The organism is Neisseria wadsworthii 9715 (genome assembly GCF_000227765.1).
Taxonomy (GTDB): domain Bacteria; phylum Pseudomonadota; class Gammaproteobacteria; order Burkholderiales; family Neisseriaceae; genus Neisseria; species Neisseria wadsworthii.
Map to the genome: position 1 here is coordinate 161,585 of NZ_JH165159.1, position 55,318 is coordinate 216,902.

The following is a 55,318-nucleotide window of genomic DNA, read 5'->3' on the forward strand; positions in this document are numbered from 1 at the left end:
ATTACTTTCTTAAGACCTTAAGACAAAAACAACTAAAGCCGTTTTTAATAAACGGCTTTAGTTTTTTCACTACCAACATTAATCGGCAAATTGTTTTTTCATCTGCTCGCGGCGCTCTTGCGCTTCCACAGAAAGGGTTGCGGTTGGCCGGGCAAGCAAACGCTTCAATCCGATAGGTTCTCCGGTATCTTGGCAATAACCGTATTCTCCTTCATCTATCAAACGAATGGATGACTGAATTTTGCTCATCAGCTTTCTTTCTCGATCACGCGTGCGTAATTCAAGAGCATACTCTTCTTCTTGAGTTGCGCGATCGGCAGGATCGGAAGCGGATTCATGTTCTTGCAAATGCCCCGTAGTAACGTTGGCTTTTTCGATCAATTCTTCTTGAAGTTTCACCAACAGCTCACGGAAAAAGTTTAGATGATCTTCGTTCATATAATCTTCTTCAGGGCCATTCCAATTGAGAATGTCTTGTTCTGTCAGCTTTGCCATATATGTTTCTTTCTTTATTTCAGGTTGATTATTATTGCCACGGTAGTTGGAACCGTGGGTTATTTTAACCAATCAATCTTAACCTTGGATTGTATTGGTTCAGAAGGAGCAAATCATAACACGAGCACAGTGCAACACTATCTATTTAGTTTATATTTACTACAAAACTATTTTATAACGTATTGGTTTCGCCACACTTCTAACTACATAATCTATGTTTGGTTACGACAAGAGCCACAAATCCAAACGGTAAATCAAGTTAGGAGAAAATGTTACCAGCCAAATCCATAAAATTAATACTAGTATACTGCCTGAGAAATCGTATCGGCCTATCTTGAAATAGACAAACGGGCGCAATAAGGGTTCGAATATATTGTTTAAAACGGGTAAAAGTTTGCTGTTTTGATTGTTAAAACTTAATACCATACGGGCGAAAAGTCCGATAAACAAAAGATAGGCTGATGTTTTGGTCATGCCGATCAAGGTATAGCACAAGATAGCGACCAAAGATTTCACCGGATTCGCATGGGGTAAGGATAGGAATACGATCAGAGCAAATGCGAGATAATAAACAGTCGCTGCCGCGACGATACAAGCGATATCCCAACGACCGATTGGTTTGAATACTTTTCTTATCGGACGAACCAGCCATTCTGTGAATTGTTTGCAAAACCGTGCAATCGGATGATCAAAATGCATTCTGCCCCATTGCAACAGGCAACGGCCGATACATAGCATTGCAAAGCCATCTGCCAAAAGTTGGATAATTTTTTGCAACATAGTTTCTCTTTCAGACAGGCATTCTGCTTACATTATGCCTGATTTAAATCATTGGGCAATTCATAAACCAACCTGGTTCAAATTAAAATATTGCAGACTTATTTATGCAAACTGTGCGGCAATTTCCTGTGAGCGGGCCACACAGGCATCTACGCCCCATCCTATGGCTTCTGCAACTTGATGCTGCTTGAAAGTTTCAATAGCTGCGTGTGTAGTACCACCTTTGGATGTTACATTCTGCTGCAAAACTGCAAAGCTTTCTCCGGTTTGCTCTGCCAAAGCAACTGCACCTTTAAAGGTTTCCAAACTCAATGTCTTTGCCGTTTCTTCATCAAAACCCTGAGCTTTAGTCGCTTCCTGTAATGCATTCATTAAATAATATACATAAGCAGGTCCGCTGCCGCTAATACCGGTAAGCGCATGAATCTGAGCCTCCTCATCCAACCAAATCACCGAACCGGAAGGCCGCATCAAGTCGGCAGCCCGTATTTTATCTGCTTCGCCAGCGCCATCCGCTGCGTAAAGACCACTCACACCCATTCCGATTTGCGAAGGCGTGTTCGGCATGATTCGGATAATACGCCGCGTTCCGCCGAGATATCGGCTCAGCGTATCCACACTCAAACCAGCCGCCACCGAAAGCACCAACGCGCCATTAGTCTGCACTCCAAAGCATGCTTTTTCCATATCTTGAGGTTTTACCGCCAACACCAACATATCTTCTGCCGTTAACGGCGGCAAAGTTTCTGAAGTACGCACGTCATAAAGCGCCGCCAACTTTTCGCGCTTTTCTGCACCACGATTAACCACATGCACTTCGCCCTGTTTGCCTTTACGATGCAAACCGGCGACAATGGCAGCCGCCATATTACCGCCGCCTAAAAAATAAATAGTCATATCCTGCATACTCCTATCAGAGTAGGGTTCCTAAATAAAATGGTACACGTAATGCCTGTCTGAAACCATCTTTCAGACAGGCATTCTACAAAATCAAGCATAATTGCGTTTACCGAAAATCGCACTGCCTATCCGCACATGGGTCGCACCACAAGCTACTGCCAACGGCATATCGGCAGACATGCCCATCGACAACACATCCGCACCCACACCTGCCGCATGCAGCCGCCCCAACAAATCACGCATCAGCAAAAACTGACGTTTCAACTCATCTTCACCGGCCGCCGCTTCAGCTACACACATCAATCCGCGTACTTTCAAATTAGCCAGTTTACTCACCGCCGCAGCCAATGCTACCGCCTCTTGCGGCGGCACACCGTGTTTGCTCGCCTCACCAGAAACGTTCACCTCGATACACACCTGCAAAGGCGGCATATGCTGCGGCCGTTGCGCACTCAAACGCTCGGCCGTTTTCAACTTATCAATGGTATGTACCCAATGAGCCCGCTCGGCCACAAACCTGGTTTTATTCGATTGCACCTGCCCGATAATATGCCAAACCAAATCAGGCAAATCCGCCAACTCCTCTGTTTTGGCATACCATTCCTGAATATAGTTTTCACCAAAATCACGCTGCCCCGCCGCATAAACCTCCCGGATATCCGATGCGGGAAACGTTTTGCTTACCGCTATCAGCCGTACGCTTTTGTCATGCCGTTTAGCATCTTTTTCAGCCGTTGCAATCTGCGCCAACACAGATTGGTAATTTTGTTGCAACATCGTCATGATTTCACCTCGGTTTGCGCCGTTTTACCGCCAAATACAATTTTTGCATGGTCTAAACGGACGCAATTATTTAGAATATGCAGGATTTTTTAAGGGTTAAAAAAACCACAAAACGTATCTTAATAAAACGAGACCACATTATGCAAATTACCGACTTACTCGCCTTCGGCGTAAAAAACAAAGCATCCGACCTTCACTTAAGCTCCGGCTTACCGCCCATGATCCGTGTGCACGGCGATGTGCGCCGCATCAACCTACCTGAAATGACTTCGGAAGAAGTGGGCCATATGATCACTTCCGTAATGAACGACCATCAGCGCAAAAACTACCAGCAAAACCTCGAAACCGACTTTTCATTCGAGCTGCCCAACGTTGCGCGCTTCCGTGTAAACGCATTTATGTCCAACCGCGGCCCGGCTGCCGTGTTCCGTACCATTCCCAGCACCGTTCTGACGCTGGAAGACCTCAAAGCACCGCGCATTTTCCAAAAAATCGCCGATACGCCGCGCGGCCTGGTTTTGGTTACCGGCCCGACAGGTTCGGGTAAGTCCACCACGCTGGCGGCCATGATTAACTACATCAATGAAAACCATCCGGCGCACATCCTTACCATCGAAGATCCGATCGAGTTTGTGCATGAAAGTAAGAAAGCGCTGATCAACCAGCGTGAATTGCACGAACATACCCACAGCTTTGCCAACGCACTGAAATCGGCACTGCGTGAAGACCCTGACGTGATTCTGGTGGGCGAGATGCGCGACCCGGAAACCATCGGCCTGGCATTAACCGCTGCCGAAACCGGCCACTTGGTATTCGGCACCCTGCACACCACCGGCGCAGCCAAAACCGTTGACCGTATTGTGGACGTATTCCCGGCCGGCGAAAAAGAAATGGTGCGCTCCATGCTTTCCGAATCGCTGCGTGCCGTAATTTCGCAAACCCTGCTGAAAACCAGAGACGGCCAAGGCCGTGTGGCTGCTCATGAAATCATGATTTCCACCCCTGCCGTGCGCAACCTGATCCGTGAAAACAAAATCGCCCAAATCGGTTCCGTGCTGCAAACCGGCCAAACCCACGGCATGCAAACGCTTGACCAAGCGCTGCAAAATCTGGTCCGCCAAGGTGTGATCAGCCCGGAAACCGCGCGTGCCAAAGCGCAGAACGCCGACTTCGCCTAACCCGTTTCAGCAAGGCAGAATATTATGTCAGACCAATCACACAAAGACTTACAAGACCTGCTCAGCAGCATGGTTGCCGCCTATGCCGACAAACAAGTCGCATCAAGCGGCCCTTCTTTCCAACAGAAACCCACCCCTTCGGCCATCGGTGTGCACATTCATCCGATTTTAGACCGCATGTGTTTTGATGCCGAAGACCGGGGTGCATCCGATATTTTCATCAGCGCAGGCTTTCCACCGGCCATGAAGCTCAACAGCAAGCTGATGCCGGTTCCGATGCCGATGTTAACTGCGGAAGATACCAAAGCCATTGTCGATTCAACCATGAACGACGAGCAAAAGGAAATCTTCAAACGCGAATTGGAATTGAACTATTCCATCCAATCGAAAAGCAACACCCGCTATCGGGTAAACGCCTATCACGAACAAGGCCGCGTCGGTTTGGTATTGCGCCGTATCAACACCGAGATTCCAACCGTAGAAGAGCTGAACCTGCCTCCGATATTGAACGATTTGATTTTGAAATCCCGCGGCATGCTGATTCTGGCGGGCGCAACAGGCTCTGGTAAATCCACCTCAATGGCTGCGATGCTCAATCACCGCAACCACAACCTGCCCGGCCACATGATTACCATCGAAGATCCGATTGAATATCTGCACACGCCGAAAAAATGCATCATCACTCAGCGCGAAGTCGGTATCGATACTGAAAGCTGGGATTTGGCGGTACAAAACGCGATGCGTCAGGCTCCTGATGTGGTGTGTATCGGTGAGGTACGTTCTCAAGAAAGTATGGAATATGCTTTGCAACTGGCGCAAACCGGCCACTTGTGTGTATTTACCATCCATGCCACCAACGCCAACCAAGCCATTGAGCGTATCATGAACCTTTACCCCGAAGAGCGTCATAAGCAGGTATTGGTGGATATTGCCATGAACCTTACCGGCATCATCGGCCAGCGCTTGGTGGTGAAAAAAGGCAATAAGGGCCGCACTGCCATTGTCGATCTGCTGATTAACTCGCCTGCTGTTCAGGATTTGATTTTCAAAGGCGAATTGATGGCAATTAAAGAATTGATGCAGCGCTCAACAGAAGAAGGCATGCAAACCTTCGACCAAAACCTGTTCCAGCTCTACACCGACGGCGTTATCGACTACAACGAAGCCCTGCGCCAGGCGGACTCCGCCAACGACTTGCGTTTGCGCATCCAGCTTCACGAAGAAGGCGGAAAATCGGACCATCTGTTTGACCGTGTCAGCGATTTGAATCTGATTTAATGCAGCAATCCTTAAGCCGAATCTCTTAAATAGCCAAACACGCCATACTCGGGCTTAACCCGAGTATCTCTTAAAGTTACTGGAACTCAAGATACTCGGGTTAAGCCCGAATATGGCGGTATCGTTATTATTTAAGTGGATTGACTATAATCCTTAACGAAACAATGCCTGTCTGAAAACCTTTTTCAGACAGGCATTGTTACCAACCGGCATCAGTTTTTACGCGCAGTAACAAATTCGGCCAAGCCGCGCAAGCGGGCGGCTTTCCCGCCGAAAGGCACCAGCAGCGACACAGCATCGGCAACCAGCGTTTCCGCATAAGAGCGGGCATCGGCCAAGCCCATCAGTTTTACATAAGTCGGTTTATCATTATCCGCATCTTTACCGGCGGTTTTGCCCAAAGTGGCGGTGTCGGCTTCGCAGTCGAGCACATCGTCAATCACTTGAAAAGCCAAGCCCAGTTTTTTGGCATAACCATCCAAACGCACCATATCATCATCGTTCAGATTCGGGCAACACAATGCACCGAGCATTACCGCTGCGCGGATTAACGCGCCGGTTTTCAAGCCGTGCATCTGCTCCAATTCAGCCTGGTTCATCGCTTTGCCGACATTGGCCAAATCAATCGCCTGCCCGCCCGCCATGCCGAGGCTGCCGGCCGCCTTTGCCAGCACAGCCACCATTTTCAGCTGGCGCGCGGCAGGCAGATTAGCCGGGCGGCTTAACACATCAAACGCCAGCGTTTGCAGCGCATCGCCCACCAAAAGCGCGGTTGCTTCGTCGTATTGCACATGGCAAGTCGGTTTGCCGCGACGCAGGCTGTCGTTATCCATTGCAGGCATATCATCATGCACCAACGAATAAACATGCACCATCTCAATCGCCGCCATCGCTTGCTCCACCGCCGTAAAATCGGCTTCGCCCAACTCGGAAGCCGCCAGCACCAAAAGCGGGCGCAGGCGCTTGCCGCCGCCGAGCGTGGCATAACGCATGGCTTCGTGCAGGGTATTGGGCACGGCATGGTTTGCAGGCAGCACGCGCTCAAGCGCAAGCTCGGTTTGCGCCTGCGCTTTTTGCTGCCACAATTCCAAATCATTCGCTTGCATCAAGATTCAGCTCCTTAAGCTCACCCGCATCTAAAACTTGCAGCTTCTGTTCCACTTCGGCCAATTTGGCTTGGCAGTATTTCACCAATTCGTTGCCTTCTTGGTAGGCGGCAAGCGCTTCTTCCAGCGGCATTTCGCTGCTTTGCATAGCTTGCGTGAGCGTTTCTAAACGCTTGAGCGCTTCTTCAAATGATTTTGGGGCGGCGGCTTTTTTCATGATGAGGTTTGGATGGTTGAGTGAAAACGGCATTGTAACATTTTCGGCTGTGTGCCGCAGAAATGGCGCAGGCAAGGCAATGCCTGTCTGAAAAGTTTTCAGACAGGCATTGGAAAGTTATTTAGCATTATTGCCCCCGGCTGTGTAAATAGCCGAACACCAGCCTGCTGTCGATTTCGCCGCTTTTGCCCACCCGAACGCGTTCGTGGCGGCTGAGTAGGGGAAACAGGGTTTCGATGCCGTCTTCGGACGATACTTCGGGCAGCAGTGCTTCGCTCAGAGGCAGCAAGCCGAGTGCGGCAAGTTCGCTGATTTTGCCGTAGTCGGTGCGGGTGCTTTGGAAAAAGGAGCGGATGAATTCGTTGGCCGGCCGGGTTTGAATTTCTTCCGGCGTGCCCACTTGCTGCAGCTTGCCGTTTTGCATCACGGCGATACGGTCGGCCAGGCGCATGGCTTCGTTCATGTCGTGGGTCACAAACACGATGGTGGTGCCGAGTTTTTGGTGGATTTCGGCCACCATTTCCTGCAAGGCGTTGCGTGAAATCGGGTCGAGCGCGCTGAAAGGTTCGTCCATCAGTAGCACGTCGGGCTTGGCGGCGATGGCGCGCAAGATGCCGATGCGCTGTTGTTCGCCGCCGGAGAGCTCGTGCGGGTAGCGGTGGGCATATTTTTGCGGAGACAAACCCACCATCTCGAGCAGCTCGGTGGAGCGGCGGCTGCGTTCGCTTTTTTTCCAGCCGAGGATGTCGGGTATCAGCTCGATATTCTGTTTTACAGTCATGGTGGGGAACAGGGCAATCTGCTGCAACACATAGCCGATGCGGTGGCGCAGTCGGCGGATGTCGTAATCTTTGATGCGTTGGTTGTTGAAATATACGTTGCCATCGGTCGGCTCGACTAGCGCGTTAATCATTTTCATGGTGGTGGTTTTACCGCTGCCGGAAGGGCCGACAATCACGAAAAACTCGCCTTCGTTGATGGTTAAATTCAAATCGCTGATAACGGTTTTGCCATCGTAACGCTTGGCAACATGATCGAACTGGATAATCGGCTTCATGGCTGTTGCTCCAGCAGTTTGTGTTTGTTCAGATAGTCGGCCGCCACTTGTGCCGGCGTTTCACCGCCGTTTTTCACGCGGTAATTCATTTCCGACATTTCTTCTTCGCTGATTCTGCCTGCCAAACGGTTGAGCGCGCCGACGATTTCGGGGTTTTGTTCGGCAAACTCGGTTTTCATCAGCGGCGCGCCTTGATAAGCGCGGAAGAGCCGCAAGTCGTCTTTGAGCATGTAAAGGTTGTATTGGCGGATTTCGGCATCGGTGGAATAGGCGTCCACCAAATTGATTCGGCCTTCCTGCAGCGCAGTGTAACGCAGCGCAGGCTCGATGCTGGAAACATGCTTGAGCGGGATGCGGTGGGTTTCAGACAGGCCTTTGTAGCCGTCTTTGCGGTCGATAAACTCGAGCGTGAAACCGGCGCGTACTTGGTTTTTCACTTTGGCCAAATCGGAAATATTCACCAAGCCGTGCGTCCGCGCATAATCCTGCGGCAGCGCGAGGGTATAGGTGTTTTGGTATTTCATGGCGGGCAGAAGGCGCAGGTTGTGCTGCTCGGCAATCAGGCGGCGCGCCAGTGTGTAGGTTTCTTCGGGGCTGAGCGGGCGGTTTTTCTCGGCTTCAGGCAGCTCCACCAGGCTTTCGATAACCGTGCCGGTAAACTCGGGATAAATATCCACTTCGCCGCTTTTAAGTGCGTTGAAAAGAAAGCTGGTTTTGCCGAAATTGGGCTTCAACACCACATCGATTTCCGGGTTTTCCGCCTCAATCAGCATTTTATACATATTGATTAAAATATCCGGCTCGCTGCCCAGCTTGCCCGCGATCACGGTTTGCTTGCCGCCGCTGTGGCTGCTCCACCATTGCGCGCCCAGCAGCAAGGCGGTACTTACCGCCACCAACACCAGCACAAAGCCCGCTTTTTTCCGCTGCAGCCAATACACCAGCCCGCTCACCGCCACAGCAAGCAGTGCGGAAGCTACCGCACCGATAAAAGTCAGCGCCATATTGTGGCGGTCGATACCGAGCAGGATGATGTTGCCCAAACCGCCCGCGCCGATTAAAGCAGCCAGCGTGGCCGTGCCGATAATCAGCACGGCGGCCGTGCGTATGCCGGAAACCATGGCCGGCAGCGCCATCGGCAGCTCAATGCGGAACAGCTTCTGCCGGCGCGACAAACCGAATGCTGTGGCCGCTTCCTGCACCGAAGCATTAATTTCAGACAGGCCTAAATAAGTGTTTTGAAAAATCGGCAGCAGCGCATAAAGCGTGAGCGCAATCAAAGCCGGCGGCGTGCCGATGCCTACAAAAGGAATCAGCAAACCGAGCATGGCCAGCGAAGGGATGGTTTGCAGGATATTGGTGAGCTGCAACACCACTTCTGCCTGCTTTTTGTGCGCAGAAAACCAAACCGCCAGCGGCACGGCTATCGCGATGGCACACAAAAGCGCGAGCAGCGAAAGCACCAAGTGCTCGAACGTAGCGGTCAACAAATCATGTTTACGCTCCAGAAGCGTTTTCAGAATGGCATTCATAAATACTTTCTGGGAATGGTTGGCGGGCGGTGCGAAACTGGCTGCTTTATTGAAACGGGCGGTTGATGTTTTTGATTGTGCGGCCAATATTAATGAGGCCGCACAAAACCAGTTTGGTTCCATTCTAGGCGATAAGCCGCTGCGAATCAAAACCGCTTGATGTAGCATATTCGCTCCCCAAATTATAAAATACCCCTTTTTCACACATACTGGAGCTGCCATCATGACCGTTAAAACCCGTTTTGCCCCCAGCCCCACCGGTTATCTGCATATCGGCGGCGTGCGTACTGCTTTGTTTTCATGGGCTTTCGCCCGCAAACACAAAGGCGAATTCCTGCTGCGCATCGAAGACACCGATTTGGAGCGCTCCAATGCCGAATCGGTCAACATTATTCTCGACGGCATGAAATGGGTTGGTCTCGATTACGACAATGCCGACAACGTTATCTTCCAAACCCGCCGCTTCGGCCGTTATAAAGAAGTGATTGCCGAGCTGCTCGAAAAAGGCCACGCCTACCATTGCTATTGCAGCAAAGAAGAGCTGGAAGCCATGCGCGAAAAAGCCGAAAAAGAAGGCACCGCCACTTACGACCGCCGCTGGCGCCCCGAGCCGGGCAAAACCCTGCCGCCCGTGCCCGAAGGCGTAGAGCCTGTGGTGCGCTTCAAAACCCCCACCGAAGGCGTAACCAAATGGAACGACTTGGTTAAAGGCGAAATCAGCATTCCCAACGAAGCGCTCGACGATTTAATCATCGCCCGCGCCGACGGCACGCCCACCTACAACTTCTGCGTGGTGGTGGACGATCACGACATGGGCGTTACACATGTCATCCGAGGCGACGACCACGTGAACAACACCCCGAAACAAATCAACATCTTAAAAGCCATGGGCAACCAATTGCCCGAATACGGTCACCTGCCGATGATTCTCAACGAACAAGGCAAAAAAATCTCCAAGCGCAGCGGCGACACCGTGGCCATTACCGATTTCGGCCAAATGGGCATCCTGCCCGAAGCCATGCTCAACTACCTTGCCCGCTTGGGCTGGGCGCACGGCGACGACGAATTTTTCACCATGCAGCAGTTTGTCGAATGGTTTGATTTGAAAGACGTTTCTCCCTCACCCAGCCGCATGGATTTGAAAAAACTCTACTGGATTAACGGCGAGCACATCAAAGTAACGCCTAACGAAAAACTGGCCGAACTGGTTAAACCGCGCCTGATCGTGCGCGGCGTAGAAGTTGCCGACAAACCGGCTCTGGAAGACGTATTGGACCTGGTGAAAGACCGCGCCCAAGATTTGAACACATTGGCCGACGAATGCGTGTATTTCTACCAAAAAGGCACGCCCGCCGAAGCCGATGTGCAAAAACATTGGGATGAAGACGCCCCCGCCCGCATGCTGCGCTTCGCCGAAAAACTGGAAGGCCTGGCCGACTGGAACGCCGAAGCGATTCACGATTTGTTCAAACCCTTCTGCGACGCCGAAGGCATCAAAATGGGCAAACTCGGCATGCCCCTGCGCCTGGCCGTGTGCGGCATCGCAAAAACGCCGAGCATTGATGCCGTGTTGGCTTTATTGGGCAAAGAAGAAGTGTTGACGCGCATCCGCTCGTAATTAAGAAAATCGGATAATGCTTTGAATACATATACTTAGCCGTTTCGGTATCTATTTAAATAATGCAGCAGCACTTGTGCAAACAAAGCAATGCCTGTCTGAAACACGGTTTTTCAGACAGGCATTATGTTAAAATCACGCCCTTAATCATTAAATGACACCAACATGAATATATTCTACGAAGAAAGCGGCCAGTTTAAGGTCGCTTCTGTTATCCAGAAAAGCGAAAGCCATTATCAGGTGGAAACGCAACACGGCAAGCGCGCTAAAGTGAAAGCGTCTCATGTGTTTGCTGAATTCGACACGCCGCCGGCAAGCTTTCTCGAAACCGCCGAAGCCGAAGCGGCGCAAATCGATACTGATTTATTATGGGAAGTGTGCGGCGAAGAAGAATTCAGCGCGGCTCAGATTGCCGAAGAATATTACGGCCACGCGCCCACCAAAACCGAGCTGGCGGCCACTTTGATTGCACTTTATGCCGCGCCCGCCTATTTTTATAAAAAAAGCAAAGGCGTGTTTAAAGCCGCACCGGAAGAAACGCTCAAGCAGGCGCTGGCGGCCATCGAGCGCAAAAAGCAGCAGGATGCGCAAATGGAAGCCTGGTCGCAGGCTTTGCAGCAAGGCAGCCTGCCTGCGGAAATCGGCGCCGACCTGAAAACCATACTCCACGCGCCCGACAAACAATCGCTCACTTACAAAGCGTTCACCAAAGCCGCTGCCGCCATGAAGCTTTCGCCTTACGAGCTGGCCAAAAAAACCGGCGGCGTTACCTCGTTGGCGCAATTTATGCGCGAAGGTTTCGAGCTGAAAAACTATCCTCAGGGCACCGGTTTTCCCGCCGTCGATATTCCGCAGCTGGGCGATTTGCCGCTGGCCGAAGGCATTGAAGCCTTTTCGATTGACGACGAAAGCACCACCGAAGTGGACGACGCTTTATCCGTGCAGGATATCGGCGGCGGCATCAAGCGCATCGGCATCCATATCGCCGCGCCCGCATTGGCGGTGGCACCGGGCAGCGACATTGAAAAAATCATTTTCCAGCGCCAAAGCACTGCCTATTTTCCCGAAGGCAAAATCACCATGCTGCCGGACAACTGGATCGCCGCCTTCAGCCTCGACACCGGCGCGGCGCGCCCTGCGGTGAGCATCTATTTTGATGTGGACGAAGCGTTTAATGTGCGCAACCCGCAAACCAAAATCGAACGCGTGCAGATTGCCGAAAACCTGCGCATTGGCGCCATCGAGCCGCATTTCAACAGCCAAAGCGGGCTGGATGCGGAAGGCGAAGCCATGTTTGCCCACCACAAAGCTTTAATCTGGTTTTACAGGCTGGCGGTGGAATTGCAGAAGCAGCGCGGCAAATACGATGCCGAAGCTGCGCCGCAATATGATTACGGCATCGGTTTCGGCGAAGCGGGCAAAGTGGAAATTACCGTGCGCGAGCGCGGCTCGCCGATCGACACGCTGGTGTCGGAAATGATGATTCTGGCCAACAGCACTTGGGCGCAAATGCTGCATGAAAACGAAGTGCCCGCCCTGTTCCGCGTGCAGCCCGCCGGCAAAGTGCGCATGAGCACGCAATCGGAGCCGCACATCGGCATGGGCGTGCAGCACTACGGCTGGTTCACTTCGCCGCTGCGCCGCGCCGCCGACTATATCAACCAGAAGCAGCTTATCAGCCTGATTGAAGCGGGCGCAGAGCCGCGTTTTGCGCGGGGCGACAATATGTTGTTTGCCGCTATGCGCGATTTTGAATCGACTTACACGGTTTACCATGATTTCCAGCGCGACATGGAGGCTTATTGGTCTATGGTGTACCTCGCGCAGGAAGGCATCCGGGAAATCAACGGCTTGGTGTTGAAAGAAGAGCTGGTGCGCCTCTGCGGCCTGCCGATGGCCGCCCGCGCCACCGGCATTCCGCTGGAGATTCCGCCGAAAACCACGGTGAAGCTGGCCGTGACGGAAGTGGATCCGGAAAAGCAGGTTTTGGGTTTGAATTATTTGAACGCAGTGGTTTGATATATAGTCAATCAACACATTTTTAATACAAGGCAGCAAGCCGCAGACAGTACGGGTAGTACGGCAAGGCGCAGCAACGCCGTAGTAAAAGTTAAGTTGATTGACTATAGCAAACAAACTAAAAAATAGCGCTTCCATCATACTCGGGCTTGACCCGAGTATCTTGAGTTCAGTTTAGGAGATACTCGGGTCAAGCCCGAGTATGACGAGTTTACTGTTTTCAAGTTGATTCACTATCCCATACTGCCCACATACAAATGCCTGTCTGAAAAAGTTTTCAGACAGGCATTCTTTATCATTCACCGCCAATCGACAGCCCGTCAGTCGCCCATCACTTTGCCTTCCCTGCGCGGGTCGGCGCCGCCGATTAAGCCTTTATCTGTAATCACGATGCCTTGCACGCCGGAATTCAGATCGCGCACTTCGGTTTTGTAGCCGATTTTCTGCAAAGCTTCGGCCTGTTTGGCCGCTGCGGTGTTTTGTTCCAGCTCGTACATGCCAAAACGGTTGAGCATATTGGGCAGGGAAATGGCTTGTTGGATGTCCATGCCCCAATCGATATGTGCCACCAGCGTTTTGGCCACATAGCCGATGATGCGGCTGCCGCCGGGCGAACCGACCGCCATATAGGGCCGGCCGTTTTTCAGCACGATGGTCGGCGCCATAGACGAGCGCGGGCGCTTGCCGCCTTCAACGCGGTTGGCAACGGGCTTGCCGTTTTTCACCGGCTCGAATGAAAAATCGGTCAATTCGTTGTTCAACAGATAGCCGTTGGCCATCAGGGTGGAGCCGAACGCGTTTTCAATGGAAGTGGTCATGGAAAGCACATTGCCCTGTTTGTCCACCGCCACAACATGGCTGGTAGAAGGCAATTCGATAGCCGGTGCGGCGGCCTGTGTGCTGCCGAACTCGCCGGCCGGGGTTTCACTTAGGGCTTGCCCGGTGTTGGCGAGCAAGGCGGCGCGCTGTTTCAGATAGGCATTGGATACCAGCACTTGTGTAGGCACTTTTACAAAATCCGGATCGGCCACATAAAGGTCGCGGTCGGCAAACGCCAAGCGCGAGGCGTCGCCGAGCAGGCGCCAGCTGTTGAAGCTGCGGTAGGAAGATTGTTTTTGCTCAAATTGGTTCAGAATGCCGGTAATCTGCGCCAACGCAATGCCGCCCGAGCTGGGCGCGCCCATGCCGCACACTTGGTATTCTCGGTAATCACCGCACACGGCTTCGCGCTCGATGATTTTGTAGTTTTTAAAATCAACAGCGGCCAGTTTGCCCGGATTATCTTCGGCACCGCGTACGGCTTTGATGATGTTTTGCGCGTATTTGCCGTCATAAAAAGGCTTGGCACCGTCTTTAGCCAGGATTTTCACCGTGGCGGCAAATTCGGGATTTTTCAGCAATGCGCCCGCCTGCAAAGCTTGACCGCCGGGCAGGAAATAAGCGGCGGTGGCGGGATAACGCTGCAAGTGCTCGGCATTGCTCTGTATCGAAGCAGCCATGCGCGGCGACACTTGGAAGCCTTCTTCCGCCAGCTTCACCGGCATATCAAACAAGCGCGCCCACGCCATTTTGCCGTAACGCTGATGCAGCTCTTCCATCATTTTCGGCACACCCGGGGTGCCGACCGAACGTCCGCCCACCACCGCCTGCTTGAATTCCAGCGGCTTGCCTTCTTTATCTAAAAACAATTCGGGTGTGGCGGCTTTGGGTGCGGTTTCGCGCGCGTCAAACGTGGTGAGCTTTTTCGCCTCATTGTCCCAATACACCACAAACGCGCCGCCGCCCAAGCCTGAAGACTGCGGCTCCACCAAGCTTAATGTGGTTTGCATGGCAATCATGGCATCCACCGCGCTACCGCCTTGTTTTAAAATCTGATAGCCTGCTTCAGTGGCCAGCGGGTTGGCCGAAGCGGCCATAAATTCTTTGGCACGCACAAGTTTTTGCTCGGTCATGCCGTGGCCTTGTTCGGGCGAAAAATCATCGGCTCCGCGCGAAGCCTGACGGTCGGCACTCGAAATGGAGGAACAAGCAGCCAGTAATACGGCGGCGGCAAGGGCAAAAGCAGTTTTGATGGGTGTCATGGTGGTCTTTCTGTTTAATTATGCTAAAAAGATTTTTGTAATTTAACCGATTTTGCCGGATAAAAACAATGCCTGTCTGAAAGAAACAGTTCGCTATATACTGAAGCTGTTTTCAGACAGGCATTCCCTTTATTTCACAACCATATACAACGGAAAAGATGCTTGCCCTCCGCTTGTACTTTTTTGCTTGTTTAACCCTCACACCGCCGGAGCCGCCGATGACCCTGCCGCCGCTTAGCCCCTACACCCAAGCATTTGATTTAACAAACCAAAGCTGGTCGGATAACGAAAGCCGCTTGATGCAGCAGGTTACGCCCGAACGTGGGCTTTTCTGGATACACATCCCGCCCAAAGGCATTGTGGTGCCGCGTAAATACCGCAGCCGGCCGCTTTTCAGACAGGCATCCGAAACGCTCGCTGCCGAAGGCATGCCTGTGCATTTGCGGCTCTCCGGCGGCGGCGTGGTACCCCAGTCGCCACACACGGTCAACTTGAATCTCGCATACAGCGTGGCCACCGACAACCCGTTTCCCACCGCCGAAGCCCACTATCTCGCCCTCTGCCGCCTGCTGCAAACACTTTTCAACCGCTTCGGCATCGCCACCGACACCCAAACCGTAACCGGCTCGTTTTGCGACGGCCGCTTCAATCTCGCCGCCAACGGCAGAAAAATCGCCGGCACCGCCCAATTTTGGCAGCGCGACAAAACCCGCCCCGGCCGCTACACCATTCTTTCCCACGCCGTAATCATCGCCGCCCAAGCGGAGGAACTCACCAGGCAGGCCAACCGCTTCGAGCAGGCGCTCGGCAGCGGCGTGCGCTATCTGCCGGAGCGGACTGTATCAGTGGAAGCTTTGAGCGGCGCGGGCAGTGAAATTGTGGCAGATGAATTGAATACCTTATTGATACAGACAATGCCTGTCTGAAAAACGACCTTTTCAGACAGGCATCATAGATTTAAAACACATCCCCGCCATCATCTGCTTCCTGCATAAACTTGGCGCATAAGTCCAATACATCACTGCCGTATTTCTCGATTTTCGCTTCGCCCAAACCATAGATTTCATGCAGATCGGCTTCGGTTTGCGGCAGGTTTTGCACAATGCTTTGCAAGGTTCGGTCGCCGAAAATAATGTAGGCGGGCACGTTTTCCGCTTTGGCCTGCTCCAGCCGCCAATGCCTGAGCTCCTGCCAGATGCGCTCTTCGCGCTCGGTGCGCAGCCATTGGGTTTTGCTGCCGGTCGAAGTGGTTTTCTGGCGTTTGAGCGGGCGCAGCCAAACGGTTTGCCCGCCGGTTAACACAGCTTTGGCTGCGGGGGTGAGGCGCAAGGCCTGATAATTGGCGGTATCGGTGTCGATCAGGCCGAGGCCGAGGCATTGGCGGGTAACGGCGCGCCAGTCTTTATCGGATTGCTCGGCGCCGATGCCGAATGTGGAAAGTTTGTCGTGGCCGTTTTGTTTGATCCAATCTTCGTTTTTACCGCGCAACACATTAATTACATAACCTGCGCCAAAGCGTTGGCCGACGCGGTAGATGCAGCTCAACAGTTTCTGCACCAACACGGTGCCGTCGAAGCGCACGGGCGGGTTGAGGCAGTTGTCGCAATTGCCGCAAGGCCCGCTTTCTTCGCCGAAATGGCGCAACAAAGGCACGCGGCGGCATTCGGCGGTTTCGCACACGGCAAACATGGCGTTGAGCTTAGACAACTCGATCTGTTTTTGAAAATCATCGCTGCCGCTTTCCATAATGCGTTCTTTAAGCAGCATTAAATTATTCATGCCGTAGCAAAGCCAGCTGGCGGCGGGCAGCCCGTCGCGCCCCGCACGGCCGCTTTCCTGATAGAAATGTTCGATACTTTGCGGCATGTCGAGGTGGGCGACAAAGCGCACGTCTGGCTTGTCGATGCCCATGCCGAAGGCCACGGTGGCCACAACGATGATGTTGTCTTCCTGCGTGAAACGGCGCTGATTTTGCGTGCGCGTTTCCATGCTCAGGCCGGCATGGTAGGGAATGGCGTTTAAGCCGTGGCTGCTTAAAAATTCGGCGGTGTCTTCCACGCTTTTTCGGCTGAGGCAGTACACGATGCCGCTTTCGCCCTGCATGTCTTTAAGAATGAAATCGAGCAGCTGCTTTTTGCCGTTGTTTTTTTCAACCACTTGGTAACGGATATTGGGGCGGTCGAAGCTGGCGATAAACTCGGGTGCGTCTTCCAGCTTGAGATAATGTTTGATGTCGGCGCGGGTTTCGGCATCGGCCGTGGCGGTGAGTGCAATGCGCGGCACTTGCGGATAGCGTTCGGCCAAAAGGCCGAGCTGTTGGTATTCGGGGCGGAAATCGTGGCCCCACTGGCTCACGCAATGGGCTTCGTCGATAGCAAACAGGCTGATTCGGGTGTTATCCAGAAAGCGCAGAAAACGCTCGCTTACCAACCTTTCAGGCGCAACATAAAGCAGCTTGAGCGAGCCGTTGTGGATATCTTCGGCAATTTGGCGCACTTCGTCGGGATGCGTGCCGCTGTGTACGCTGGCCGAGTGCACGCCTACGGCGCGCAGGTTGGCCACTTGGTCGTTCATCAGCGCAATCAGCGGCGACACCACTATGGCCACACCTTCGCGCATCAGGGCAGGAATTTGGTAACAAAGCGATTTGCCGCCGCCGGTGGGCATCAAAACCAAGAGGCTCCGGCCGCCGGCAAGCGTGTCCACAATCTCGGCCTGACGCCCGCGGAAATCGGGGTAGCCGAACACATCGTGCAAAATCCGCCGTGCATCGTCGCGCTGCTTGGTCATTTGGAGAATTCCGTTATAATAAGGCCGATATTTTAATGAATGCCTGTCTGAAAGGAAAGTTTATGAATCCACGCAAGGCTTTGCGATTAGCCGCCCCGCTTGTTTTACTCAGCCTTCTGGCTGCGTGTGCCGGCGGCCCGAAAGTTGAAGGAAGTTGGCAGAGTATCGGCGAAAGCAACGAGGGCAATATTCGCAACTATATCGACAAAAGCAGCGTTAAGCGCAACGGTAACATCGTAACTTTCCGCGACAAAAAAACCGTGGTAAAACCGGCGCAAGAGCGCTATGTCAACACGCCGCGCTACAAAACCGCCATCGGCACGTGGGAAATCGACTGCGCCAAAAAAACCTACCGCCTAAGCGCGCTTACCCTTTTGGATGAAAACGGCAAAGAAGTGCTCAAACAAACCTACACGCCGGTAAACGTGCGCCCGATGCCGGTTGCCGAAAGCGGCTCCATCGTTGAAAAACAATATCAAACCGTATGTTCGGGCAAATAATGCCTGTCTGAAAGGATACACATGAAGCCCTTATCAGTTGCCTTTTTATTGCTTTCCCTTTCGGCCTGCACGTTTAACAATCCGTTCAGCCGTTCCGCCGAACACACTCCCGCCAACCTGCCGCCGGCGGCCACCGCACAAGTAGCGGCCGGTTCTAGCGTGGTGGGCGACGAATTATTGAGCGCACAAGCTGCCTACCGCGAAGCCATCCGGCAACAAAACCGCAGCGACGGCCATATCGCCAGTCTCCAACGCCAGCTTCACGATGCCGAGCGCCGCAAGCAGCAGGCCGATGACGACATCACCCGCCTGCGCGCCGAGCTGCATCAGGCCAGCGAATCCAAAACCGGCACCGACAATGCCACACAAGCCGCCAGCCAACGCTTGAATGCAGCATGGGAAGCCGCCCGCCAAGCCGGATTGGTGCATTAATCCGAAAAACCGAATGCCTGTCTGAAAAAACACCTTGCTTTCAGACAGGCATTTATACTGATAAAGCTGCTTTAAGCCGCCGGCAACAAAACTTTTTACTCACTTAACATAACAATGATGAAATCCAAAGCCATTTCCCTGCTCGCCTTACTGGCCGGCCTCGGCGCCCATGCCGCGCCCGCCCAAACCGGCGGGAAAACCCAACTACAGCCCGGCCAATACCAATATGCTCTCTACGGCCCTTACGGCCCGGCCGATTTTCGCGAGCTGGTTTTTGTTCATGTATTACCCGAAGGCAGATACTGCATGTTTTCCACAGGAACGGATTTAAGCTACGAAGGTGTGCAGCTGGGCAAATGGCGGAAACAAAAAGGCAATATCATGCTGGATAACCAAACCGTTATCAGCAACCAACCCGTTTTAGGCAGCGCCGAACCCCCTGCCGATGATGCGGGCATGAAAGGCGCGCTGCTCGGTAAGCAGCCGGCGTTTTTCATCAATGCCAGAAGAGCCGAATATCAGGCTTACCACAATAAGCAGGTGTTGGAAAAAGCCCGCGCGGAATGCGTGGAAATGCAAAAAATTCATACTGAGTTACCGGGCAAACGGAATCCGGAAAATTTCCCGCTTGAAACGGCCGTTTGCACCGATACCTGTTGTTAACCTTAACCCCGATATGGAGAAGAAATAAATGGAACTCGTACTTATCCGCCACGGCCAAAGCGAATGGAACGCCAAAAACCTGTTTACCGGCTGGCGCGACGTCAAGCTTTCCGAGCAAGGCATTGCCGAAGCCACTGCGGCCGGCCGCAAGCTGAAAGAAAAAGGCTACCTGTTTGACATTGCCTTCACCTCAGCCCTTTCCCGCGCCATCAAAACCTGCAACATCGTGCTGGAAGAATCCGACCAATTATGGGTGCCGCAAATCAAAAGCTGGCGCCTGAACGAGCGCCATTACGGCCAGCTGCAAGGTTTGGACAAAAAACAAACCGCCGAAAAATACGGCGACGAGCAAGTGCACATCTGGCGCCGCAGCTACGATACCCTGCCGCCGCTGTTGGATGCCGGCGACGAATTTTCCGCCCACAACGACCGCCGCTACGCCCACCTGCCTGCCGATGTGGTACCCGACGGCGAAAACCTAAAAGTAACCCTCGTTCGCGTGCTGCCTTTCTGGCACGACCAAATCGCTCCGGCCCTCTTGAGCGGCAAACGCGTGCTGGTAGCCGCCCACGGTAATTCCCTACGCGCTTTAGTGAAACATCTGGAAGGCATTTCCGATGAAGAAATCATGGGCGTGGAAATTCCTACCGGCCAGCCGCTGGTGTATAAACTGGACGATAATTTGAAAGTGATTGAAAAATTCTATCTGTAAGCGTTTCCGGATAAAGCAATGCCTGTCTGAAAAGGTTTTCAGACAGGCATTGTCGATATTGGCAATCAGGCAACATCCAAATTCAAACTGTGAAAAGCCGACGGCAAATCTTCATCTTGTTTGAATTCCACCCATTCGTAAGACGTTTCGTCTTCAAGCACTTTGCGCAGTAAAGCATTATTAATGGCATGACCGGATTTGAAGCCTTCAAACGCGCCGATAATCGGGTGGCCGACAATATACAAATCACCGATGGCGTCCAAAATTTTATGGCGCACAAATTCATCGGGGTAGCGCAAGCCGTCGGGATTCAGCACGTCGGCATCATCAATCACAATCGCATTGGAAAGGTTGCCGCCCAAACCGAGGTTGTGCGAGCGCATCATTTCCACTTCCTGCATAAAGCCGAACGTGCGCGCACGGGCGATTTCTTCCACATAAGATTTTCCTGCAAAATCAATCTCAAAACGCGGGCTGCTGCAGTTGAACACCGGATGGTCGAATTCAATCGTCAGCGCGGCTTTAAAGCCGTTATAAGGCGTGAATTTCACCCATTTGCCCGGCTCCCGCACTTCCACTTCTTTCAGTATGCGCAAAAACTTTTTCTGCGCTTTCTGATCCACAATGCCCGCGTCCTGTAAAAGGTAAATAAAGGGCAGACTGGAGCCGTCCATAATCGGGATTTCCGGCGCGTTCAATTCAATCAACACGTTATCCACACCATAAGCAGCCAACGCCGACATAATATGCTCAATGGTTCCGACGCGCACACCTTGTTCGGTAACAATAGTGGAAGACAAACGGGTATCGTTAATCAGATAAGGAGTTAGCTTAATGATTTCACCTTGCTCCCCGCTCAAATCAGTACGGCGGAAAGCGATGCCGCTGTTTTCTTCGGCCGGATGCAGGGTAAGCGAAACGCGCTCGCCCGAATGCAGACCCACCCCGGTTGCCCGCACGGATTTGGCTAAAGTACGCTGTAACATTCGTATCCTTCCATGGTTAATTTCAAATAATCATCAATTAAAGCCATGATACGGGAAAACGGTTTGGGATAACATTGAATTTGTTTATGAATAACGTAGCTTTATCCACGCACCACATTTCTAAAAAAGAACTTATTCTTTTTTCTGCACATGCTTTCTCCAGCTTTTCCTACTATTTTACCTCTGTTTATCCATAGTTTTTTAGACAATCTTATTATTTGATTTTACATAATCTTTTCAATTTATCCACAGAAAATAGATTTTTTAAAGCTATGCTTCTTCATCATAATCTTTTTATTTTTTAAATAAAAAAGTAAAAAGAAGGCTTAAAACCTATTTTTACCCGAGCATATTTCAAAATCATATTTGCATAAATAACCGCATGTAAGCTTAGGTAGTATTTAAAAAACATGATAAAACCTATCTATATCAGCCGGATATTGTTTTTAATTTGCCAAGTAAACCGTCTCATACAATCAAAACCTAAACCAACAGATTAAAAACAATATCGGCAATATGCCGCTCAACCGGCTGCCTGCTGAAAATACCTTAATAATTAAAAATTTACGCTTTCAATTTATCCTAATTAAAACAGGAGCTTAACATGGGTATCAAAGTTGCGATCAATGGATTTGGCCGTATTGGCCGTTTAGCATTACGCCGCCTTATTGAAAAGGGCGATATTGACGTTGTTGCCATTAACGACCTTACCCCGCCCGATATGCTGGTGCATCTGTTTAAATACGACACCACGCAAGGCCGTTTTCAAGGTACTGCCGAGCTGAAAGATAATGCCATTGTTATAAACGGCAAAACCATTCGGGCATTTGCCGATGCCAATCCGGAAAACCTGCCGTGGCGGGAATTGGGTGTGGACGTAGTGTTGGAATGTACGGGTTTTTTCAACAGTAAAGAAAAAGCCGAAGCGCATATCAGAGCCGGTGCAAAAAAAGTATTGCTTTCCGCGCCTGGCGGCAATGATGTGAAAACCATTGTATTCGGTGTGAACGAACACACTTTGGACGGCAGTGAAACCGTGGTTTCCGGCGCTTCTTGTACCACCAACTGCTTGGCGCCGATGGCCAATGTGCTGCAAAAAGAATTCGGTATTGTTCAAGGCTTGATGACCACTGTTCACGCTTACACCGGCGACCAAAACACGCTGGATGCACCCCACCGCAAAAACGATTTCCGCCGTGCCCGCGCCGCCGCGCAAAACATTGTGCCCAACAGCACAGGCGCCGCTAAAGCCATCGGCCTGGTGATTCCGGAACTTAAAGGTAAGCTGGACGGCGCCGCCCAACGCGTTCCTGTGGCAACCGGTTCGTTGACCGAGTTGGTTTCCGTACTGACCCGCCCGGTAACAGTGGAAGAAATCAATGCCACTATGAAAGCAGCGGCGAGCGAAAGCTATGCTTATACGGAAGATCCGATTGTGTCTTCCGATGTAATCGGTTTGGAGGCCGGTTCGATGTTTGATGCGACTCAAACCAAAGTGATGACGGTAGGCGATAAACAATTGGTCAAAACCGTAGCATGGTACGACAATGAAATGTCTTATACCTGCCAGTTGATCCGCACATTGCAATATTTCTCTACTTTGATGAAGTAAATCCACTTTGAAAAATGCCTGTCTGAAAACCTTTCAGACAGGCATTTTTTTGTATAAACGGTACTGTTTTCCGAATAAACGGTATATTTTATAAAAATATATTTTTAATAAAATCAATAATATAGTTCAAATGTTTAAAAATAATTACCGTTTATCTATTCCCAACGGTAAAAACTTTGTCTAGAATGCAATCCAACAAAACAAAAAACAAATTAGTCAAATAAAAAATATTTACGGGCAGGCAAAAAATAATCGATTGCCGATTTATTTTAAAGCCGTTTTTCTACTAGATAAAGAAAAAGGAAAACCATCATGTTAGGCTTTTTATTCAACCGCAAAAATAAAGAACAGAATGCTCCGGTTGCCAAACAACCTGTTGTGCAGGCAAACCGTGTCAAATTTGCGCTGGATAAAATCCAAGCTGAAGAATTCAGCTTCGACGAAAAGCCGATGACCCTTGATCAAATGCGCATGCTTGAGCTTGCAATGTAAACCGAATCATAGTGAAACCGCCCGAACAGATTGTTTTCGGGCGGTTTGCTTTTGGGTTTTTCAGACAGGCATTGTGCTTGTGTTAACATACAAATCTAGGCAATTAAGTTACAATAAGCTTCACTATAGCAAATAAACTTATTTTTGCTACGTCGTTGCTGCGCCTTGTCGTACTATTGTACTGTCTGCGGCTTGCTGCCTTCTATCAAAAATAAGTTTATTTGCTATATACAACCCTTCCAAATTTAAAGAGAATTTTATGTTTAGTTTTTTTAAACGCAAGAAAAAACAAGAGCATACCGAGTCGGAAGCCGAGCAGGAACAAAACCTGTCTGAACAAGAAGAAACCTTAAGCGAGCCGGTTCCTGCTGAAGAGCCGGCCGGACGAAAAGAAGAAACCGTTGTCTTTGTTCAAGAAAAAGAGCAAGAACAAATAGAAAACAAACCCGAGCTGCAAACTTTGCCTGTCGAACTGGTGCGAGATGCGGTCGAACCGGTTGCTTTGCAGGAAGAGCCCGAAACAGAGCCTGCGGCGCAAGCTCAACCGGTAGAAAAACCGCTTCCGGTTGCCGCAAAACCGGCTTCCCAACAAGAAGAAAAACTCGGCTGGGCGGCACGCTTGAAAAAAGGCCTCACCAAATCGCGCGACCATATGGCCAAATCACTGGCCGGTGTGTTCGGCGGCGGCCAGATTGACGAAGATTTATACGAAGAACTGGAAACCGTGTTGCTCACTAGCGATATGGGCATCGAAGCCACCGAATATCTGATGGACGACGTGCGCAAACGTGTGTCGCTCAAGGGATTGAAAGACGGCGCCGAGCTGCGCCAGGCTTTGAAAGACGCGATTTACGACCTGCTCAAACCGCTGGAATCACCTTTGGAAATTCCCGAAGGCAAAGGGCCTTTTGTGATTATGATGGCGGGCATCAACGGCGCGGGCAAAACCACTTCCATCGGAAAATTGGCGAAATATTTCCAATCACAGGGTAAATCGGTGATTTTGGCTGCGGGCGACACATTCCGCGCCGCCGCCCGCGAGCAGCTGCAGGAATGGGGTGCGCGCAACGGCGTAACCGTGATTTCGCAGGCTAAAGGCGATTCTGCCGCCGTGTGTTACGATGCCGTGGAAGCGGCCAAAGCGCGCGGCGTGGATATTGTGCTGGCCGACACTGCCGGCCGCCTGCCCACGCAGCTGCATTTGATGGAAGAAATCAAAAAAGTGAAGCGCGTGCTGCAAAAAGCCATGCCTGAGGCGCCGCATGAAATCATTGTGGTGTTGGATGCCAATATTGGGCAGAATGCGGTGAACCAAGTGGTGGCGTTTGACGATGCGCTGGGCGTAACCGGCCTGATAGTAACCAAGCTAGACGGCACGGCGAAAGGCGGCGTGCTGGCCGCTTTGGCTTCCAACCGCCCTATTCCCGTGCGCTATATCGGGGTGGGCGAAAGCATCGACGATTTGCGCCCGTTTGATGCCAGAGCGTTTGTGGATGCTTTGATCGACGAATAATTGGGCTTGGATAGTTAAAATGCCTGTCTGAAAAAGTTTTCAGACAGGCATTGTTTATTAACGCGCAGCAAACAGCAGCATGGTGCCCAAACCGAACAACGCCACACCGATGAAACGGTTTACATATATTTGTTTGCTCAATAAAGCATTGCGGATTATAGGGTTGGCCAACACGATGGCAACGGCGGCAAACCACACGAAATGCGCCAGCGACATAAATGCCCCGTAGCCCACCTGCACCGGCATGGGCGTGGTAGGCTTGACCACTTGGGTGAATGTGCTCAACACAAACAAAGTGGTTTTGGGGTTGAGCGCATTGGTGGCAAAGCCGGTTTTGAATGCGTCCAAGCGGCTGATTTCGCTGTGATTGCCGCTTAAATCGACGTTTACTTTCCGATGGCGGAAAGTTTTGAACCCGATATACATCAAATAAAGCGCGCCTGCTGTTTTAACCAGGTGGAAGACCGCGGGAAATTTTACCAGTAGCACGCTCACGCCCAGCAAAGTATAGCCAACGTGAATCCAAACGGCGGATGCGATGCCGACCGAAGTCCATACTCCTGCCCGCCGCCCGTAAAGATAACTATTGCGCGTTACCATGGCGAAATCCCCGCCCGGGCTGACAACGGCCAAAATCGTGATGGTGGCAACGGCGAAAAGTTCGTTCATCAAGCACCTCTTTATATGAAAAAATTTCTGATATGATATAGAACAAGCGGCAGGCAGGAATGCCTGCTTTTTGATTAAAATAGCGGATATTGTGAACAAAAACCGCTTTCAAAAAAATCGAAATAATGTCGGGTAAGGTGTGAGATTTTGGAACATATTAAAAAGCTGCCCTTAAAGGCTTTGAAGTTTTTCTATTTTGCCGGCCGCTACGGCAGCTTGAGCGAGGCGGCGGAAAGGCTGCATGTAACGCATGGCGCGGTGAGCAAGCAGATGAAAATTTTGGAAGCGCATTTGGGCACCGCATTGTTTGTGAAACAGGGGAGCAGCCTTGCTTTGTCTGAAGCGGGTAAGCAATTGTATGACTCATGCGGTTATGCTTTTGAAGCGCTGGAAAACACGGTGCAGAAAATCAGCGGCGGGCGCAAACGGGATTTAACCGTGTCGTGCGAGCCGACTTTGGCGATGAAATGGCTGATTCCTCGTATCGACCGTTTTCAGACAGGCATGGATGTGAACGTGGTGATTTTGGCGGCCGGCGGCGAAATAGATTTCGATAAACATCCGGCCGACATTGCCATCCGCCGCAACGATTTCCGTTGGTCTGCCGGTTTATATGCGGAAAAACTGATTGATGAGTACATCGGCCCGGTGCATATTCCGGGCGTGAAAAGCCGCAACAGGCTGCACACCCGAACCCGCATGCAGGCATGGGCAAACTGGGAGGCAGCCGCGGGGCAAAGCTTTGATGCGGAGAATGATGTTTTTTTCGAGCATTTTTATTTGTCGATACAGGCGGCGATTGCCGGCATGGGTGTAGCGGTTGCGTCTGAGTTGATGGTTGAAGCAGAAATCGGGCAAGGTATTTTGCAGGCGCCTTATGGTTTTGTGCCCGATGGATCGGCTTATTATGCGCTTTCGCCAGCTGATTTTTCGGCCGATGCCAGAGTGGAACGCCTGGTTGCGTGGCTGAAAGAGGAAATGCGGCAAACGCTTGCCCGATAAGGGCAAAGCGGCCGGGATGATGAAAATGCCTGTCTGAAAAATGTTTCAGACAGGCATGTTTTATTTATCTTCCAGCCATGCCATGGCTTCGATTTTGTGGCCGTCCAAATCGCGCACGAAGCAGCCGTAATATTCTTTGCCGTAGTGCGGGCGCGGGCCGGGTGCGCCGTCGTCGGTGGCGCCGGCGGCAAGGGCGGCTTGGTAGAAAGCGTCCACTTCTTCGGCGGTGGCGGCGAAAAAGGCGATGTGTACGCCGTTTGCGGTTTCTGCTTTTTGGCCGTCGCAGGGTTTCTGTATCCAGAATTCCGGATAGGCGCGGCCGTAGGCGATGGCTTGGTGTTCGCTCAAATCGAACACGCGGCGGATGTTCAGCGTGGTGAGCACTCGGTCGTAAAAGGCGACTGCTTCGTCGAAGCGGTTGGTGCCGAGAGAAACGTGGGAGAGGATGCTTGGGTTTTCGTTCATGGTATGTGCTCCTTTGGTTGGGATGGATTACAAGCTTGCTTTGCCCGTTTTCAGACAGGCATTAATCTGCAAGAGGCAGATAGATATTGGTGCGCAATTCGTGCGGTGCAACTTTTTGCCAGTCGTTGAGGTATTCCTCAAAACACGGGGCGTCACGAACTTGGTAAGAGGTGTTTAAAAGTTCGCTGTAAAACCATGTGTAGGCTTGTTCGAGGTTACTGTATGGCCCTTGATAAGGGTAAACGGCGTAGCGCCCTCCGGCAATGGTGCCGCTTTGGATGGGCGGATCGAAGCTGTGTTGCGCGGTGTTGAGGAAAACGGCGGCTTGTGCGCGCAGCTCCTGCTCGGGCGTGCAGGAGGGATCGTTGAAATAAATGCCGAAAAAACGGGCGTCCGGTGCAGGCAGTAGGCCGCGCAGGGTCAGCAGGCCTTCGATGAGTTCAAAAGATCGGCCGATGCGCATATAGCTGCCGTTGTGCGGAACTAAGGCAATCGGTAAGGGTTCGATGGTGGTGATTTCTATGGGTGGCCGGTTTGCGGGCGGGTGTGTTGAAAGAGGCTGATGGTGATAAGGTGCGTGCGGTTGCATGCGGTAAGCGCCGGGCGCAAGGCCGTAGGCTTGGCGGAAGATGCGTTCGAATGATTGCGTGTTGCCGCTGTATCCGCATTCGCGAGCGATTTCGGCTATCGGCTTTTGCGTGCTCACCAAAAGCTCCGCAGCATAGTGCAGGCGCAGGCGTTTGACGGTTTCGTGCACGGTTTCGCCCATCACGGCGCGGTAAATCCGGTGCCAGTGGTAGGGCGAAAGGCTGACTTCTTCGGCAACGCGGTTTAGGTTGATATTTTGCCGGAAATGCCGGTGTAGATAATCCAGCGCTTTGGCGAAGCGCGTTTCATTGTATTCGCGGTGGCTCATAAGCGGCTCCTTGTTATTTTAATGACAATAGCTTACATGAAATGGGTGGACGAATCTTGCGGTTTTGCTTTCGGTTTGGATGAAATAAAGTTTGATGCCGAAGATGAAAACGGCATGCTTGGCGGCTTAAACAAAAATGCCTGTCTGAATTATTTTCAGACAGGCATAGGTGTGTTTCAGACAGGCATTACGCCGCTTCGTCAAAACCGCTGTGGCGCAGGAGCGCGTCGATTTCCGGCTCGCGGCCGCGGAAGGCTTTGAACGATTCCATTGCGCTGCGGCTGCCGCCCATGGCGAGGATTTCGTTCCAGAATCTGGCACCGGTGGCTTTGATGTCGTCGCTTTCTTCAAATGCGGCGTAGGCGTCGGCGCTGAGCACTTCGGCCCAAGCGTAGCTGTAATAGCCTGCAGAGTAGCCGCCTGCGAAAATGTGGCTGAAGCTGTTGGCAAAGCGGTTGAATTCGGGCGGATGCACCACGGCCACTTCTTTGCGCACTTCGTCCAGCGTTTTCGCCCAGTCGCCCAGTTTGGCGGGATCGTTTTCGCTGTAAATCAGCATGTCAAACAGGCCGAATTCCATTTGGCGCACCATAAACATGCCGCGTTGGAAGTTTTTGGCGGCCACCATTTTGTCGAACAGCTCGCGCGGCAGCGGCTGGCGGGTTTCTTCGTGTTCTGACATTTGTGCCAACACATCGTATTCCCACACGAAATTTTCCATAAATTGGCTGGGCAGCTCCACGGCATCCCATTCCACGCCGTTGATGCCCGACACGCCCAATTCATCCACGCGCGTTAGCAAATGGTGCAGGCCGTGGCCGGTTTCGTGGAACAAGGTGATGATTTCATCGTGCGACAAGCGGGCTTCTTTGCCGCCTACGGGCGGGGTAAAGTTGCACACTAAATAAGCGACCGGTGTTTGCACCCGGCCGGCTTTTTCGGGTGCGATAAAGCGGCGGCGTCCGCGGTAATCGTTCATCCAGGCGCCGCCGCGCTTACCTTCCCGAGCATACAGGTCGAGATACACGCCGCCGATGATGCCGCCGCCTTTTTCCAGCTCGAAATAGCGCACGTCTTTATGCCAAGTGGGCACGGTTTTTTCAATCAGGTTTACGCCGTAAAGTTTTTGGATTTGGGCAAACAGGCCGGCCAGCACTTTGCCGGCAGGGAAGTATTTTTTCACTTCGGTTTCGGAAAACGCGTATTTGGCTTGGCGCAGTTTTTCGCTGGCGTAGGTTAAATCCCAAGCTTGCGGGTCGTTGATGCTCAATTGCTCGCGTGCAAAAGCTTGCACTTCGGCCAAATCTTTTTCGGCGAAAGGTTTGGCGCGTCGGGACAAATCCCTTATGAAATCAAGTACTTGTTTGGGAGATTCGGCCATTTTGGTAACCAGCGACAATTCGGCGAAATTGCTGTAACCCAAGAGCTTGGCTTCTTCGAGCGCGATTTCCAGGCGGCGGGTGATATTGGCGGTGTTGTCCCATTCGGCTTTGCCGAATTCGCTGGCGCGGGTGGTGTAGGCGCGGTAAACGTCGGCGCGTAGTTGGCGGTCGTCGGCGTATTGCATGACGGCGAGATAGTGCGGCATTTGCAGGCCGATTTTGTAGCCTTCTTTGCCTTCGGCTTGTGCGGCGGCGGCAAACATGGCTTTGGCATCATCGGGAATGCCGCTTAAGCGCTCGTCGTTTTCCAGATAGATGGCAAACGCATCGGTCGCATCCAAAACGTTTTGGCTGAATTGGGCGGCCAGCTGCGCGCCTTCGGTTTGCAGCTCGGCAAAACGCGCTTGCTGCTCGGGCGGCAATTCGGCACCGCTTAATACGAAGTCGCGTAAGTCGTGCTCCAATTTGGTTTTTTGGGCGGGGTCGAGTTTGTCAAATTCTGCTGATGCGCGAATGGTTTTGAAACGTTCGTAAAGCTCGATATCTTGGCCGATTTCGGTAAAAAACACGGTAACTTCGGGCATCAGCGCATTGTATTCGGCGCGCAATTCGGGCGTGTCGACCACGGCGTTGAGGTGGGCGATTACCCCCCAGATTCTGCCGACGCGTTCGGTAATGTCGGTGAGGCGCTCTACGGTGTTGGCCCAAGTGGTTTCGCTTTGGGCTTTGACTTCGGCAATTGCGCGGCGGGCTTCTTCCATTGCGTTCTGCATGGCAGGCTTGATGTTTTCGATCTGGATGTCGTTAAAGCGCGGCTCATCGGCTAGATTCAGTAATACATTGTTTTGCATAAGGTTCTCACTTTGATGGTAGGCAGGACGAGTGGATGCCTGTCTGAAAAATATCGTTGTAAACTTAAATGGGTGTTGGGTAACGAATGGATAAATAAGGGCAAATCGGGAAATTTCCAGCGGGTTTTTACTCCGATGCCTGTCTGAAAAATATTGCCGTATCGGGTTTTTCAGACAGGCATCGGCAATACCGACAATATCAATGCCCTGTTTTCATCAATTTGAAACTTCACTTCGCAATCGCCCACGTTCATCACATATACGCGCTCGGGAATGTTTTGATAAGCCGGGCGCGGGTCTTGCGCGATGCTTTGGCTGATCAGCGAGGCAAACGCTTCAGTAAGATGCTGCCGGCCGCTTGCTTCGTGCCAAAGGATATCCAGTTGCGGCGGCGCGCCGTCGATAAAACCGGCGGCGGCGTTGGGTTTGGCTTCAACGAAAGGAATGTAAGGCTTGATGTCGATAACCGGAGTTTCGTCGAGCAAGTCGGCGCCGCTGCACCATAATTTGATGCCGGAATCGGTGGTGATACGTTCGAGTTTGAGTAGGGATAAGCCCAAATGGTTCGGCCGGTGCGGGCTGCGGGTGGCAAAAACCCCTTTTTTCTGCTTACCGCCGAGGCGCGGCGGGCGAACCAATGGCGCCCAACCTTCGCCGAGCACGCCGTGAAAAATAAAATGTACCCAAATATAATCAAATGTTTCCAAGCCGCGCACGCAATCGGCCTGAAAACGCTTATCCAGAGAAATGCAGATTTCCGCGGCAGGTACCAAGCCGGGCTGGCGGGCAATGCCGAATTTTTGTTTGTAGGGCGAGCAAACGGAACCGATGGTTTCTATGGTGTACTGCATGTGGATAAGTTTGTTGAAAAGTTTGTGGAATTGTAGCACGGGGCGCGGCTGCTTTTGTTATAATGTGCGGGTTTCAACGGTTTGGCGGGACAGCAGATGATTGTTTCAATTGATGTGGATGCGCAAAAAACCTTTACACCGCTTTGCCCGCAGGAGCTTCCTGTTGCAGAAGGCGATAAAATTGTGGATGAATTGAACGCGCAGGCTGCATTGGCCGATTTGCGGGTGATGACCAAAGATGCCCACAGCCCGGCTGCCCGATGGCTTGTGGATAATTCTGTGGATATGTTGAAACCCACAGGTCTGAAAAATGCCGATTTAACTTGGGTGGCTCATGCGATGGTGGGCACCGAAGGTTTCGAGCTGCTTGACGGCCTGCCGGATTTGAACGGTTATGACTATTGCGTGTGGAAAGGCGTTGACCCGCAGCTTCATCCTTATGGTGCATGTTTTCATGATATTGAAGAGCGTTTAAGCACGGGTTTAATCGAATGGTTAACTTTGCAAAACACCAATACTGTAATTGTTGGCGGATTAGCTACGGATTATTGTGTGAAAACCACGGTGTTGCAGCTGCTTAAAGGCAGAAAATGGCGCGTAATCGTTAATGCAGCGGCTTGCAGAGGCATTGCACCGGAAACCGTAGAAGCCGCCTGGCAGGAAATGAAAGCCCAAGGTGCGGTGGTGTTGGAAAATGCTGAATCAATAGAAAAATATTTAAAATCAATTGCTTGAATATATTTCACGTGAAACAGGACATGCTTGAAAGTTTTCAGACAGGCATTGTATTGCAAGGTTGAGGAGTCTTGAAAATGAAGGTTTTGCTTGTTCGCCTTTCCAGTATGGGTGATTTGATTCATACCTTGCCTGCAATTGATGATTTGTCGCGTATGCGGCCTGATGTGGAGCTGCATTGGCTCTGTGAGACGGCATTTTCGGATATCGCCCTTTTGCACCCTTTTGTTAAACACGTGCACACGCTGGAATGGCGAAAATGGCGCAAGCATTTAGGTGAAAGCCAAACATGGCGGGCTATAAGCCAATTGCGCAAAAACCTGTGGCGGGAGCGTTATGACTTTGTATTAGACAGCCAAGGTTTGTTTAAAAGCGCATTGTTTGCCAAAATGGCAAATGCGCCCATTCGAGGCTTGGATAAACATAGCGCGCGTGAAAGCTGGGCTGCTTTAGCATATAACAAAACTTATTTTGTGCGTAAAGGCCAGGATGCTGTATTGCGTAACCGCTTGTTATTTGCTCGAGCTTTCGATTACGAGTTGCCGCAGGAAATGCGCTTTGGCGTGGTGGTGCCGGAGACCGGAAGGTTAAAAAGCCTGTCTGAAAACTATCATGTTGCTCTGCATGCGACCAGCCGTGACAGTAAATTGTGGCCGAATGAATACTGGGTGGCTTTTTTGGAAGAGCTGCATAAGCATGACGGCAGCACGATTTATTTACCGTGGGGTAATGAAACGGAAAAGCTTAGAGCTGAGCTGCTCGCCGCTAAATTGCCGTTTGCCATAGTGTGCAGTAAATTAAATTTATTGCAGGCAGCGTGGCTATTGAAAGGCGCAAAAAGCGTGATTGGGGTAGATACCGGGCTGCTGCATTTGGCTAATGCTTTGGATAAGCCGCTGGTCGGTATTTATACTGATTCGGATCCGGTCAAAACCGGCGTCCAAACCTCTGCATATGCGAAAAATATCGGCGGTATCGGGCAGTTGCCGAAAGTGGAAGACACTTTCAGGTTGTGGCAGGAATGCCTGTCTGAATATAAAAGACTTAAAGCATAATGCCTGTCTGAAACGGAGCAGTTGAGGGTTAATCCGGTTGGGTTATCTTGTTATTTATGGCATCAGGTTCAAACTCAAACATCGGCTAATACGGATCATCAACTTGTTTTCAGACAGGCATAGCCTCTTGAATTGGAAGCGGAAAAGATATTATAAGGAAAATCATGAAAGCATTGGTTGCAGTAAAGCGCGTTGTTGATTACAACGTGAAAGTGCGTGTAAAAACAGATGGTTCGGATGTGGATATCGGCAATGTGAAAATGTCGATGAACCCTTTTGACGAAATTGCCGTAGAAGAAGCCGTGCGCTTAAAAGAAGCCGGCAAAATCAGCGAAATCGTGGCGGTTTCTTTGGGCGAAAAGAAATGCGAAGACACTTTGCGTACAGCGTTGGCAATGGGTGCAGACCGTGCGGTGCATGTGGAAACCGATGCCGTGCTGGAGCCTTTGGTAGTAGCGAAATTGTTGAAAGCTGTGGCTGAAAAAGAGCAACCACAGATTTTGCTGCTCGGTAAACAGGCAATTGACAATGATGCCAACCAAACTGCGCAGATGCTTGCCGCCCTCTTAAATGCGCCTCAAGGTACGTTTGCCAGCAAAGTGGTGTTGGAAGGCGGCGAAGTGTTGGTAACCCGGGAAATTGACGGCGGCTTGGAAACCGTAGCCTTAAAGCTGCCTGCTGTGATTAGCGCCGATTTACGTTTGAATGAGCCGCGCTTTGTGAAGCTGCCCAACCTGATGCAGGCGAAAAAGAAACCTCTGGAAAAATTATCCCCGGAGAGCTTGGGTGTGAATATTGAAGCCCGCTTAAATGCGCAGCGCTATGCGGAACCGAAGCAGCGCCAAGCCGGTGAAAAAGTGGCCAATGTTGCCGAACTGGTAGAAAAACTGCGTGCAGTAAAAGCGATTTAAGGAGCAAGATAATGACAGTATTAGTAATTGCCGAGCATAATAACCAAACCTTAAATCCAGCTACTATGCATGCTGTTTCTGCTGCTGCCAAGCTGGGCGATGTGCATGTGTTGGTGGCTGGAGAACATGCCGAACCGGTTGCCCAACAAGCAGCAAAAGTGGCCGGTGTGACGAAAGTTTTATTAGCGGAAGCGCCGCATTATGCCGAATTTTTAGCTGAAGAATTGGCTCCTTTGGTGGTTTCCTTAGCTGCCGATTACCGCCATATCGGAGCCACGGCTACTGCCTTTGGAAAAAACTTGATGCCACGGGTTGCAGCTTTGCTTGATTGCTCTCAAGTATCTGATTTAACAGAAATTGTTGACGATAAAACGTTTGTCCGCCCTATTTATGCGGGTAACGCTTTTGTTACGGTAAGCAGCGAAGAGCCAAAACTGGTGCTGACTTTCCGTGCGGCTGCATTTGAAGCCTCTCAGGCCGAAGGTAACAGCGCGGTCATTGAAAAAGTGAGCGTTACACCTGCGCAAAACTTAAGTCGTTTTGTAAACCGCGAACTTACTCAATCTGACCGCCCCGAGCTAACGCAAGCCCGGGTGGTTGTGTCCGGAGGCCGTGCATTAGGCAGCGCGGAGCAATTCAATGCCCTGCTCACTCCCTTAGCTGATGCTTTAGGTGCAGCAATCGGCGCTTCAAGAGCGGCTGTGGATGCCGAGTATGCCCCCAATGATTACCAAGTTGGGCAAACAGGCAAAGTGGTGGCGCCTGAGTTATATATTGCAATAGGTATTTCCGGAGCGATTCAGCATATTGCCGGTATGCAAGACAGCAAGGTGGTTGTGGCTATCAACAAAGATCCCGATGCACCGATTTTCAATGTAGCTGATTTTGCTTTAGTTGGCGATTTGTTCAGCATAGTGCCCGAGTTGACTTCGGCTCTTAAAAACTGATTGTGTTTCACGTGAAACATAAAGCAAATTGCAGGTTGAAAAACAACCTGCAATTTGTTTACCCTTAAAAGCTAATTTTGTAACGGTAAAAGTGGATTAATCAAAGTTTAAAGGTCTGGCTATGAAAGCACTGCACCATCCCGACAAAATTTCATTTGCTTCTGATAACTATTCGGGTGTGCATCCTGAAATCATGCAAGCGCTTGCCGTTGCAAACGGTGGTCATGTAGGTGCTTATGGTGGTGATGTTTATACCGAACATCTGCAAGCCGTTATCAAACATCATTTTGGAGAGCGGGCTGAAGCATGGTCGGTTTGGAACGGCACCGGCGCGAATGTTTTGTCATTGCAGGCTTTACTGCCGCGTTGGGGTGGTGTGATTTGTGCAGAGAATGCACACATTCATGCAGATGAAAGCACTGCGCCCCAATCGGTGGGTGGTTTTAAATTGTGGACGGTTGCGTCGCCATGCGGCAAATTGTCTCCCCGATTGATTGATACTCAAGCATGGGGATATGGGTTTGAACATCGCGCGCAACCTTTAGTAACAAGCATTACACAAACTACTGAGCTCGGAACTTGTTATACGGTAGAAGAAATTAGAGCAATTTCCCGTCATGTACACAAATTGGGTATGACGCTGCATATGGATGGTGCTCGCTTGGCAAATGCGGCGGCGTATTTAGGCGTTTCTTTGCGGGAAATAACCACCGATGCGGGTGTGGATATACTCTCTTTTGGTGGCACAAAAAACGGTTTGATGTTTGGCGAATGCATTGTTGTGTGTAATCCTGAAGCCATAAAGGCAGATGCTTTGAAGTATTTGCGCAAATTAAACTTGCAGTTGGCTTCAAAAATGCGCTTTTTGTCGGCTCAATTTATCGCTTTGTTGGAAAACGATTTGTGGCTTCGGTCTGCCGAGCAAGCAAACACAATGGCTTTGCGCTTGGCTGCCGGTTTGAGGAAGATTGAAGGTATAGAGATTTGCCAGGCAGTGGAATCCAATGCAGTTTTTGCGAAGCTGCCACATGGTACGGCGGATAAATTGCGCCAACATTATGCTTTTTATGATTGGGATAATGAAGGCACGATACGTTTGATGTGCAGCTTTGACACCCAAGAAGCCCATGTTGATGAGTTTTTGCAAAATGTGCGGCAGGTTTTAAAATCAATGCCTGTCTGAAAAGCAAAATCCGGCTGGTTTAGGGTTGAGTAGAAACTTCGGTAAACAGATGGTTATGATAGGCACTTATAAAACGATTGCAGCTCCGGTGATTGGCGAATTTAAAGATAAAGGCAGCCGATTTATTGCATTTGCCTACCCTGTTGACACAGCAGATAAAATCAAAACGCATGTGGATAAATTGCGGCAAGAACATCATAAAGCACGCCATTGGTGCTATGCTTACCGTCTCGGTACGGAAGGTTTGCGGTTTAGGGCAAACGATGACGGAGAGCCTTCTGGCAGCGCGGGCAGGCCGATTTTGGGGCAGATAGATTCTTTTGGCGTAACCGATGTGCTGATTGTGGTGGTACGCTATTTCGGCGGCACATTATTGGGCGTGCCCGGTTTGATTAATGCATATAAGCATGCTGCGGCTGAAGCATTGTGCCAAGCCGAAATTATCGAGAAGAATATCGAAAAAACGGCATGGATTATTTGTGATTATCCACATTTGAGTGAAGCGATCAGGATAGCCAAAGCGAATAATGCCGAGGTTATCCGTCAAGATTTGGCGCTGGATTGCCGCTTAACCGTTAAAATACCTTTGGCTGATTATGAAAAATGCTTAGCTGCTTGGCAGGATACACGGCATATCGAAGTGCAATCGGAACCTTTTCCGCCGCAGTGATAACCCATGATTCCGCTTTACAAAACGTCGGGTATAAAATGCTTGTTATTGGACGAGCCAGCCGTAATGCCTGTCTGAAAAGTTGCAGCTTGATTAAACAGGATTGTAAGAATTCACCTATAGCAAAGAAGCTTATTTTGATACAAGGCAGTAATGCCGTAGCGGAATAAAGTTTATGTATCAGTTTTTAAAGCGATAAAGCTTACCTAAAAGTACAACACAATGTTTCCAGAATCCCCCTCATCTTCCTTTTTACAAGGCTTGAATCCGGAGCAGCTTGCCGCAGTAACATGGCCGCCACAATCTGCGCTGGTGCTTGCAGGCGCCGGTAGCGGGAAAACCCGGGTGTTGACTACCCGCATCGCATGGCTGTTGCAGAGCGGGCAAGCCAATGTCCACAGCATTATGGCGGTTACGTTTACCAATAAAGCCGCTAAAGAAATGCAAACGCGTTTGGGCGCCATGCTGCCGATTAATGTGCGAGCGATGTGGTTGGGTACATTTCACGGCCTTTGCCACCGTTTTTTACGCTTGCACTACCGCGATGCCGGCTTACCTGCTGCATTTCAGATTCTCGACAGCGGCGATCAGCTGGCGCTGATTAAGCGTATGCTGAAAGCTTTAAACATTGCCGAAGAAATCATTGCGCCACGCTCGCTGCAAGGCTTTATTAATGCACAAAAAGAAGCCGGTTTGCGTGCTTCTGCCCTGGAAGCGCAAGATCCGCATACTCGTAGGCTGATTGAATGCTACGCGGAATACGACACAATATGCCGGCGCGAAGGTGTGGTTGATTTTGCCGAGTTGATGTTGCGCAGCTATGAAATGCTTTTGGCAAACGAAACCTTGCGCCGGCATTATCAAAACCGCTTTAACCATATTTTGATTGATGAATTTCAAGACACCAACAAGCTCCAGTATGCCTGGCTGAAACTGATGGCCGGTGAGAGCGCGGCGCTGTTTGCCGTGGGCGATGACGACCAATCTATCTACCGCTTCCGCGGCGCACACATCGGCAACATGAATGCGCTGATGGATGAATTCGGCATAGAAGCGCCGATCAAGCTGGAGCACAATTACCGCTCGGTCGGTAATATTTTGGCCGCAGCTAATGCTGTGATCGAAAACAATGATGAACGCTTGGGTAAAAATCTGCGCACGGATGCCGAGCTTGGCGACAAAATCCGTTTTTTTTCCGCGCCCACGGATTTTGACGAAGCTTTGTTTATTATTGATGAAGCCAAGTTTTTGCAACGCGAAGGCTGGGCATTGAGAGATATGGCTATACTCTACCGCAGCAATGCCCAATCCCGAATTATCGAACAAGCCCTTTTCCGTAGCGGCATACCTTATAAAATCTACGGTGGTTTGCGCTTTTATGAACGGCAGGAAATCAAACATGCGCTTGCTTATTTGCGCTTGGCAGCCAATCCCGAAGACGACAATGCTTTATTACGCGTCATCAATATGCCGCCGCGGGGTATCGGCGCCCGCACTATCGAAAATATCCAAACTACCGCTTCCGAGCAAGGTGTTTCGCTCTGGCAGGCCACCTGCAGCATGGGAGCGAAAGCCGCTAAAGTAGCTGCTTTTGTGCGCCTGATTGAAAACCTGCGCAATCAAGTCGGGCAGCTTTCGCTTGCCGAGATTATGAGCGGCGTGATTCATGACAGCGGCTTGGTTGAATACTACAAAACCCAAAAAGGCGATCATCAAGATCGGCTGGACAACTTAGACGAGCTGGTTAATGCTGCTATAGCGTTTAAACCGGAAGAAAGCAATTTTGAAGTGTTGCCGGAAAACAGTATGGCTAATCCGGCATTTGATGTGTTGGCATTTTTGAGCAACGCTGCGCTGGAGTCGGGCGAAAACCAAGCAGGCGAAGGAGACGATGCCCTCCAGTTAATGACCGTACATGCGGCCAAAGGCTTGGAATTTGATGCCATATTTCTGACCGGCATGGAAGAGAGCCGTTTTCCCAGCGAATTGAGCCTTGCTGAACGGGGCGGCTTGGAGGAAGAGCGGCGCTTAATGTATGTGGCGATTACCCGTGCCAGAAAGCGGCTGTATATCACGATGGCCCAACAGCGCATGTTGCACGGTCAAACACAATTCGGTGTGGTTTCGCGCTTTGTAGAGGAAATTCCCGAAGAGCTGCTGCATTATCTTTCGCCCAAAAAACAGGCTGTTTCAGGTTATATTGCAAGCAGCAGCGCATTCAGACAGGCATCGGCAGGCAAAACCGCAAATTACGCGCCGCCGAAAGATTTTTCCGGTTTCCGCATCGGGCAGAACGTGCGCCATGCAAAATTTGGCATGGGCGTGATTATCGATGCAATGGATAAAGGCGAATCGGCCAGGCTGACGGTGAATTTCGGCAAAGAAGGCATTAAAGAGCTGGATACGAAATTTGCCAAACTGGAGCTTGTTTGAAAAAACCAACTGTTTGAAATACATATAGAAAAATCATTCCGAAGCATGAGCCGGTGGATAACGAAACACCCGATTAAACCATCAATGCCTGTCTGAAACTTTTTCAGACAGGCATTGATGGTTGGTGCTTGATATGCGTTTAGATTAATATCAGCCCAACTGATTTGAGAATCATAGAAAGGATAACACAATGAACTTCAACAAACCGTTTTCGATTGCGGCGCTTATCGCCGTGAGCTTGGGGCTGCAAGCCTGTGAAAGCGCAGCCAACAAGCCGCAAAGCCAGCCGGCACAGGCCGCTTCTGAGCAAAGCTATAAAGGGTTCCGCTTCAGCTTGGAAGAAATGCAGGATATCGCCAATCCCAAAAAGCTTTCTTGGCGCATTTTCTATGAAAAACCTTCCGAAGGCCCCGATGCGGCGTGGTTTGATGCAGTAAAACGCGGTGATTTGGCCACTGTGAAAAAAATGGTTGAAAACGGCCAGAATTTGGAAGCCAAAGATGAAGCCAGCTTGGGGCAAACCGCTTTGGGCTGGGCAGCCTTTATCGGTTACGAAGATATGGTGGATTATCTGATTGGGCGCGGTGCAGACTTAAATGCCACCGACCGCGGCGATGTTTATAATGTGTTGAAATCGGCGGTTTTGGGCAAGAACACCAATATTGTGAAAAAAGTGTATGCCAAGCTGAAAGACAAAACCGATTTGAATGACCAAACCGTTGAGAGCGACGGAGAAACCCTGATTATGGTTGCCGCCAGTAACAACCGCATCGATACCGTAAAATATCTGCTTTCTTTGGGCGCAAACCCGAATCTGGTAACCACCCAAACCAATAAATCGGCGGGTTCGTATAATCAAAGCGCGCTATCTTACGCCTGTACGCGTGGCTATAAGGAAATGCAGCAATTGCTGATTTCACACGGTGCGGTCAACCATAGAACGGGTAAATCAAGCTGTGAATAAAACGGGTTGATTTACCGGCTGAAGCGGTAATGAGCCCAAATAATGGTAATGCCTGTCTGAAAAGCGGTTTTCAGACAGGCATATGTTTATGTGTCTTCTAAATTTGGGAGTATTCATAATACATGCAGCCTGAAACGGTAAGAATCGATTCAGCTTGCATCGTGTATCGGTTTATTCGCTATAATAAGCACCTAATATTCTGAATCTCAAACATAATTATCTTTTCAGACAGGCTTCGCAAATCACAAACGGAATAGCGCAATCATGTGGGAAACCATTAATTATTATCTTCACAACGGGCCGGTAAAAGCCGAAATCATTGAGTCGGTGCTGATGGTTGTCGGCATTTTGCTGTTGCGTGCAGTGATTTTGCAGGCACATTTCCGCAGCCATCCGACGATGGAGATTGAAGACAAGCGCCGCTGGGTGGTGGCCACTCGCAACATCACCCTGATTATGGTGATTTTCGGGCTGGCAATTATTTGGGCAGCGCAAATTCAAACCTTGGCGCTTTCCATGTTTGCGGTGGCCGCCGCCATTGTGTTGGCGACCAAAGAGTTGATTATGTGTCTCTCAGGTAGCCTGCTGCGTTCGATGACCAAACAATATTCGGTGGGCGATTATATTGAAGTGAACGGGCTGCGCGGGCGGGTGGTGGACATCAACCTTTTCAACACTTTGATGATGCAGATCGGCCCGAACCAACTCATCGGCCAGCTTTCGGGCAAAACGATTTCTTTTCCCAACAGCCTTCTGCTTTCGTATTCGGTTCAGCGGGATAATGTGCTCGGCTCTTTTGTGGTGCATACTTTTGAAATTTCCGTGCCGATTCATTTGGATTCGGATAAGATTGTGCCGGTTTTAGAGAATGTGTTGCAGAAAAAGTGCGCGCCTTATATTAAAGTGATTGAGAAATATCTCGAAGAAGTGCAGCTCGAAAAACTGTTTATCACGCCGGCTGCCCATCCCCGAATCAGCCGGGTGCCTTTCGACGATAAAGTTTATAATTTGGTGGTGCGCTTTGCTTCACCGGTGTCGAAGCGGCTGGAGGTTCAGCAAGCTGTGCTGGATGCCTTTATCCGCGTGCAATACCGCTTGATGAACCATAATGGAGGGCAAGAAGAAGCCCATGGTCATGATAAGCCCGTTATGCCTGTCTGAAACAACCCAATGGAAGAGCGATGAATGTATTAAACAGTCTAACCGCAAAATTGTTAGCCAAGCAGCTTACCGTAACATGCGCCGAATCGTGTACCGGCGGATTGCTGGCAGGCGAGTTAACGCGCCTGAGCGGCAGCTCGGCCTGGTTTGAAACAGGTTTTGTTACTTACAGCAATGAAGCCAAACACAAGCTGCTGGGTGTGCGTGAGGAAACTTTGGCTCAATATGGAGCAGTAAGTAGGCAGACTGTTGAAGAGATGGCCGCAGGTGCGCTCAAGGCTGCAGATGCTGATTTTGCTTTAAGCATTTCCGGCATTGCCGGGCCAACCGGAGGCAGCGCGGAAAAACCTGTGGGTACGGTATGGTTCGGTTTGGCATCGGCTGAAGGCATGGAAGCCAAATGTGTAAAGTTTGAAGGCGGTCGCGATGAAGTCCGCGCTCAGGCGGTAGCATTCGCAATCGCATGGCTGGACATGGTGGTGCAGTAACTTATTTTGAATCAGAGAGTTAATGGCGCGTATTGATTAATTAATCGCTTACCATAAGGAAAAATAACATGTTTCGGTCTTGTCGGTCTTTAATCACATTTTCTGTGGCCGCCACTTTTTTAAGCGCGTGCAACCAATCTTCGCCCTCTTCAAATGCCAGGTTGGCAGAAAATCATGTTTTAAAACAGCCTGCTGCAATGGGCGTGCTTGTGTATGGGTCTGTCAAGGCCGCAATGGAAATGCCTTTGCCGCGCCAAAATACCGAGCGCTACGGCAAAATCGAAACCAATCCTGTACATGCGGTGGCGCAAATGCCGGTTTCCACTTTCAGCATTGATGTGGATACAGGCAGCTATGCCAATGTCCGCCGTTTTCTGAGCAGCTCGGGCAGGTTGCCGCCGAAAGATGCGGTGCGCATTGAGGAAATGGTTAATTATTTCGACTACCATTACCCGCTGCCGGAAGGCGGCAAACCTTTTGCCGTGCACACCGAAACCGTTGATTCCCCTTGGCAGAAAGATGCCAAAATCATCAAAATCGGCATTCAAGCAAAAGATTTGGCGGTGAAAGCGCTTCCGCCGGCCAATTTGGTGTTTTTAGTGGATGTGTCGGGCAGCATGAATAGCGAAAACAAGCTGCCGTTGGTGAAGCAAACCCTGCGCCTGTTAACCGAACAATTGCGCGAGCAGGACAAAGTTACCCTGATTACCTATGCCAGCGGCGAAAAACTGGTGTTGCCGCCCACTTCGGGCAAACACAAAGAAACCATTTTGCGCGCCGTTAACGAGCTGAGCGCAGGAGGAGCAACCGCAGGCGAAGCGGCAATTCAAATGGCGTATAAAGAAGCGGAAAAAGCGTTTGTGAAAAACGGCATCAACCGCATTCTGTTGGCAACCGACGGCGATTTTAATGTGGGTATCACTGATTTTGAAACGCTCAAAAGCATGGTTGCGGAAAAGCGCAAAAGCGGCATATCGCTAACCACATTGGGTTTTGGCGAAGGCAATTACAATGAAAATCTGATGGAGCAGCTGGCCGACGCGGGCGACGGAAATTACAGCTACATCGATAACTGGAAAGAAGCCCAAAAAGTATTGCAGCGCCAGCTTTCCTCCACGCTGGTCACCGTCGCGCAAGACGTGAAAATCCAAGTTGAATTCAATCCGGCTACCGTAAAAGAATACCGCTTGATCGGATATGAAAACCGCCTGTTAAAACAGGAAGACTTCAATAACGATAAAGTGGATGCGGGCGACATCGGAGCCGGCCACAGCGTGACCGCGCTGTATGAAATTATTCCGACGGGCAAACAAGGCTGGCTGAATGAATCGCGCTACCAAAAGCCGGCTCAAGCGGCCGGCGGCAAAAACGAATACGCCTATGTGAACTTGCGCTATAAGCTGCCCGGCCAAGAGAAAAGCATTTTGCTCAGCCAGCCGGTGGCGGTTAAGAGCAAGCCGCTAACACAGGCTTCAGAAAATACCCGGTTTGCATTGGCTGTGGCCGCTTACGGGCAGGCATTGCGCGGCGGCGAGTATAACGGCAATATGGATTGGGGCAGCATCGTCCGGCTTGCCCAAAGCGCTGCAAAACCCGATCCTTACGGCTTGCGCGAAGAATTTATAGAGCTGGCGAAAATTGCCCAAAGCTTGAGCAGCAAAGCGCCGGAAGCGCAAATCAATCTGAAATAATGACGCAGGTTTTGCCATAACAAACTATGCCTGTCTGAAAATGACAGTGTTGTTTCAGACAGGCATTTAACCCGCCAATACTGTTGATATGCAAAAATCATGTTTTCATCCCCTTCTTCTAACAAGCAACCTTACCGGCCTTATAATGACCAAAACTGGCCGTTTCGAATTATGCTGTTAATCGTGTTTGCCGGTGTGCTGGCATGGGGCGCCATTGTTTACTACATTTACCATCTGGCAGAAGAGGCTAAAAAACGCACGGTGCAGGCTATTGCGTCTGCCGATGCCATTATGGTGTTGGGCAATGCGGTAAACCGCAACGGCGCGCCCAACCCCTGCCTGCGTTCGCGTGTAGAAGCCGGTGTGTCGCTTTATTATGCCGACAAAGCGCCTATGTTGCTGATGTCGGGCGGTACCGATAGCGATGGCAGCAATGAAGCCGAAGCCATGCGTGATATTGCTTTGACATTGGGCGTGCCCGCAGCCCATATCCGGTTGGAAAACCGCTCGGAAAGCACTTATGAAAATATCGCGTTCAGCACGCCTTTGCTGAGCGGCAAAGACAGGATTGTGCTGGTAAGCGACGGTTTTCATCTGGCCCGCGCCGAATGGCTGGCGGCCAAGCAGTGGCCCCGGAAAAACATCCAATCCTACTCCGGTGCAGGTTGCCGCGAGCCTGATTGGCAATATACCCGCAAACTGATACGCGAAAGCCTGGCTTGGGCAAAGGCTCTATTTGTGCATTAGCAGCCTGCCGAAAGCGTGTCATGTGATACTGCGGCTTGAGGTATAATTGTCGGCTTTACAGCATATTACCGTGAAGCTTAATTTTCTCAGAGGCTGATTTGCCCTAGCTCAATCTGAAAACAGGAACCCAACATGATCAACCCCATTTCCGCCCTTTCCCCGCTCGACGGCCGCTACGCCAAATCCGTAGAAGCCCTGCGCCCGATTTTCTCCGAATACGGCCTGATGAAAGCCCGAGTAAAAGTTGAGCTGAGCTGGCTCAAAGCATTGGCCGCCGAACCGAAAATCGCCGAAGTGCCCGCATTCAGCGACTTCACTGTTGCCGAAATCGACCGCGTTATCGCCGAATTTTCGCTGGAAGATGCCGCCGCAGTAAAAGCCATCGAAGCCACCACCAATCACGACGTAAAAGCCATCGAATATTGGTTGAAAGAGCGTTTTTCAGGCGTGCCTGAAGTGGCTGCCGCCAGCGAATTCATCCACTTCGCCTGCACCAGCGAAGACATCAACAACCTTTCCCACTCCCTGATGCTGCAAGAAGCACGCGAAGCCGTGTTGCTGCCGAAGCTGGCCGAAATCACCGCCAAACTCACCGAAATGGCGCACGACTTGGCCGCTGTGCCGATGATGAGCCGCACTCACGGCCAACCCGCCACACCTTCCACCTTGGGCAAAGAAATCGCCAACGTCGTTTACCGCCTGCAACGCCAAATCAAACAGCTTGCCGCACAAGAATTCTTAGGCAAAATCAACGGCGCGGTCGGCAACTACAACGCCCACATGGTCGCCTACCCCGATGTGGATTGGGAAGCGCACTGCCAAACATTCGTCGAGCAATCGTTGGGCCTCTCCTTCAACCCCTACACCATCCAAATCGAGCCGCACGACTACATGGCCGAGTTCTTCCAAACCCTCAGCCGCATCAACACCATCTTAATCGACTTCAACCGCGACGTATGGGGCTACATCTCCCTCGGCTACTTCAAACAAAAAGTCAAAGCGGGCGAAGTGGGCAGCTCCACCATGCCGCACAAAGTCAACCCCATCGACTTTGAAAACTCCGAAGGCAACTTGGGCATGGCCAACGCCGTGTTGGGCTTCCTTTCGGAAAAACTGCCCGTTTCCCGCTGGCAGCGCGACCTCACCGACAGCACCGTGCTGCGCAACATGGGCGTGGGCGCAGGCTACACCGTGCTGGGCTTGGTCGCCCACCTGCGCGGCCTGAACAAACTGGAAGCCAACCCCGCCGCCTTAGCCGCCGATTTGGACGCCACTTGGGAACTCTTGGCCGAACCGATCCAAACCGTGATGCGCCGCTACGGCGTGGCTAATCCGTATGAAAAATTGAAAGACCTCACCCGCGGCAAAGACGGCATTACGCCCGAAGTGCTGAAAGTGTTTGTCGAATCGCTGGACATCCCCTCCGATGCCAAACAGCAGTTGCTGGCTTTAACTCCCGCGCTGTATGTGGGCAAAGCCGAAGCGTTGGCCAGAAGGATTTAAAAATCAAAATGCCTGTCTGAAAAGTTTTCAGACAGGCATTGTTTGCATTTGCGCTTTTGCAAGCTATTTGGCGCTTTGAACGGTGCTGCGGATTTCCGTTTCACATTTTTCCATAGGCACCCATTCCAATTTAGGGCGGCCGACAAATGCGCCGAAACCTACACTGGCTTTGACACATTGGGTTTCATTCGGGCGCAAAGGTACCTGTACGCTGCGGCGGGCTTCTGTTTTTGCCCAAATTTCATAATCTCCCGGTATAAGCTCTTTACTGATATAGCCGCCGTTTCGGATGTGGCCGATTAGTTGGTCATTGGCGTGCACATCATAATGAACGCCGCTGCCTTTGAAAGCCGATGGGCGGTAAACATAAATTTTGCTTTGGCCTTCGGCGGGCGGAGTAAATCCGGCGAACTGTGTGCCGGTCGCACTACAAGCCGAGAGAAGTGTGCCGACAATGCCGATGGATAAAATGCGTTTAATATTCATGACGTTTCCTTTGCAGTGAATAGAGATGGTTTTGCTTATAAAGTAACTTTGGTAATTATATTTAATAGAACTAATTTTTAAAAAGCAAAGAAGGTTCGATTACATAAAATTACAAAGGGTGTTTAGAAATAGCGACATCAAACAAACCGGATGCCCTGCCGCCCAAATTCAAGTATCATCAAATTTTCCTTTATCCTCCGATAAATCATGAATTTCGACACCCTTATCAGCATCGCGCTCGGAGTCGGGCTGGCAGTCAGCTCCGGTTTTCGTGTGTTCCTGCCTTTGTTTGCACTCAGCTTGTCGGCATATTTCGGTATGTGGCCGCTGAATGAAAGCTGGCAATGGCTGGCAAGCACCAATGCTTTGATTATTTTAGGGATTGCAGCGATTACCGAATCGCTCAGCTATCTGATACCGTTTGTGGATAATTTGCTCGACACCATTGCGGTGCCGCTGGCTGGGTTGGCCGGAACGGCGGTGGTGGCTTCTACTGCTGCGGATTTAAGCCCGGCGGTAACGTGGACATTGGCGATTATTGCCGGCGGGGGCGCGGCGGCGGCCATTAAAGGCGCGAGTGCCACCACGCGCATGGCCAGCACGGCCACAACCGGCGGCTTGGCCAACCCTGTGTTTTCGGTTTTTGAAACCAGTATGGCCGTGGTGATGAGCGTGCTGAGCCTGTTTGTGCCGGTGCTGGCGGTATTTTTGGTGGTTGCGGTGGTGTTTTGGCTGTATCGGAAATATACACGCTACCAGAGGAACAAAATGCCTACGGCTTAAGCTGGGTAAAACAATGCCTGTCTGAAAACAAGTTCTAGTTTTCAGACAGGCATTTGGTTGAATGCGGCGCCGTAAATTCTTATTGCGCCAACCCTTTGTCGGTTTCACACGGCTGAACCAGCACCCACGGTGCCACCACCACCGCCCACATCGCCTGATTATCGGCAAAAAATTGATGCGCTTGCGCTTCGCTGACCACACCGAATTTGCCTTGCTGCATCAGTTTGCCGAGTGTTGCGGTGTCATCGTCTGCCATCAGGCGGGCGGTTTGGATTAAATCAAGGTCGGGGCTCACATAAACGGCGGCTCCGCGGGCAAAATGCGGCTGAAGTTCTTGCCAGTTGATGCGGGCGGTTTCGAGGTTGAGTTTGTCGTTGAGCAGGTCGGTCATGGTTGGGATTTACGGTGTAAAGAAGTGAAGCGATATTGTACCAATTTTAGCGCGAAAAAAATGCTTGTCTGACATAAGGCCGTTCAGACAGGTATTTTTTGCCGTTTGGCAGCAAGTGTTCAACTCGGTTTGGGCAATTGGGACTGGTATTGACACTATTTGAAAATAAAACTAATTGAACAGTTTGTTATGTTATTTATAAAAATTTTATGATAATATACGATTTATGCAAATAGAATTTGATTTTCCGTTAAGTTTGTTGTATTTTGTAATCGCCAACTTGATGAAAGATGGCTAAAAAAACAAGTCACAAAGGAAAAAAGAGAAATCTGTTGGGATAAAAAGCCGCCGCAATGTTCGAGCGGCTTTTTCTGTCGGAGCGTGATGCAAATGCCTGTCTGAAACCTTATTCAGACAGGCATTGTTCATTTTTGAATGATGGTTATAAACACTCTGTTTCGTTGGCCAACATCTCTTCGATGGTTTCGCGGCGGCGAACGAGTTTGGCTTTACTGCCGCTCACCAACACTTCGGCGGCTCGGGCGCGCGTGTTGTAGTTGCTGGCCATGCTTGAAGCATAAGCTCCCGCGCTGCGCACTACCAGCAAGTCGCCCGGCTTGGCGGCGATTTTGCGGTTTTGGGCAAGGAAATCGCCGGTTTCGCAAACCGGGCCGACAATGTCGGCCAAAATCGGCGCGGCATCGGTGGGTTCTGCGTTTTCAATGTGGTGGTAAGCCTGATAAAGCGCAGGGCGCATCAGATCGTTCATGGCGGCATCGACAATCACGAAATGCTTTTCTTCGCCCTGCTTGATGAATTCCACCCGGGTCAGCAGCGCGCCTGCGTTGCCTACCAAGCTTCGGCCGGGCTCGAGCACCAGTTGCTGCGGGCGCTTATCCATCACCTTGGCTACGGCATCGGCATAAGCCTGCAAATCGGGCTTTTGCTCGTTGTGGTACACAATGCCAACGCCGCCGCCCAAGTCGATATGTTGCAGCGCAATGCCGGCGGCTTCGAGCTTATCGACCAGCAGTAAAATGCGTTCGCAAGCTTCTGTCAGCGGGGCGAGGTCGATCAGTTGCGAGCCGATATGGCAATCAATGCCCGTGATGTTCAGGTGGGGTAGGGAAGCGGCATAGCGGTAGGCGGCTTCGGCTTCGCTCATGGCAATGCCGAATTTATTGGCTTTCAAGCCGGTGGAGATATAGGGGTGGGTTTTGGCGTCCACGTCGGGGTTGATGCGAAGGGAAATCGGCGCTTGTTTGCCCAGCGCGGCGGCCACTTGGTTGATGCGGTCAAGCTCGGGCAGCGATTCTACGTTGAAACATTTCACGCCGCTCTTGAGCGCAAATTCGATTTCTGCTTCGCTTTTGCCCACGCCGGAAAAAATGGTTTTGCCCGCATCGCCACCGGCCGCCAATACGCGCGCCAGCTCGCCGCCGGAAACAATGTCGAAGCCGCTGCCCAATTCGGCAAAGCGGCGGATAACGCTCAGGTTGCTGTTGGCCTTCACGGCATAGCAGATCAGCGGGTTGAGCGTTGCAAAAGCGGTTTGGTAGGCTTTAAAAGCTTCATCCAGAGCGGCGCGGCTGTACACATAAAGCGGTGTGCCGAACTGCGCGGCAAGCTCGGTGTAGGTGAGTTGTTCACATTTGAGGGACATGATTATTCCGGTTGGGTAACGGGTTCTTTCGATTCGAATTGCAGGCCGGTCTGTAGCGGGCCGAATTTGGCTTTGTCGCCTTCTTTAGGCAGGTAAAGATCGCCTTTATAGCCGCAGGCCGAGAGTAAAACCAGCAAGGCGGCGGTGGAAAGCAGTTTTTTCATGGTGTTTTAGCCTTATATATGGCAAGATTCGGTATCTTAAACAAAAATCACGATACACACAAAACAATGATGACCGAAAGCGAATTTTTGCAGCATTCCGACCGCCTGTTTGCCCATATCGAAGACCAAATCGATGAAGCGGGTTTGGATTTCGACTGCCGCCTGGCCGGCAACGTGCTCACCATTGAGGCAGACGACGGCACGCAGATTATTGTGAACCGCCATACGCCCAATCAGGAATTATGGATAGCGGCCAAAAGCGGCGGCTATCATTTTGCACACCAAAACGGCACCTGGCTTGCTACGCGGGACGGCAGCGAATTTTTTGCCGTGTTAAACCAAGCCCTGAGCGCAGCTTGCGGCGAAACAGCCGAGATTCCGCCTTTTTCAGGCTGAAAATACAGCTATGCCTGTAGGAAAGATGTTTCAGACAGGCATTTTGTTTACCTATGGTTGCCCAAAACACTTTATGACCGACACCGCCCAAATCATCGCCAGCTACGGCCGCCGCTACACCGTACGCACCAATGACGGCTCCGTTTACGACGCCACCACCCGCAAAAAGCGAGTGGATTTCGCCTGCGGCGATTTTGTGCGTATCATCCCGCAAAATGCCGAGCAAGTGGTAATAGAAGACTACTTGCCGCGCCAAAGTCTGCTTTACCGCAAAGACGCCTGGAAAACCAAGCTGATTGCCGCCAATGTGAGCCGCCTGTTTATCGTGTTGGCCGCCGTGCCTTCGCCCAACGAAATGCTGCTGCAACGCGCCTTGTTGGCGGCAGAAGCCGGTGGCATTGAGCCTTTTATTGTGTTGAACAAAGCCGATTTGCCCGAAACCGCCGCTTGGCGCGAAAAACTGCGTTTTTATGAAACGCTGGGTTATCCGGTTTACGAAGTGAGCGCGTTGGAAAACGCCGAATCCTTAAAACCAGCGCTGCAAGGGCAAACCTCGATTTTTCTCGGCCAATCCGGTATGGGCAAGTCCACGCTCACCAATGCGCTTTTGGGGCGGGATATTGCCCGCACCGGCGATATTTCCACCGCCCTCGATTCAGGCAGGCACACCACAACCCACGCCCAACTTTATGATTTGGATGAAAAAAGCAAGCTGATTGATTCGCCCGGCCTGCAGGAATTCGGTTTGTTTCACCTCAACGCGCCCGATTTACTGCATTATTTCCCCGATATGCGCCATCTGGTCGGACAATGCCGTTTTCATAACTGCACCCACCGTCAAGAGCCGGGCTGTGCGGTAAAAGCTGCGGCAGAAAGCGGTGAAATCCGCCCTGAGCGGTTGGCATTTTTGCAGCGGATTACCGATGAATTGAGCCGTTAGGCGGATGTTTTGGCATATTTGAAAACATTCAATTTATAATAAATATTTAAAATAAATATAGTGAGCCAGCTTCAAAAAGTATATCCGTCATACTTGGGTTAAACCCGAGTATGACGTCACAGTTACTATGTAAGTGGTTTAACGATAAATATATGCCTGTCTGAAAACATGAAAACACGCACACTTTCTTTGTTTTTATTGCTGTTTGCCGCAGCCTGTGCTCAGAAAAACACGCCTGTGCAATGGCAATACCGCGGCGGCGATGCCAAAAAAGGCATTGTTTATCTTTCTTACGACCATGCCGAATTTCAGAATGCGAGGGCAGGGCAGGCCAGTCCTCAGCTGATGGCTGACAAACGTTGCCGCCAACTCGGTTTTCAAAAAGCCGCCCGCGTGCAAGGATCGCGCAGCGAATGCGTGCGCAAAGGCGGCATGATCGGCACCTGCTCGGTAACGCGCACCACTTATGAATATTTGTGCGGCGAATATCCGGCTCCGGTCAAAAAAGAAACGGCCAAGAAAACGGGTAAGCAGAAAAGCAAGAAAAAATGAACAGTTGTCGTAATGCAAAATGCCTGTCTGAAAAAGGTTTCAGACAGGCATTTTGCTTGATGCGATTGTTTGGTTTCAGCCAACTTTTTTACCTGCTGCCAGCAAAGCTTGTTGATTTTGGATGCCCCGAACAATTTTGGTGAGGCAGTAAGCGCTAATCAGCATGCATAACAAGCTGGCTAAATTAAGGTAAATAGGCAAAGTGAGGTGTACGCTTTCTAAATGGCTTTCTGTTTTATGAATGATTCTTTCCCCAATCGAACCGATCAACCAAGTTATCCACCAAGTGTTAACCGGAATGGCCGAAGGCTTGCGGTCTTGCGCGGCATGCAGCCATATTTCTTTGGTGGCTTGATAGGGCATAACCAAGTTGAGAAAAGGGATGAAAAAACTGCCTACAGCCCAGCCGGGTTTGATGCTCATTTCCGCACCCAGCGCGCGGGCGTTGGCTGCGGCGCGATACAGCCAGCAGCAAACCAGAATAGCCGATGTTAGGAAACATAGGGCCAATAGCAGATCCAGCGGTCTAAAAAAGGGTTCTGCTTTTTCAAAAATTGCCCACCAACTCTGATCCAAATTAATCAGGCCGGAGGCAGAGTGGATGAGCAGCAATATCGGTATCAGCATAAGGCCGACCACCGTGTATATGGCGATCACCGACCAAATGGCAGACAGCGTGAAACCAGTCAGCCTGCCGAAGTCTTGATAAATATAGTTTTTTTCTTTTTTCATAAGGTGTTTCCCGTAAATGTTGTTGAAGGATTGGTGTTGGGTTATTTCATGATCAATGCCTGTCTGAAAACTATTCCGCATTGTTTTCAGACAGGCATTGTTGTTTGTAATAAGGCTTTATTTGGCAACCGTTTTATTGCCTTCCACAATTTTCAGGCCGGTGGAAACCAAGCCGGCTATGTCGGCCACGTTGGCAGGCATAATCAGCGTGTTGTTTTCTTTGGCCAGTTTGCCGAAGGCTTCTACATATTGCTCGGCCACTTTCAGATTCACGGCTTCGTTGCCGCCCGGAGTTTGCAGGGCATCGGCGATTTTGCGGATGGCGTCGGCATTGGCTTCGGCCACCAAGCGCAAGGCTTCGGCTTCGCCTTGTGCGCGGTTGATGCGGGCGATTTTGTCGCCGTTCGATTCGTTGATGGCGGCCTGCATTTCGCCTTCCGACTGCTGGATTTCCGCTTCGCGCTGGCCGCTGGCGAGGTTGATTTGTTCGATTTTTCGGCCTTCTGATTCGGCGATACGGGCGCGTTTTTCGCGTTCGGCGGTGATTTGCGCCTGCATTGAGCGCAAGATTTCTTGCGGCGGCACCAAGTCTTTGATTTCGTAACGCAATACTTTCACGCCCCACGATACGGCGGCTTCGTCCAGCGCGGCCACGACGATGCTGTTGATTTCGTCGCGCTCTTCAAAGGTTCGGTCTAATTCCATACGGCCGATAACCGAGCGCAGCGTGGTTTGGGCAAGCTGGGTGATGGCCATGATGTAGTTGCTGGAGCCGTATGAGGCGAGTTTCGGGTCGGTTACTTGGAAGTAGATGATGCCGTCGACGGTAAGCTGGGTGTTGTCGCGCGTGATGCAGACTTGGCTCGGCACATCCAGCGGGATTTCTTTCAGCGTGTGCTTGTAGGCCACGCGGTCGATAAAGGGAATCAGGATGCTGAGGCCGGGATTCAACACTTTGTGAAAGCGGCCCAAACGTTCCACCACGTAAGCTTCTTGCTGCGGCACCACGGTAAATGCTTTGAAGCCGAATACGATCACGGCGATAAGCAGCAGAATGGGGAAACCGATGAAGAAATCAAAGTCCATAAGGGCTCCTTTTTTAGTGCAGATGGATAATCAGGAGGTTGCCGTTTTTGCCGGTAATCACGGCAGAATGCGGTGCGGCGGATGATCCGGACACGTTTTCCGCCTGTGCCTGCCAGACGGTGCCGCGGTAATGCACTTCGTACAGCCCGCCGCCCAAGTGGCGCATGATGTGGACGCTTTGCCCGATGTCTAAATCGTTGCGGGCGGTTTCTTCATGGGCGGAGCGGCGGTGGCGGGCAATCCAGCCGTGCGTCCACCAAATTCCCACGGCAGACAGCACGGCGGCGGTGAGAATGCCGGCAGTCAGGTTGCCAAACAGCCAAACCGCGATGCCTGCGCCAAACAGGGCGGCGCTTACTACCATCAGGTAAATCGTGCCGATAAACAATTCAAGAATCAGCACCAATGCAGCGGCGATAAACCAATAAACCATGAGCATTTCCTCCACAGTTTTTCAGACAGGCATGTTTGGTTTGAGTTTCAATTTTCAGCCGAACCCCGTCACACGCCTTGTTTCAGACTGGCCTCGATGAAGCCGTCCAAATCGCCGTCCATCACGGCTTTGATGTTGCCCACTTCGTGGCCGGTGCGTAAGTCTTTGATGCGTGAGGAGTCAAATACATAAGAGCGGATTTGGTGGCCCCAGCCCACGTCGGACTTGCTCTCTTCCAGCGATTGTTTTTCTTCGTTGCGCTTGCGCATTTCCAGCTCGAACAATTTGGATTTCAGCATATCCATTGCGGCGGCTTTGTTGGCGTGTTGCGAACGGTCGTTTTGGCATTGCACCACGATGCCGGTCGGCTCGTGGGTGATGCGCACGGCTGAATCGGTTTTGTTGATGTGTTGGCCGCCCGCGCCTGATGCGCGGTAGGTGTCGATGCGCAAATCGGACGGGTTGATTTCGATTTCGATGCTGTCGTCCACTTCGGGATACACGAATACGGAGGCAAACGAGGTGTGGCGCTTATTGTTGGAATCGAAAGGCGAATAGCGCACAAGGCGGTGGATGCCGGTTTCGGTGCGCAACAGGCCGTAGGCATATTCGCCTTCGAGTTTGATGGTGGCGCGGTTGATGCCGGCGATTTCGCCTTCGTCTTCTTCCAAAATTTCCAGCTTGAAGCCTTTGCGCTCGCCGTAGCGGCTGTACATGCGCAAAAGCATGCCAGCCCAGTCTTCCGCTTCCGTGCCGCCCGCGCCGGCGGTGATGTCGATAAAGCAGTTGTTGGCGTCTGCCGGCTGGTTAAACATGCGCTTAAACTCAAGCTCGGCCATTTGGGCTTCCAGCGCAGCCACGTCTTCCTGCACGGCGGCAAAGCCGGCTTCGTCGTTTTCCTCCACCGCCATTTCAATCAGCATGCGGTTGTCTTCGATGCCGCTGCCGATGGAATCCAGCGTGAGTACGATGCCTTCGAGGATTTTGCGTTCCTTGCCGATTTCTTGCGCTTTTTTCGGGTCGTTCCACAAATCGGGGTCTTCGGAAAGGCCGATGACTTCTTCCAGGCGGTCTTTTTTGCCTTGGTAATCCAGGTAAACGCGGATATCGGCGCTGCGCTGTTCGAGATCGTCTAAGGTGTTGTTGAGCTGGTTGATGATTTCGGCTTCCATGATGTTCTTTTCGTTAAAAAATTCAGGCGGGTATTGTACTGGATTTCAGGGGCTTTGTCTGTGCGGCGGGTAAAGAGAATGCCTGTCTGAAAGCCGTACTGGAAACTTTCAGACAGGCATCTTTAGAGTTGTTGCCGGCGGCGGTGGTTAATAGCGGTAGGCCGCCAGCTTTTTCTTGATTTCCGGCAGCGCGGCCAGTGCGGCTTGTTCGCCCAGTTTGATGGCTTGGGCTTTTTGGTCGAAGCCGCCTACCGAACCGAGCTTTTGCACTTGCGGCTTGATGACTACGTTGGCTTGGCGCAGTTGGTATTCCAGCGCGGGGGTGCTCATGATGTTGAGGCTTTGGTCGAGGTAGTCGAAAAAGCCGGAGCCGTTTTCGAGTTTGGCCGGTTTGGCGGAAATATCCACCGCAATCACAAAGTTGGCCCCTTGCTCTCTGGCGGCGGTAACAGGCACGGGGGCGGAGAGGCCGCCGTCGACATATTGGCGTTTGTCGATTTCGGTAGGCAGGAAAATATTGGGGATGCTGGCGGAGGCGCGCACGGCCTGGCCGGTGTTGCCGGTGTTGAAGGCTACGCTTTTGCCCGAGTTGAAGTCGGTGGCGATGGCGGCGAATTTAACCGGTAGGTTTTGCAGAGGGCGGTTGCCGACTTTGCGGTTGATGTAGTTTTGCAGCTTTTCGCCTTTGATGACGCCGCGGGTCGACAGGGTGAGGTCAACCAAATCGGCTTGGCTGAGGATTTCGGCTTCCAATTCGAGGCGGTCGGGCGACATGCCTGAGGCATAGAGGCTGCCGACAATGGCACCGGCGCTGGTGCCGGTTACGACGTTTACGGGGATGTTGTGCTGTTTCAATACTTTAATCACGCCGATGTGGGCAAAGCCTTTGGCTGCACCGCCGCCGAGTGCGAGGCCGATGATGGCTTTGGGCTTGGCTGTCGGTTGGGGGGCGGGCGGGGTTTTGCGGCCGATTTGGCAGCCGCTGAGGATGAGGGCGCCGAGGGAGAGGAATAAGACACGGCGGTTAAATTTTAAATGCATATTTTGAATTCCTGTGTCGGTGTGTTTGGGGGAAGTGCGCCTGCGGCTGCTTGGCCGGGATGGCGGTGGGTACAGGCTTGTTCAGGCAGGCATTATAAGGTGTGCCGATGC

General features: G+C 51.2%; 56 protein-coding genes and 1 pseudogene. 32 read left to right on the plus strand and 25 right to left on the minus strand.

Annotated features, from left to right (window positions below):
* Positions 1–78: 78 nt before the first annotated feature.
* From dksA to HMPREF9370_RS00665, 4 genes are all read right to left on the minus strand, one after another.
* Positions 79–495: an RNA polymerase-binding protein DksA gene (dksA, locus tag HMPREF9370_RS00650; protein WP_040666724.1), complete on the minus strand. Its 417-nt coding sequence runs from the start codon at positions 493–495 to the stop codon at positions 79–81.
* Between the two features lie 222 nt (positions 496–717).
* Positions 718–1,275 (minus strand): YggT family protein, encoded by a 558-nt coding sequence (locus HMPREF9370_RS00655; protein WP_009115297.1) that lies wholly within the window; start codon positions 1,273–1,275, stop codon positions 718–720.
* A 102-nt stretch (positions 1,276–1,377) separates the two neighbouring features.
* Positions 1,378–2,172, minus strand: coding sequence for a pyrroline-5-carboxylate reductase (proC, locus tag HMPREF9370_RS00660; protein WP_040666726.1), 795 nt, complete (start codon positions 2,170–2,172; stop codon positions 1,378–1,380).
* Between the two features lie 93 nt (positions 2,173–2,265).
* Positions 2,266–2,958 carry a YggS family pyridoxal phosphate-dependent enzyme gene (locus tag HMPREF9370_RS00665; protein WP_009115299.1) on the minus strand — a complete coding sequence of 231 codons (693 nt, stop codon included), beginning with the start codon at positions 2,956–2,958 and terminating at the stop codon, positions 2,266–2,268.
* A gap of 140 nt (positions 2,959–3,098) precedes the next feature.
* On the opposite strand from HMPREF9370_RS00665, the gene HMPREF9370_RS00670 reads away from it, so the two are divergent.
* Positions 3,099–4,136 carry a type IV pilus twitching motility protein PilT gene (locus HMPREF9370_RS00670; RefSeq protein WP_040667268.1) on the plus strand — a complete coding sequence of 346 codons (1,038 nt, stop codon included), beginning with the start codon at positions 3,099–3,101 and terminating at the stop codon, positions 4,134–4,136.
* Positions 4,137–4,160: 24 nt separating this feature from the next.
* Positions 4,161–5,414 (plus strand): PilT/PilU family type 4a pilus ATPase, encoded by a 1,254-nt coding sequence (locus HMPREF9370_RS00675; RefSeq protein WP_009115301.1) that lies wholly within the window; start codon positions 4,161–4,163, stop codon positions 5,412–5,414.
* A 212-nt stretch (positions 5,415–5,626) separates the two neighbouring features.
* Here HMPREF9370_RS00675 and HMPREF9370_RS00680 read toward each other — a convergent pair whose 3' ends face one another.
* The 4 genes from HMPREF9370_RS00680 to HMPREF9370_RS00695 form a co-directional block, all read right to left on the minus strand.
* Positions 5,627–6,520 (minus strand): polyprenyl synthetase family protein, encoded by an 894-nt coding sequence (locus HMPREF9370_RS00680; RefSeq protein ID WP_009115302.1) that lies wholly within the window; start codon positions 6,518–6,520, stop codon positions 5,627–5,629.
* Complete coding sequence (locus HMPREF9370_RS00685; RefSeq protein ID WP_040667269.1) at positions 6,507–6,737, minus strand: exodeoxyribonuclease VII small subunit; 231 nt, start codon at positions 6,735–6,737, stop codon at positions 6,507–6,509. Before HMPREF9370_RS00685 ends, HMPREF9370_RS00680 begins: the two co-directional genes overlap by 14 nt.
* Before the next feature lie 127 nt (positions 6,738–6,864).
* On the minus strand, positions 6,865–7,794 hold the full coding sequence (locus tag HMPREF9370_RS00690) for an ABC transporter ATP-binding protein (protein WP_009115304.1): 930 nt from the start codon (positions 7,792–7,794) through the stop codon (positions 6,865–6,867).
* The gene (locus tag HMPREF9370_RS00695; RefSeq protein ID WP_083821176.1) at positions 7,791–9,326 is read right to left on the minus strand and encodes an ABC transporter permease/substrate-binding protein; all 1,536 of its coding nucleotides are present in this window, start codon (positions 9,324–9,326) and stop codon (positions 7,791–7,793) included. Before HMPREF9370_RS00695 ends, HMPREF9370_RS00690 begins: the two co-directional genes overlap by 4 nt.
* Here HMPREF9370_RS00695 and HMPREF9370_RS11905 point away from each other — a divergent pair.
* From HMPREF9370_RS11905 to HMPREF9370_RS00705, 3 genes are all read left to right on the plus strand, one after another.
* A complete protein-coding gene (locus HMPREF9370_RS11905; protein WP_156792947.1) occupies positions 9,316–9,486 on the plus strand; it encodes a hypothetical protein in 171 nt (56 codons plus the stop codon). The two genes, HMPREF9370_RS00695 and HMPREF9370_RS11905, sit on opposite strands and share 11 nt — an antisense overlap.
* A 63-nt stretch (positions 9,487–9,549) precedes the next feature.
* Positions 9,550–10,944 (plus strand): glutamate--tRNA ligase, encoded by a 1,395-nt coding sequence (gene gltX, locus HMPREF9370_RS00700; RefSeq protein ID WP_009115306.1) that lies wholly within the window; start codon positions 9,550–9,552, stop codon positions 10,942–10,944.
* Between the two features lie 165 nt (positions 10,945–11,109).
* Positions 11,110–12,963, plus strand: a complete 1,854-nt coding sequence (locus HMPREF9370_RS00705; protein ID WP_009115307.1) for a ribonuclease catalytic domain-containing protein — start codon at positions 11,110–11,112, stop codon at positions 12,961–12,963.
* Positions 12,964–13,283: 320 nt separating this feature from the next.
* Here the strand turns inward: HMPREF9370_RS00705 and ggt are convergent, their stop codons facing one another.
* On the minus strand, positions 13,284–15,035 hold the full coding sequence (ggt, locus tag HMPREF9370_RS00710) for a gamma-glutamyltransferase (protein WP_040667274.1): 1,752 nt from the start codon (positions 15,033–15,035) through the stop codon (positions 13,284–13,286).
* Between the two features lie 227 nt (positions 15,036–15,262).
* Between ggt and HMPREF9370_RS00715 the strand changes: the two genes are divergently transcribed.
* Positions 15,263–15,970, plus strand: coding sequence for a lipoyl protein ligase domain-containing protein (locus HMPREF9370_RS00715; protein WP_156320840.1), 708 nt, complete (start codon positions 15,263–15,265; stop codon positions 15,968–15,970).
* Between the two features lie 31 nt (positions 15,971–16,001).
* Here the strand turns inward: HMPREF9370_RS00715 and recQ are convergent, their stop codons facing one another.
* A complete protein-coding gene (recQ, locus tag HMPREF9370_RS00720; RefSeq protein ID WP_009115311.1) occupies positions 16,002–17,834 on the minus strand; it encodes a DNA helicase RecQ in 1,833 nt (610 codons plus the stop codon).
* A 62-nt stretch (positions 17,835–17,896) separates the two neighbouring features.
* Between recQ and HMPREF9370_RS00725 the strand changes: the two genes are divergently transcribed.
* The 4 genes from HMPREF9370_RS00725 (at position 17,897) to HMPREF9370_RS00740 (ending at position 20,141) form a co-directional block, all read left to right on the plus strand.
* On the plus strand, positions 17,897–18,334 hold the full coding sequence (locus tag HMPREF9370_RS00725; protein WP_040666727.1) for a surface-adhesin E family protein: 438 nt from the start codon (positions 17,897–17,899) through the stop codon (positions 18,332–18,334).
* A gap of 21 nt (positions 18,335–18,355) precedes the next feature.
* Positions 18,356–18,766, plus strand: coding sequence for a hypothetical protein (locus HMPREF9370_RS00730; protein WP_009115313.1), 411 nt, complete (start codon positions 18,356–18,358; stop codon positions 18,764–18,766).
* 114 nt (positions 18,767–18,880) lie between these two features.
* Positions 18,881–19,429 carry a hypothetical protein gene (locus HMPREF9370_RS00735; protein ID WP_009115315.1) on the plus strand — a complete coding sequence of 183 codons (549 nt, stop codon included), beginning with the start codon at positions 18,881–18,883 and terminating at the stop codon, positions 19,427–19,429.
* A gap of 28 nt (positions 19,430–19,457) precedes the next feature.
* On the plus strand, positions 19,458–20,141 hold the full coding sequence (locus tag HMPREF9370_RS00740; protein ID WP_009115316.1) for a 2,3-diphosphoglycerate-dependent phosphoglycerate mutase: 684 nt from the start codon (positions 19,458–19,460) through the stop codon (positions 20,139–20,141).
* 65 nt (positions 20,142–20,206) lie between these two features.
* Here the strand turns inward: HMPREF9370_RS00740 and lpxC are convergent, their stop codons facing one another.
* Positions 20,207–21,127, minus strand: coding sequence for a UDP-3-O-acyl-N-acetylglucosamine deacetylase (gene lpxC, locus HMPREF9370_RS00745; RefSeq protein ID WP_009115317.1), 921 nt, complete (start codon positions 21,125–21,127; stop codon positions 20,207–20,209).
* A 604-nt stretch (positions 21,128–21,731) separates the two neighbouring features.
* Here lpxC and gap point away from each other — a divergent pair.
* The 3 genes and pseudogenes from gap to ftsY form a co-directional block, all read left to right on the plus strand.
* Complete coding sequence (gene gap, locus HMPREF9370_RS00750; RefSeq protein ID WP_009115319.1) at positions 21,732–22,739, plus strand: type I glyceraldehyde-3-phosphate dehydrogenase; 1,008 nt, start codon at positions 21,732–21,734, stop codon at positions 22,737–22,739.
* A 312-nt stretch (positions 22,740–23,051) separates the two neighbouring features.
* Complete coding sequence (locus HMPREF9370_RS00755; RefSeq protein ID WP_009115320.1) at positions 23,052–23,231, plus strand: hypothetical protein; 180 nt, start codon at positions 23,052–23,054, stop codon at positions 23,229–23,231.
* Between the two features lie 589 nt (positions 23,232–23,820).
* A pseudogene (gene ftsY, locus HMPREF9370_RS00760) lies at positions 23,821–24,744 on the plus strand (signal recognition particle-docking protein FtsY); the annotation flags it as partial.
* A gap of 57 nt (positions 24,745–24,801) precedes the next feature.
* On the opposite strand, the gene HMPREF9370_RS00765 reads toward ftsY, so the two are convergent.
* Positions 24,802–25,413, minus strand: a complete 612-nt coding sequence (locus tag HMPREF9370_RS00765; protein ID WP_009115323.1) for a LysE family translocator — start codon at positions 25,411–25,413, stop codon at positions 24,802–24,804.
* A gap of 147 nt (positions 25,414–25,560) precedes the next feature.
* On the opposite strand from HMPREF9370_RS00765, the gene HMPREF9370_RS00770 reads away from it, so the two are divergent.
* A complete protein-coding gene (locus HMPREF9370_RS00770) occupies positions 25,561–26,415 on the plus strand; it encodes a LysR family transcriptional regulator (RefSeq protein ID WP_009115324.1) in 855 nt (284 codons plus the stop codon).
* Positions 26,416–26,475: 60 nt separating this feature from the next.
* Here HMPREF9370_RS00770 and HMPREF9370_RS00775 read toward each other — a convergent pair whose 3' ends face one another.
* Both HMPREF9370_RS00775 and HMPREF9370_RS00780 read right to left on the minus strand, forming a co-directional pair.
* Positions 26,476–26,880 (minus strand): VOC family protein, encoded by a 405-nt coding sequence (locus HMPREF9370_RS00775; RefSeq protein WP_009115325.1) that lies wholly within the window; start codon positions 26,878–26,880, stop codon positions 26,476–26,478.
* Positions 26,881–26,941: 61 nt separating this feature from the next.
* Entirely contained in the window at positions 26,942–27,796 is an 855-nt protein-coding gene (locus HMPREF9370_RS00780) for an AraC family transcriptional regulator (RefSeq protein WP_009115326.1), read from the minus strand.
* Between the two features lie 36 nt (positions 27,797–27,832).
* Between HMPREF9370_RS00780 and HMPREF9370_RS11910 the strand changes: the two genes are divergently transcribed.
* Positions 27,833–28,057, plus strand: coding sequence for a hypothetical protein (locus tag HMPREF9370_RS11910; protein ID WP_156792948.1), 225 nt, complete (start codon positions 27,833–27,835; stop codon positions 28,055–28,057).
* On the opposite strand, the gene HMPREF9370_RS00785 is transcribed toward HMPREF9370_RS11910, so the two are convergent.
* A complete protein-coding gene (locus HMPREF9370_RS00785; protein ID WP_009115327.1) occupies positions 27,984–30,029 on the minus strand; it encodes a M3 family metallopeptidase in 2,046 nt (681 codons plus the stop codon). The two genes, HMPREF9370_RS11910 and HMPREF9370_RS00785, sit on opposite strands and share 74 nt — an antisense overlap.
* A 170-nt stretch (positions 30,030–30,199) precedes the next feature.
* Positions 30,200–30,880 (minus strand): tRNA (N6-threonylcarbamoyladenosine(37)-N6)-methyltransferase TrmO, encoded by a 681-nt coding sequence (gene tsaA, locus HMPREF9370_RS00790; protein ID WP_040666731.1) that lies wholly within the window; start codon positions 30,878–30,880, stop codon positions 30,200–30,202.
* 96 nt (positions 30,881–30,976) lie between these two features.
* Between tsaA and HMPREF9370_RS00795 the strand changes: the two genes are divergently transcribed.
* The 13 genes from HMPREF9370_RS00795 (at position 30,977) to purB (ending at position 45,368) form a co-directional block, all read left to right on the plus strand.
* Entirely contained in the window at positions 30,977–31,615 is a 639-nt protein-coding gene (locus HMPREF9370_RS00795; protein ID WP_009115329.1) for a nicotinamidase, read from the plus strand.
* 77 nt (positions 31,616–31,692) lie between these two features.
* On the plus strand, positions 31,693–32,670 hold the full coding sequence (waaC, locus tag HMPREF9370_RS00800) for a lipopolysaccharide heptosyltransferase I (protein ID WP_009115330.1): 978 nt from the start codon (positions 31,693–31,695) through the stop codon (positions 32,668–32,670).
* 164 nt (positions 32,671–32,834) lie between these two features.
* Complete coding sequence (locus HMPREF9370_RS00805; protein ID WP_009115331.1) at positions 32,835–33,581, plus strand: electron transfer flavoprotein subunit beta/FixA family protein; 747 nt, start codon at positions 32,835–32,837, stop codon at positions 33,579–33,581.
* 11 nt (positions 33,582–33,592) lie between these two features.
* Positions 33,593–34,528 carry an electron transfer flavoprotein subunit alpha/FixB family protein gene (locus HMPREF9370_RS00810; RefSeq protein ID WP_009115332.1) on the plus strand — a complete coding sequence of 312 codons (936 nt, stop codon included), beginning with the start codon at positions 33,593–33,595 and terminating at the stop codon, positions 34,526–34,528.
* A gap of 121 nt (positions 34,529–34,649) precedes the next feature.
* Complete coding sequence (locus HMPREF9370_RS00815) at positions 34,650–35,711, plus strand: threonine aldolase family protein (RefSeq protein WP_009115333.1); 1,062 nt, start codon at positions 34,650–34,652, stop codon at positions 35,709–35,711.
* Between the two features lie 55 nt (positions 35,712–35,766).
* Complete coding sequence (locus HMPREF9370_RS00820; protein WP_040666733.1) at positions 35,767–36,381, plus strand: IMPACT family protein; 615 nt, start codon at positions 35,767–35,769, stop codon at positions 36,379–36,381.
* 222 nt (positions 36,382–36,603) lie between these two features.
* Positions 36,604–38,814 (plus strand): UvrD-helicase domain-containing protein, encoded by a 2,211-nt coding sequence (locus HMPREF9370_RS00825; RefSeq protein ID WP_009115336.1) that lies wholly within the window; start codon positions 36,604–36,606, stop codon positions 38,812–38,814.
* 190 nt (positions 38,815–39,004) lie between these two features.
* Positions 39,005–39,778 carry an ankyrin repeat domain-containing protein gene (locus tag HMPREF9370_RS00830; protein WP_009115337.1) on the plus strand — a complete coding sequence of 258 codons (774 nt, stop codon included), beginning with the start codon at positions 39,005–39,007 and terminating at the stop codon, positions 39,776–39,778.
* 264 nt (positions 39,779–40,042) lie between these two features.
* Entirely contained in the window at positions 40,043–40,939 is an 897-nt protein-coding gene (locus tag HMPREF9370_RS00835; protein WP_009115339.1) for a mechanosensitive ion channel family protein, read from the plus strand.
* 20 nt (positions 40,940–40,959) lie between these two features.
* Positions 40,960–41,427, plus strand: a complete 468-nt coding sequence (pncC, locus tag HMPREF9370_RS00840) for a nicotinamide-nucleotide amidase (protein ID WP_009115340.1) — start codon at positions 40,960–40,962, stop codon at positions 41,425–41,427.
* Between the two features lie 197 nt (positions 41,428–41,624).
* A complete protein-coding gene (locus HMPREF9370_RS00845) occupies positions 41,625–43,118 on the plus strand; it encodes a vWA domain-containing protein (RefSeq protein WP_370992366.1) in 1,494 nt (497 codons plus the stop codon).
* A gap of 99 nt (positions 43,119–43,217) precedes the next feature.
* On the plus strand, positions 43,218–43,865 hold the full coding sequence (locus HMPREF9370_RS00850) for a YdcF family protein (RefSeq protein ID WP_244963452.1): 648 nt from the start codon (positions 43,218–43,220) through the stop codon (positions 43,863–43,865).
* A gap of 132 nt (positions 43,866–43,997) precedes the next feature.
* Positions 43,998–45,368 carry an adenylosuccinate lyase gene (purB, locus tag HMPREF9370_RS00855; RefSeq protein WP_009115343.1) on the plus strand — a complete coding sequence of 457 codons (1,371 nt, stop codon included), beginning with the start codon at positions 43,998–44,000 and terminating at the stop codon, positions 45,366–45,368.
* Positions 45,369–45,431: 63 nt separating this feature from the next.
* On the opposite strand, the gene HMPREF9370_RS00860 is transcribed toward purB, so the two are convergent.
* On the minus strand, positions 45,432–45,854 hold the full coding sequence (locus HMPREF9370_RS00860; RefSeq protein WP_009115344.1) for a DUF2846 domain-containing protein: 423 nt from the start codon (positions 45,852–45,854) through the stop codon (positions 45,432–45,434).
* 207 nt (positions 45,855–46,061) lie between these two features.
* Between HMPREF9370_RS00860 and HMPREF9370_RS00865 the strand changes: the two genes are divergently transcribed.
* Positions 46,062–46,637 carry a DUF4126 domain-containing protein gene (locus HMPREF9370_RS00865; RefSeq protein ID WP_009115345.1) on the plus strand — a complete coding sequence of 192 codons (576 nt, stop codon included), beginning with the start codon at positions 46,062–46,064 and terminating at the stop codon, positions 46,635–46,637.
* 79 nt (positions 46,638–46,716) lie between these two features.
* Here the strand turns inward: HMPREF9370_RS00865 and HMPREF9370_RS00870 are convergent, their stop codons facing one another.
* The 3 genes from HMPREF9370_RS00870 to lptM all read right to left on the minus strand — a co-directional run bounded on the left by HMPREF9370_RS00870 (position 46,717) and on the right by lptM (position 48,855).
* Complete coding sequence (locus HMPREF9370_RS00870; protein WP_009115346.1) at positions 46,717–47,028, minus strand: DUF2288 domain-containing protein; 312 nt, start codon at positions 47,026–47,028, stop codon at positions 46,717–46,719.
* A gap of 442 nt (positions 47,029–47,470) precedes the next feature.
* Positions 47,471–48,691, minus strand: a complete 1,221-nt coding sequence (lysA, locus tag HMPREF9370_RS00875; RefSeq protein WP_009115348.1) for a diaminopimelate decarboxylase — start codon at positions 48,689–48,691, stop codon at positions 47,471–47,473.
* Positions 48,692–48,693: 2 nt separating this feature from the next.
* Positions 48,694–48,855 carry an LPS translocon maturation chaperone LptM gene (gene lptM / locus HMPREF9370_RS11720; protein WP_009115349.1) on the minus strand — a complete coding sequence of 54 codons (162 nt, stop codon included), beginning with the start codon at positions 48,853–48,855 and terminating at the stop codon, positions 48,694–48,696.
* 66 nt (positions 48,856–48,921) lie between these two features.
* Between lptM and cyaY the strand changes: the two genes are divergently transcribed.
* The 3 genes from cyaY to yecR all read left to right on the plus strand — a co-directional run bounded on the left by cyaY (position 48,922) and on the right by yecR (position 50,743).
* On the plus strand, positions 48,922–49,251 hold the full coding sequence (gene cyaY, locus HMPREF9370_RS00880; RefSeq protein WP_040667284.1) for an iron donor protein CyaY: 330 nt from the start codon (positions 48,922–48,924) through the stop codon (positions 49,249–49,251).
* 73 nt (positions 49,252–49,324) lie between these two features.
* Positions 49,325–50,191, plus strand: a complete 867-nt coding sequence (gene rsgA, locus HMPREF9370_RS00885) for a ribosome small subunit-dependent GTPase A (RefSeq protein ID WP_040666735.1) — start codon at positions 49,325–49,327, stop codon at positions 50,189–50,191.
* Between the two features lie 168 nt (positions 50,192–50,359).
* Positions 50,360–50,743, plus strand: a complete 384-nt coding sequence (gene yecR, locus HMPREF9370_RS00890) for a YecR family lipoprotein (protein WP_009115352.1) — start codon at positions 50,360–50,362, stop codon at positions 50,741–50,743.
* A 75-nt stretch (positions 50,744–50,818) separates the two neighbouring features.
* Here yecR and HMPREF9370_RS00895 read toward each other — a convergent pair whose 3' ends face one another.
* The 5 genes from HMPREF9370_RS00895 to HMPREF9370_RS00915 form a co-directional block, all read right to left on the minus strand.
* Positions 50,819–51,475, minus strand: a complete 657-nt coding sequence (locus HMPREF9370_RS00895; protein ID WP_040666737.1) for a DUF4328 domain-containing protein — start codon at positions 51,473–51,475, stop codon at positions 50,819–50,821.
* A gap of 117 nt (positions 51,476–51,592) precedes the next feature.
* Positions 51,593–52,543 (minus strand): SPFH domain-containing protein, encoded by a 951-nt coding sequence (locus HMPREF9370_RS00900; RefSeq protein ID WP_040667286.1) that lies wholly within the window; start codon positions 52,541–52,543, stop codon positions 51,593–51,595.
* Between the two features lie 31 nt (positions 52,544–52,574).
* Entirely contained in the window at positions 52,575–52,994 is a 420-nt protein-coding gene (locus HMPREF9370_RS00905; protein ID WP_040666738.1) for an NfeD family protein, read from the minus strand.
* A 68-nt stretch (positions 52,995–53,062) separates the two neighbouring features.
* The gene (gene prfB, locus HMPREF9370_RS00910; RefSeq protein WP_009115356.1) at positions 53,063–54,166 is read right to left on the minus strand and encodes a peptide chain release factor 2; all 1,104 of its coding nucleotides are present in this window, start codon (positions 54,164–54,166) and stop codon (positions 53,063–53,065) included.
* Between the two features lie 147 nt (positions 54,167–54,313).
* Entirely contained in the window at positions 54,314–55,207 is an 894-nt protein-coding gene (locus tag HMPREF9370_RS00915) for a patatin-like phospholipase family protein (RefSeq protein ID WP_009115357.1), read from the minus strand.
* Positions 55,208–55,318: the final 111 nt, after the last annotated feature.

Bases quoted from the DNA above. Each gene is read 5' to 3' on its own strand.
- HMPREF9370_RS00715 (WP_156320840.1), top strand. From the start codon at position 15,263: ATGACCCTGCCGCCGCTTAGCCCCTACACCCAAGCATTTGATTTAACA.
- HMPREF9370_RS00690 (WP_009115304.1), bottom strand. From the start codon at position 7,794: ATGAAGCCGATTATCCAGTTCGATCATGTTGCCAAGCGTTACGATGGC.
- HMPREF9370_RS00705 (WP_009115307.1), top strand. From the start codon at position 11,110: ATGAATATATTCTACGAAGAAAGCGGCCAGTTTAAGGTCGCTTCTGTT.
- rsgA (WP_040666735.1), top strand. From the start codon at position 49,325: ATGACCGACACCGCCCAAATCATCGCCAGCTACGGCCGCCGCTACACC.
- HMPREF9370_RS00825 (WP_009115336.1), top strand. From the start codon at position 36,604: ATGTTTCCAGAATCCCCCTCATCTTCCTTTTTACAAGGCTTGAATCCG.
- HMPREF9370_RS00895 (WP_040666737.1), bottom strand. From the start codon at position 51,475: ATGAAAAAAGAAAAAAACTATATTTATCAAGACTTCGGCAGGCTGACT.
- lptM (WP_009115349.1), bottom strand. From the start codon at position 48,855: ATGAAAAAACTGCTTTCCACCGCCGCCTTGCTGGTTTTACTCTCGGCC.
- HMPREF9370_RS00735 (WP_009115315.1), top strand. From the start codon at position 18,881: ATGATGAAATCCAAAGCCATTTCCCTGCTCGCCTTACTGGCCGGCCTC.
- HMPREF9370_RS00685 (WP_040667269.1), bottom strand. From the start codon at position 6,737: ATGAAAAAAGCCGCCGCCCCAAAATCATTTGAAGAAGCGCTCAAGCGT.
- dksA (WP_040666724.1), bottom strand. From the start codon at position 495: ATGGCAAAGCTGACAGAACAAGACATTCTCAATTGGAATGGCCCTGAA.
- recQ (WP_009115311.1), bottom strand. From the start codon at position 17,834: ATGACCAAGCAGCGCGACGATGCACGGCGGATTTTGCACGATGTGTTC.
- HMPREF9370_RS00915 (WP_009115357.1), bottom strand. From the start codon at position 55,207: ATGCATTTAAAATTTAACCGCCGTGTCTTATTCCTCTCCCTCGGCGCC.
- purB (WP_009115343.1), top strand. From the start codon at position 43,998: ATGATCAACCCCATTTCCGCCCTTTCCCCGCTCGACGGCCGCTACGCC.
- HMPREF9370_RS00805 (WP_009115331.1), top strand. From the start codon at position 32,835: ATGAAAGCATTGGTTGCAGTAAAGCGCGTTGTTGATTACAACGTGAAA.
- HMPREF9370_RS00740 (WP_009115316.1), top strand. From the start codon at position 19,458: ATGGAACTCGTACTTATCCGCCACGGCCAAAGCGAATGGAACGCCAAA.
- HMPREF9370_RS00860 (WP_009115344.1), bottom strand. From the start codon at position 45,854: ATGAATATTAAACGCATTTTATCCATCGGCATTGTCGGCACACTTCTC.
- HMPREF9370_RS00725 (WP_040666727.1), top strand. From the start codon at position 17,897: ATGAATCCACGCAAGGCTTTGCGATTAGCCGCCCCGCTTGTTTTACTC.
- HMPREF9370_RS00680 (WP_009115302.1), bottom strand. From the start codon at position 6,520: ATGCAAGCGAATGATTTGGAATTGTGGCAGCAAAAAGCGCAGGCGCAA.
- lpxC (WP_009115317.1), bottom strand. From the start codon at position 21,127: ATGTTACAGCGTACTTTAGCCAAATCCGTGCGGGCAACCGGGGTGGGT.
- HMPREF9370_RS11910 (WP_156792948.1), top strand. From the start codon at position 27,833: ATGAAATGGGTGGACGAATCTTGCGGTTTTGCTTTCGGTTTGGATGAA.
- gltX (WP_009115306.1), top strand. From the start codon at position 9,550: ATGACCGTTAAAACCCGTTTTGCCCCCAGCCCCACCGGTTATCTGCAT.
- HMPREF9370_RS00695 (WP_083821176.1), bottom strand. From the start codon at position 9,326: ATGAATGCCATTCTGAAAACGCTTCTGGAGCGTAAACATGATTTGTTG.
- HMPREF9370_RS00815 (WP_009115333.1), top strand. From the start codon at position 34,650: ATGAAAGCACTGCACCATCCCGACAAAATTTCATTTGCTTCTGATAAC.
- HMPREF9370_RS00820 (WP_040666733.1), top strand. From the start codon at position 35,767: ATGATAGGCACTTATAAAACGATTGCAGCTCCGGTGATTGGCGAATTT.
- HMPREF9370_RS11905 (WP_156792947.1), top strand. From the start codon at position 9,316: ATGGCATTCATAAATACTTTCTGGGAATGGTTGGCGGGCGGTGCGAAA.
- HMPREF9370_RS00775 (WP_009115325.1), bottom strand. From the start codon at position 26,880: ATGAACGAAAACCCAAGCATCCTCTCCCACGTTTCTCTCGGCACCAAC.
- HMPREF9370_RS00665 (WP_009115299.1), bottom strand. From the start codon at position 2,958: ATGACGATGTTGCAACAAAATTACCAATCTGTGTTGGCGCAGATTGCA.
- HMPREF9370_RS00655 (WP_009115297.1), bottom strand. From the start codon at position 1,275: ATGTTGCAAAAAATTATCCAACTTTTGGCAGATGGCTTTGCAATGCTA.
- waaC (WP_009115330.1), top strand. From the start codon at position 31,693: ATGAAGGTTTTGCTTGTTCGCCTTTCCAGTATGGGTGATTTGATTCAT.
- proC (WP_040666726.1), bottom strand. From the start codon at position 2,172: ATGACTATTTATTTTTTAGGCGGCGGTAATATGGCGGCTGCCATTGTC.
- yecR (WP_009115352.1), top strand. From the start codon at position 50,360: ATGAAAACACGCACACTTTCTTTGTTTTTATTGCTGTTTGCCGCAGCC.
- HMPREF9370_RS00675 (WP_009115301.1), top strand. From the start codon at position 4,161: ATGTCAGACCAATCACACAAAGACTTACAAGACCTGCTCAGCAGCATG.
- HMPREF9370_RS00765 (WP_009115323.1), bottom strand. From the start codon at position 25,413: ATGAACGAACTTTTCGCCGTTGCCACCATCACGATTTTGGCCGTTGTC.
- HMPREF9370_RS00845 (WP_370992366.1), top strand. From the start codon at position 41,625: ATGGGCGTGCTTGTGTATGGGTCTGTCAAGGCCGCAATGGAAATGCCT.
- tsaA (WP_040666731.1), bottom strand. From the start codon at position 30,880: ATGCAGTACACCATAGAAACCATCGGTTCCGTTTGCTCGCCCTACAAA.
- HMPREF9370_RS00755 (WP_009115320.1), top strand. From the start codon at position 23,052: ATGTTAGGCTTTTTATTCAACCGCAAAAATAAAGAACAGAATGCTCCG.
- HMPREF9370_RS00830 (WP_009115337.1), top strand. From the start codon at position 39,005: ATGAACTTCAACAAACCGTTTTCGATTGCGGCGCTTATCGCCGTGAGC.
- HMPREF9370_RS00670 (WP_040667268.1), top strand. From the start codon at position 3,099: ATGCAAATTACCGACTTACTCGCCTTCGGCGTAAAAAACAAAGCATCC.
- cyaY (WP_040667284.1), top strand. From the start codon at position 48,922: ATGATGACCGAAAGCGAATTTTTGCAGCATTCCGACCGCCTGTTTGCC.
- HMPREF9370_RS00835 (WP_009115339.1), top strand. From the start codon at position 40,043: ATGTGGGAAACCATTAATTATTATCTTCACAACGGGCCGGTAAAAGCC.
- HMPREF9370_RS00870 (WP_009115346.1), bottom strand. From the start codon at position 47,028: ATGACCGACCTGCTCAACGACAAACTCAACCTCGAAACCGCCCGCATC.
- gap (WP_009115319.1), top strand. From the start codon at position 21,732: ATGGGTATCAAAGTTGCGATCAATGGATTTGGCCGTATTGGCCGTTTA.
- HMPREF9370_RS00785 (WP_009115327.1), bottom strand. From the start codon at position 30,029: ATGCAAAACAATGTATTACTGAATCTAGCCGATGAGCCGCGCTTTAAC.
- HMPREF9370_RS00730 (WP_009115313.1), top strand. From the start codon at position 18,356: ATGAAGCCCTTATCAGTTGCCTTTTTATTGCTTTCCCTTTCGGCCTGC.
- HMPREF9370_RS00865 (WP_009115345.1), top strand. From the start codon at position 46,062: ATGAATTTCGACACCCTTATCAGCATCGCGCTCGGAGTCGGGCTGGCA.
- lysA (WP_009115348.1), bottom strand. From the start codon at position 48,691: ATGTCCCTCAAATGTGAACAACTCACCTACACCGAGCTTGCCGCGCAG.
- HMPREF9370_RS00795 (WP_009115329.1), top strand. From the start codon at position 30,977: ATGATTGTTTCAATTGATGTGGATGCGCAAAAAACCTTTACACCGCTT.
- prfB (WP_009115356.1), bottom strand. From the start codon at position 54,166: ATGGAAGCCGAAATCATCAACCAGCTCAACAACACCTTAGACGATCTC.
- pncC (WP_009115340.1), top strand. From the start codon at position 40,960: ATGAATGTATTAAACAGTCTAACCGCAAAATTGTTAGCCAAGCAGCTT.
- HMPREF9370_RS00780 (WP_009115326.1), bottom strand. From the start codon at position 27,796: ATGAGCCACCGCGAATACAATGAAACGCGCTTCGCCAAAGCGCTGGAT.
- HMPREF9370_RS00810 (WP_009115332.1), top strand. From the start codon at position 33,593: ATGACAGTATTAGTAATTGCCGAGCATAATAACCAAACCTTAAATCCA.
- HMPREF9370_RS00905 (WP_040666738.1), bottom strand. From the start codon at position 52,994: ATGGTTTATTGGTTTATCGCCGCTGCATTGGTGCTGATTCTTGAATTG.
- HMPREF9370_RS00850 (WP_244963452.1), top strand. From the start codon at position 43,218: ATGTTTTCATCCCCTTCTTCTAACAAGCAACCTTACCGGCCTTATAAT.